The 56,142-nt window shown below is 71.1% G+C and carries 54 protein-coding genes, 1 tRNA gene and 1 riboswitch (2 of these 56 cut by a window edge); of the genes, 23 read left to right on the forward strand and 32 right to left on the reverse strand.

Going from position 1 to position 56,142, the window contains the following annotated elements; genetic code table 11:
* Positions 1-125, reverse strand: the 5' portion of a protein-coding gene (locus tag A6A29_RS00500; protein ID WP_073717901.1) for a Na+/H+ antiporter. It extends 1,477 nt beyond the left edge of the window; 125 of the gene's 1,602 nt are visible here — the first part of the coding sequence; it begins with the start codon at positions 123-125; its stop codon lies beyond the left edge, outside the window.
* A 35-nt stretch (positions 126-160) separates the two neighbouring features.
* Here A6A29_RS00500 and A6A29_RS00505 point away from each other — a divergent pair, with 35 nt between their 5' ends.
* The 3 genes from A6A29_RS00505 (at position 161) to A6A29_RS00515 (ending at position 2,017) form a co-directional block, all read left to right on the forward strand.
* On the forward strand, positions 161-421 hold the full coding sequence (locus A6A29_RS00505; protein WP_073717902.1) for a UBP-type zinc finger domain-containing protein: 261 nt from the start codon (positions 161-163) through the stop codon (positions 419-421).
* Between the two features lie 232 nt (positions 422-653).
* Entirely contained in the window at positions 654-1,067 is a 414-nt protein-coding gene (locus A6A29_RS00510) for an anti-sigma regulatory factor (protein WP_073718917.1), read from the forward strand.
* On the forward strand, positions 1,064-2,017 hold the full coding sequence (locus A6A29_RS00515; RefSeq protein ID WP_385727005.1) for an RNA polymerase sigma factor SigF: 954 nt from the start codon (positions 1,064-1,066) through the stop codon (positions 2,015-2,017). Before A6A29_RS00510 ends, A6A29_RS00515 begins: the two co-directional genes overlap by 4 nt.
* A gap of 71 nt (positions 2,018-2,088) precedes the next feature.
* Here the strand turns inward: A6A29_RS00515 and A6A29_RS00520 are convergent, their stop codons facing one another.
* A complete protein-coding gene (locus tag A6A29_RS00520) occupies positions 2,089-2,541 on the reverse strand; it encodes a hypothetical protein (RefSeq protein WP_073717904.1) in 453 nt (150 codons plus the stop codon).
* 158 nt (positions 2,542-2,699) lie between these two features.
* On the opposite strand from A6A29_RS00520, the gene A6A29_RS00525 reads away from it, so the two are divergent.
* Both A6A29_RS00525 and A6A29_RS00530 read left to right on the forward strand, forming a co-directional pair.
* Positions 2,700-3,668, forward strand: a complete 969-nt coding sequence (locus tag A6A29_RS00525; protein ID WP_073717905.1) for a diacylglycerol/lipid kinase family protein — start codon at positions 2,700-2,702, stop codon at positions 3,666-3,668.
* 319 nt (positions 3,669-3,987) lie between these two features.
* Complete coding sequence (locus tag A6A29_RS00530) at positions 3,988-4,245, forward strand: WhiB family transcriptional regulator (RefSeq protein WP_003953983.1); 258 nt, start codon at positions 3,988-3,990, stop codon at positions 4,243-4,245.
* A gap of 205 nt (positions 4,246-4,450) precedes the next feature.
* On the opposite strand, the gene A6A29_RS00535 is transcribed toward A6A29_RS00530, so the two are convergent.
* Positions 4,451-5,917 (reverse strand): sensor histidine kinase, encoded by a 1,467-nt coding sequence (locus A6A29_RS00535; protein ID WP_073717906.1) that lies wholly within the window; start codon positions 5,915-5,917, stop codon positions 4,451-4,453.
* Positions 5,918-6,302: 385 nt separating this feature from the next.
* A complete protein-coding gene (locus A6A29_RS00540) occupies positions 6,303-7,385 on the reverse strand; it encodes an SIS domain-containing protein (protein WP_073717907.1) in 1,083 nt (360 codons plus the stop codon).
* 189 nt (positions 7,386-7,574) lie between these two features.
* Between A6A29_RS00540 and nagB the strand changes: the two genes are divergently transcribed.
* Positions 7,575-8,360 carry a glucosamine-6-phosphate deaminase gene (gene nagB / locus A6A29_RS00545; RefSeq protein WP_073717908.1) on the forward strand — a complete coding sequence of 262 codons (786 nt, stop codon included), beginning with the start codon at positions 7,575-7,577 and terminating at the stop codon, positions 8,358-8,360.
* Positions 8,361-8,514: 154 nt separating this feature from the next.
* On the opposite strand, the gene A6A29_RS00550 is transcribed toward nagB, so the two are convergent.
* The 4 genes from A6A29_RS00550 to A6A29_RS00565 all read right to left on the reverse strand — a co-directional run bounded on the left by A6A29_RS00550 (position 8,515) and on the right by A6A29_RS00565 (position 13,326).
* Positions 8,515-10,035, reverse strand: a complete 1,521-nt coding sequence (locus A6A29_RS00550) for a glycoside hydrolase family 3 protein (RefSeq protein ID WP_073717909.1) — start codon at positions 10,033-10,035, stop codon at positions 8,515-8,517.
* Positions 10,036-10,045: 10 nt separating this feature from the next.
* Positions 10,046-10,906 carry a carbohydrate ABC transporter permease gene (locus A6A29_RS00555; protein WP_073717910.1) on the reverse strand — a complete coding sequence of 287 codons (861 nt, stop codon included), beginning with the start codon at positions 10,904-10,906 and terminating at the stop codon, positions 10,046-10,048.
* Positions 10,903-11,916 carry a carbohydrate ABC transporter permease gene (locus tag A6A29_RS00560; protein WP_073717911.1) on the reverse strand — a complete coding sequence of 338 codons (1,014 nt, stop codon included), beginning with the start codon at positions 11,914-11,916 and terminating at the stop codon, positions 10,903-10,905. The genes A6A29_RS00555 and A6A29_RS00560 overlap by 4 nt, the downstream gene beginning before the upstream one ends.
* Before the next feature lie 111 nt (positions 11,917-12,027).
* Entirely contained in the window at positions 12,028-13,326 is a 1,299-nt protein-coding gene (locus A6A29_RS00565) for a sugar ABC transporter substrate-binding protein (RefSeq protein WP_073717912.1), read from the reverse strand.
* A 279-nt stretch (positions 13,327-13,605) separates the two neighbouring features.
* Here A6A29_RS00565 and A6A29_RS00570 point away from each other — a divergent pair, with 279 nt between their 5' ends.
* Positions 13,606-14,370: a GntR family transcriptional regulator gene (locus tag A6A29_RS00570; protein ID WP_073717913.1), complete on the forward strand. Its 765-nt coding sequence runs from the start codon at positions 13,606-13,608 to the stop codon at positions 14,368-14,370.
* 243 nt (positions 14,371-14,613) lie between these two features.
* Here the strand turns inward: A6A29_RS00570 and A6A29_RS00575 are convergent, their stop codons facing one another.
* The 11 genes from A6A29_RS00575 to A6A29_RS00625 are packed head-to-tail and all read right to left on the reverse strand — an operon-like array spanning position 14,614 to position 26,231.
* The gene (locus tag A6A29_RS00575; protein WP_073717914.1) at positions 14,614-15,621 is read right to left on the reverse strand and encodes an aldo/keto reductase; all 1,008 of its coding nucleotides are present in this window, start codon (positions 15,619-15,621) and stop codon (positions 14,614-14,616) included.
* Positions 15,578-16,729 carry an endonuclease/exonuclease/phosphatase family protein gene (locus A6A29_RS00580; RefSeq protein WP_073717915.1) on the reverse strand — a complete coding sequence of 384 codons (1,152 nt, stop codon included), beginning with the start codon at positions 16,727-16,729 and terminating at the stop codon, positions 15,578-15,580. The genes A6A29_RS00575 and A6A29_RS00580 overlap by 44 nt, the downstream gene beginning before the upstream one ends.
* Positions 16,726-17,883, reverse strand: a complete 1,158-nt coding sequence (locus A6A29_RS00585) for a glycosyltransferase family 4 protein (protein ID WP_073717916.1) — start codon at positions 17,881-17,883, stop codon at positions 16,726-16,728. Before A6A29_RS00585 ends, A6A29_RS00580 begins: the two co-directional genes overlap by 4 nt.
* Positions 17,880-19,160, reverse strand: a complete 1,281-nt coding sequence (locus A6A29_RS00590; protein ID WP_241838277.1) for an endonuclease/exonuclease/phosphatase family protein — start codon at positions 19,158-19,160, stop codon at positions 17,880-17,882. Before A6A29_RS00590 ends, A6A29_RS00585 begins: the two co-directional genes overlap by 4 nt.
* Positions 19,157-20,188 carry a glycosyltransferase family 2 protein gene (locus A6A29_RS00595; RefSeq protein WP_073717917.1) on the reverse strand — a complete coding sequence of 344 codons (1,032 nt, stop codon included), beginning with the start codon at positions 20,186-20,188 and terminating at the stop codon, positions 19,157-19,159. Before A6A29_RS00595 ends, A6A29_RS00590 begins: the two co-directional genes overlap by 4 nt.
* Before the next feature lie 29 nt (positions 20,189-20,217).
* Positions 20,218-21,255, reverse strand: coding sequence for a UbiA prenyltransferase family protein (locus A6A29_RS00600; RefSeq protein WP_073717918.1), 1,038 nt, complete (start codon positions 21,253-21,255; stop codon positions 20,218-20,220).
* Between the two features lie 18 nt (positions 21,256-21,273).
* Positions 21,274-22,317, reverse strand: a complete 1,044-nt coding sequence (locus A6A29_RS00605; protein WP_073717919.1) for an NAD-dependent epimerase/dehydratase family protein — start codon at positions 22,315-22,317, stop codon at positions 21,274-21,276.
* Positions 22,308-23,753 (reverse strand): aspartate aminotransferase family protein, encoded by a 1,446-nt coding sequence (locus tag A6A29_RS00610; protein ID WP_073717920.1) that lies wholly within the window; start codon positions 23,751-23,753, stop codon positions 22,308-22,310. Before A6A29_RS00610 ends, A6A29_RS00605 begins: the two co-directional genes overlap by 10 nt.
* The gene (locus tag A6A29_RS00615; RefSeq protein WP_079182519.1) at positions 23,750-24,868 is read right to left on the reverse strand and encodes a lysylphosphatidylglycerol synthase domain-containing protein; all 1,119 of its coding nucleotides are present in this window, start codon (positions 24,866-24,868) and stop codon (positions 23,750-23,752) included. The genes A6A29_RS00610 and A6A29_RS00615 overlap by 4 nt, the downstream gene beginning before the upstream one ends.
* On the reverse strand, positions 24,865-25,896 hold the full coding sequence (locus A6A29_RS00620; protein WP_198952963.1) for a glycosyltransferase family 2 protein: 1,032 nt from the start codon (positions 25,894-25,896) through the stop codon (positions 24,865-24,867). Before A6A29_RS00620 ends, A6A29_RS00615 begins: the two co-directional genes overlap by 4 nt.
* Positions 25,866-26,231 (reverse strand): hypothetical protein, encoded by a 366-nt coding sequence (locus A6A29_RS00625; RefSeq protein WP_073717921.1) that lies wholly within the window; start codon positions 26,229-26,231, stop codon positions 25,866-25,868. Before A6A29_RS00625 ends, A6A29_RS00620 begins: the two co-directional genes overlap by 31 nt.
* A 544-nt stretch (positions 26,232-26,775) precedes the next feature.
* Here A6A29_RS00625 and A6A29_RS00630 point away from each other — a divergent pair.
* The 5 genes from A6A29_RS00630 (at position 26,776) to A6A29_RS00650 (ending at position 33,912) form a co-directional block, all read left to right on the forward strand.
* On the forward strand, positions 26,776-27,771 hold the full coding sequence (locus A6A29_RS00630; protein WP_073717922.1) for a helix-turn-helix transcriptional regulator: 996 nt from the start codon (positions 26,776-26,778) through the stop codon (positions 27,769-27,771).
* A 323-nt stretch (positions 27,772-28,094) separates the two neighbouring features.
* Positions 28,095-28,349, forward strand: a complete 255-nt coding sequence (locus tag A6A29_RS00635) for a DUF3311 domain-containing protein (RefSeq protein WP_073717923.1) — start codon at positions 28,095-28,097, stop codon at positions 28,347-28,349.
* Entirely contained in the window at positions 28,346-29,980 is a 1,635-nt protein-coding gene (gene mctP / locus A6A29_RS00640) for a monocarboxylate uptake permease MctP (protein ID WP_073717924.1), read from the forward strand. The genes A6A29_RS00635 and mctP overlap by 4 nt, the downstream gene beginning before the upstream one ends.
* Positions 29,981-30,225: 245 nt before the next feature.
* A riboswitch (cobalamin riboswitch) is annotated at positions 30,226-30,348 on the forward strand.
* Between the two features lie 139 nt (positions 30,349-30,487).
* Positions 30,488-32,896 (forward strand): ribonucleoside-diphosphate reductase subunit alpha, encoded by a 2,409-nt coding sequence (locus A6A29_RS00645; protein ID WP_073717925.1) that lies wholly within the window; start codon positions 30,488-30,490, stop codon positions 32,894-32,896.
* Complete coding sequence (locus A6A29_RS00650) at positions 32,896-33,912, forward strand: ribonucleotide-diphosphate reductase subunit beta (protein ID WP_073717926.1); 1,017 nt, start codon at positions 32,896-32,898, stop codon at positions 33,910-33,912. Before A6A29_RS00645 ends, A6A29_RS00650 begins: the two co-directional genes overlap by 1 nt.
* Positions 33,913-33,930: 18 nt before the next feature.
* On the opposite strand, the gene A6A29_RS00655 is transcribed toward A6A29_RS00650, so the two are convergent.
* The gene (locus A6A29_RS00655) at positions 33,931-34,143 is read right to left on the reverse strand and encodes a hypothetical protein (protein WP_073717927.1); all 213 of its coding nucleotides are present in this window, start codon (positions 34,141-34,143) and stop codon (positions 33,931-33,933) included.
* Positions 34,144-34,224: 81 nt separating this feature from the next.
* On the opposite strand from A6A29_RS00655, the gene A6A29_RS00660 reads away from it, so the two are divergent.
* Positions 34,225-35,199: a GlxA family transcriptional regulator gene (locus A6A29_RS00660; protein ID WP_073717928.1), complete on the forward strand. Its 975-nt coding sequence runs from the start codon at positions 34,225-34,227 to the stop codon at positions 35,197-35,199.
* A gap of 102 nt (positions 35,200-35,301) precedes the next feature.
* On the opposite strand, the gene A6A29_RS00665 is transcribed toward A6A29_RS00660, so the two are convergent.
* From A6A29_RS00665 to A6A29_RS00705, 9 genes are all read right to left on the reverse strand, one after another.
* Positions 35,302-36,039: a D-Ala-D-Ala carboxypeptidase family metallohydrolase gene (locus A6A29_RS00665; protein ID WP_073717929.1), complete on the reverse strand. Its 738-nt coding sequence runs from the start codon at positions 36,037-36,039 to the stop codon at positions 35,302-35,304.
* 307 nt (positions 36,040-36,346) lie between these two features.
* The gene (def, locus tag A6A29_RS00670) at positions 36,347-36,985 is read right to left on the reverse strand and encodes a peptide deformylase (RefSeq protein WP_073717930.1); all 639 of its coding nucleotides are present in this window, start codon (positions 36,983-36,985) and stop codon (positions 36,347-36,349) included.
* 118 nt (positions 36,986-37,103) lie between these two features.
* On the reverse strand, positions 37,104-38,096 hold the full coding sequence (locus A6A29_RS00675) for a tetratricopeptide repeat protein (protein WP_073717931.1): 993 nt from the start codon (positions 38,094-38,096) through the stop codon (positions 37,104-37,106).
* A gap of 92 nt (positions 38,097-38,188) precedes the next feature.
* Positions 38,189-39,451: an HD-GYP domain-containing protein gene (locus A6A29_RS00680; protein WP_073717932.1), complete on the reverse strand. Its 1,263-nt coding sequence runs from the start codon at positions 39,449-39,451 to the stop codon at positions 38,189-38,191.
* Complete coding sequence (locus A6A29_RS00685; RefSeq protein WP_073717933.1) at positions 39,448-40,872, reverse strand: HD-GYP domain-containing protein; 1,425 nt, start codon at positions 40,870-40,872, stop codon at positions 39,448-39,450. Before A6A29_RS00685 ends, A6A29_RS00680 begins: the two co-directional genes overlap by 4 nt.
* Positions 40,873-41,065: 193 nt before the next feature.
* Positions 41,066-41,386: a mycothiol system anti-sigma-R factor gene (gene rsrA, locus A6A29_RS00690; RefSeq protein ID WP_073717934.1), complete on the reverse strand. Its 321-nt coding sequence runs from the start codon at positions 41,384-41,386 to the stop codon at positions 41,066-41,068.
* Positions 41,383-42,045, reverse strand: coding sequence for a sigma-70 family RNA polymerase sigma factor (locus A6A29_RS00695; RefSeq protein ID WP_198952992.1), 663 nt, complete (start codon positions 42,043-42,045; stop codon positions 41,383-41,385). Before A6A29_RS00695 ends, rsrA begins: the two co-directional genes overlap by 4 nt.
* Before the next feature lie 289 nt (positions 42,046-42,334).
* A complete protein-coding gene (locus A6A29_RS00700; RefSeq protein WP_241838278.1) occupies positions 42,335-42,976 on the reverse strand; it encodes an alpha/beta hydrolase family protein in 642 nt (213 codons plus the stop codon).
* Positions 42,977-43,022: 46 nt separating this feature from the next.
* Positions 43,023-43,838: an SOS response-associated peptidase gene (locus tag A6A29_RS00705; protein WP_073717937.1), complete on the reverse strand. Its 816-nt coding sequence runs from the start codon at positions 43,836-43,838 to the stop codon at positions 43,023-43,025.
* Between the two features lie 53 nt (positions 43,839-43,891).
* On the opposite strand from A6A29_RS00705, the gene A6A29_RS00710 reads away from it, so the two are divergent.
* From A6A29_RS00710 to A6A29_RS00735, 6 genes are all read left to right on the forward strand, one after another.
* Entirely contained in the window at positions 43,892-44,605 is a 714-nt protein-coding gene (locus A6A29_RS00710) for a M50 family metallopeptidase (RefSeq protein WP_073717938.1), read from the forward strand.
* Positions 44,606-44,805: 200 nt separating this feature from the next.
* Complete coding sequence (gene aroA / locus A6A29_RS00715; protein ID WP_073717939.1) at positions 44,806-46,146, forward strand: 3-phosphoshikimate 1-carboxyvinyltransferase; 1,341 nt, start codon at positions 44,806-44,808, stop codon at positions 46,144-46,146.
* Positions 46,147-46,150: 4 nt separating this feature from the next.
* Positions 46,151-47,167, forward strand: a complete 1,017-nt coding sequence (gene rsgA, locus A6A29_RS00720) for a ribosome small subunit-dependent GTPase A (RefSeq protein WP_073717940.1) — start codon at positions 46,151-46,153, stop codon at positions 47,165-47,167.
* A gap of 139 nt (positions 47,168-47,306) precedes the next feature.
* On the forward strand, positions 47,307-47,630 hold the full coding sequence (locus A6A29_RS00725) for a DMT family transporter (protein ID WP_073717941.1): 324 nt from the start codon (positions 47,307-47,309) through the stop codon (positions 47,628-47,630).
* 86 nt (positions 47,631-47,716) lie between these two features.
* Positions 47,717-48,517, forward strand: coding sequence for a histidinol-phosphatase (hisN, locus tag A6A29_RS00730; RefSeq protein WP_073717942.1), 801 nt, complete (start codon positions 47,717-47,719; stop codon positions 48,515-48,517).
* A 189-nt stretch (positions 48,518-48,706) separates the two neighbouring features.
* Positions 48,707-49,108, forward strand: coding sequence for a CBS domain-containing protein (locus tag A6A29_RS00735; RefSeq protein WP_073717943.1), 402 nt, complete (start codon positions 48,707-48,709; stop codon positions 49,106-49,108).
* 75 nt (positions 49,109-49,183) lie between these two features.
* On the opposite strand, the gene A6A29_RS00740 is transcribed toward A6A29_RS00735, so the two are convergent.
* Complete coding sequence (locus A6A29_RS00740; protein WP_073718920.1) at positions 49,184-50,656, reverse strand: catalase; 1,473 nt, start codon at positions 50,654-50,656, stop codon at positions 49,184-49,186.
* A 150-nt stretch (positions 50,657-50,806) separates the two neighbouring features.
* Between A6A29_RS00740 and A6A29_RS00745 the strand changes: the two genes are divergently transcribed.
* From A6A29_RS00745 to A6A29_RS00760, 4 genes are all read left to right on the forward strand, one after another.
* Positions 50,807-51,226, forward strand: coding sequence for a Fur family transcriptional regulator (locus A6A29_RS00745; protein WP_073717944.1), 420 nt, complete (start codon positions 50,807-50,809; stop codon positions 51,224-51,226).
* Between the two features lie 308 nt (positions 51,227-51,534).
* Complete coding sequence (locus A6A29_RS00750; RefSeq protein WP_073718921.1) at positions 51,535-52,278, forward strand: ABC transporter ATP-binding protein; 744 nt, start codon at positions 51,535-51,537, stop codon at positions 52,276-52,278.
* The gene (locus A6A29_RS00755) at positions 52,275-53,147 is read left to right on the forward strand and encodes an ABC transporter permease (protein WP_073717945.1); all 873 of its coding nucleotides are present in this window, start codon (positions 52,275-52,277) and stop codon (positions 53,145-53,147) included. Before A6A29_RS00750 ends, A6A29_RS00755 begins: the two co-directional genes overlap by 4 nt.
* A 35-nt stretch (positions 53,148-53,182) precedes the next feature.
* A complete protein-coding gene (locus tag A6A29_RS00760) occupies positions 53,183-54,319 on the forward strand; it encodes an ABC transporter substrate-binding protein (protein WP_073717946.1) in 1,137 nt (378 codons plus the stop codon).
* A gap of 78 nt (positions 54,320-54,397) precedes the next feature.
* On the opposite strand, the gene A6A29_RS00765 is transcribed toward A6A29_RS00760, so the two are convergent.
* Both A6A29_RS00765 and A6A29_RS00770 read right to left on the reverse strand, forming a co-directional pair.
* Positions 54,398-54,471: transfer RNA gene (locus A6A29_RS00765), tRNA-Met, on the reverse strand.
* A 137-nt stretch (positions 54,472-54,608) separates the two neighbouring features.
* A protein-coding gene (locus A6A29_RS00770; RefSeq protein WP_073717947.1) for a tetratricopeptide repeat protein crosses the window boundary here: on the reverse strand, positions 54,609-56,142 show its 3' portion. 551 nt of this gene lie beyond the right edge of the window; 1,534 of the gene's 2,085 nt are visible here — the last part of the coding sequence; the start codon falls outside the window, past its right edge; it ends in the stop codon at positions 54,609-54,611.

Consider the following 56,142-nt stretch of genomic DNA (forward strand, 5'->3'; position numbering starts at 1 on the left):
GGCAGATACCCGGCCACCAGCCCTGCGGTGACCAGCAGCAGCGGGGCGGGCACGGGCGTCCGGCGCGCCGCCCCCGCGACCGCCGCACTGGCCGCGACCAGGGCAACCAGCGGCAATGCGTCCATCTCACGGTCCTCACATCCGTCGTAACCTGGCAATCATGAGTGAGTGCCCGCATGTTCTCGAACTGCCGCGCCCCGAGCCGGCCCCGCTCAGCGGCACCTGCCTCGAATGCCTGGCCGCGGGCAGCCACCCCGTACAGCTGCGCCTGTGCCTGGCCTGCGGGCATGTCGGCTGCTGCGACTCGTCGCCACTGAAGCACGCCTCCGCGCACTTCGAGGAGTCCGGTCACCCGGTGATGCGGAGCTTCGAGCAGGGCGAGAGCTGGCGCTGGTGCTTCCAGGACGGTTCGATCGTCTGACGTCTGGGTACGTCAATCCGGCGCCGGTTCTTCGCAATTGGCCGCTGCAGACCTCTAGCCACTGTGTGTACTCATGGGCTTACCATGAGTGACGAGTAGAGGATGGGGTCCTGGCGACACGGCATCATGGTTCGCGATAGCGTCGCCGAGCCAAGAACCGACGACGGACCGCATGGCTCCGGGCCACTTCTCCCGGAACCTCGAAAGAGTTTGTGCCACCTTGGAGGTGAGGGTGTCCCAGATCGCAGGCGAGCCCGGGAATCAGGACTTCGTAGAGGTCCGGCTGCCCGCTGCGGGTGCCTACCTGTCGGTGCTGCGAACGGCCACGGCCGGTCTCGCAGCGCGTTTGGACTTCACTCTCGACGAGATCGAGGATCTTCGCATCGCGGTCGACGAGGCCTGCGCGATCCTGCTTCAGCAGGCCGTGCCGGGTTCCGTCCTCAGCTGTGTGTTCCGTCTCGTCGACGACTCTCTTGAGGTGACGGTGTCGGCCCCCACGACGGACGGCCGCGCGCCCGAGCGTGACACCTTCGCCTGGACGGTGCTCTCCGCACTGGCCGGAAAGGTCGACTCCACGGTCGCCGAAGACCGTACGGTCAGCATCAGCCTCTACAAGCAACGCGGCGCGGGCCCCGGGCCGGCGTGAGCGACGGGAACGGGGACGGTCCTGTGCGGGACGAGACGATCCGACCCGGGGTGGTGCGCCCAGCAGGCATCCCGGAGCAACAGGCCCGGCCGCATCCGGTGGACGGAGCGGACGGGTCCGAGAGCCGTACGGTCGCGGTGGAGCAGTCGCAGGCAGAGCGGGCGGTCCAGATGAGCGAGCACGGGCACCACGATCCACACGACCGCAGCGGGGCGCGGGCCCTGTTCATCGAGCTGCGGGAGCTGCCCGACGGCTCGGCCGAGAAGGCGGAGCTGCGCAATCGGCTGGTCCGGATGCATCTGCCGCTCGTGGAGCATCTGGCCCGCCGCTTCCGCAACCGGGGCGAGCCGCTGGACGACCTGACCCAGGTCGCCACGATCGGGCTCATCAAGTCGGTGGACCGGTTCGACCCGGACCGTGGCGTGGAGTTCTCGACGTACGCGACTCCCACCGTCGTCGGCGAGATCAAGCGCCACTTCCGCGACAAGGGCTGGGCGGTGCGGGTGCCGCGCCGCCTCCAGGAGCTGCGGCTCTCGCTGACCACGGCGACCGCGGAGCTCTCCCAGCAGCACGGCCGCTCACCGACCGTGCACGAGCTGGCGGAGCGCCTGGGCATCTCCGAGGAAGAGGTGCTGGAGGGTCTGGAATCGGCCAACGCCTACAGCACCCTGTCGCTGGACGTCCCGGACACGGACGACGAGTCGCCCGCGGTCGCGGACACCCTGGGCTCCGAGGACGAGGCGCTGGAGGGCGTCGAGTACCGGGAGTCGCTGAAGCCGCTGCTGGAGGACCTGCCGCCGCGCGAGAAGCGCATTCTGCTGCTGCGCTTCTTCGGGAACATGACCCAGTCGCAGATCGCGCAGGAGGTCGGCATCTCGCAGATGCATGTCTCGCGGCTGCTGGCCCGCACGCTCGCCCAGTTGCGCGAGCGCCTGCTCGTGGAGGAGTAGGGCCGACAGCGAAGACCGCCCGGAACGGGCCGCCGGAGCGGTGGCGAACGCGGCCTGTCGGTCGTGGTGGGTCAGGCGTCGGGGGTCGTACGCGGCCCCCGGCGGATGCCCAGCTCCCGGCTGGTCGCCGGGTTCAGCACGAGCACGAGACCGGTCACGGCGACCGCGGCCAGGACGATCCCGGTGGGGATCAGCGCACCCTGGGCCCGCAGCAGCGTCCAGGCCACCGGCAGCGCCATGAGCTGTGTGACGAGCGCGGGCCCCCGGCTCCAGGCGCGCCGCAGCAGCAGCCCGCGGGCGGCGAACAGCGGAATCAGGCCGAGCGCGATGAGGGTGACCCCGCCGGTCTCCGCCTGCTGGGGGCTCTCGGGCCGGCCGAGCACCCCCATGACCAGCATGTAGATCCCGCCGATGACGAGTGCCGCCCCTTCGAGGGCGTTGAGTCCGGCGAGGACGGCGATCCTGCCCGGCTTCTCCCCGGTGGCCGGAGGGGGCGAAGAGGGCGTGTTCTGCTGAGTACTCACGCCTCTCAGGTTGGCATCCCCGGGCGGTGAAAGCGAAGCCGGGGTACGGGGCGGCGGGTCCGGGGGCCGAGACCCGGACCGTTCACAGAGCGTGACGAAGGCGAACGCAACGGATCCGGACTACAGGGCGGTACCACCCGGTAGGTACTCTGGCGGGCATGCGCGCACTCCTCGTGGTCAACCCAGCTGCCACCACCACCAGTGCGCGGACCCGTGACGTGCTCATTCACGCACTGGCGAGCGAGATGAAGCTGGAAGCGGTGACCACCGAGTACCGCGGGCACGCCCAGGACCTCGGGCGCCGGGCCGCGGACAGCGACGACATCGATCTGGTGGTCGCCCTGGGCGGCGACGGGACGGTCAACGAGGTCGTGAACGGGCTGCTGCACAAGGGCCCCGATGTGGACAGCCTGCCGAAGCTCGCGGTGGTTCCCGGCGGCTCCACCAATGTCTTCGCGCGCGCCCTGGGACTGCCCAATGACGCCGTGGAGGCGACCGGCGCGATTCTGGACGCACTGGAGCAGCGGAGCGAGCGCACGGTCGGCCTGGGGCTGGCGGCCGGCACCCCGGGCACGGCGGACGAAGCCGTTCCGGAACGCTGGTTCACTTTCTGTGCCGGGCTCGGTTTCGACGCGGGAGTCATCGGCCGGGTCGAACAGCAGCGCGAGCGGGGCAGACGGTCCACCCATGCCCTGTACGTACGCCAGGTGGTGCGGCAGTTCCTTGAGGAGCCGCACCGGCGGCACGGGATGATCACGCTGGACATTCCCGGCCAGGAGCCGGTCACCGACCTCGCGCTGTCCATAATCTGCAACACCGCCCCCTGGACCTACCTGGGCAATCGCCCGATATACGCGTCCCCGAAGGCGTCCTTCGACACCGCCCTGGACGTCCTCGGCCTGAAGCGCCTTTCCACTCCCGCGGTGACCCGCTACGCCACTCAGCTGCTCACTTCGAGCCCCGAGAAGGGCCCACACGGGAAGCACGCAATTTCACTTCATGACCTCACGGACTTCACCTTGCATTCAAAGGCTCCACTGCCCTTCCAGATGGACGGCGACCACCTGGGACTGCGTACGAGCGTGACGTTCACAGGCGTACGCCGTGCACTGCGTGTGATTGTGTGAGTGGAAGGGCCTAAAGTCCTTTAACTCGAACGTTTGGGCTGTCCCCCACCCCTTAGAAGTACGGCTGTGACCTAGCCGACACCGAGGAATCAAAAAAAACTTTCCAGAAGGGGTTGTATCCGTCGCCGAGGTTTGCGAATCTCTACATGGCGATCGGGACGGCCCGCAACACCGGCCTCCACTGAGAGCCAGAACCCCTCCTCACCTCACAGACCACATCCAGTTCTCCTGGGAGTCGGCCCGTCATCTGCGGGGGGATTCGTGAAAGCGTTCACATTCACAAGCAACAAGCATGTAATACCAAGGAGAGGTAGCAGCCATGGACTGGCGTCACAACGCCGTTTGTCGTGAGGAAGACCCGGAGCTGTTCTTCCCCATCGGCAACACCGGTCCTGCGCTGCTGCAGATCGAGGAAGCCAAGGCCGTCTGCCGTCGCTGCCCCGTCATGGAGCAGTGCCTGCAGTGGGCGCTCGAGTCCGGCCAGGACTCCGGCGTCTGGGGTGGCCTCAGCGAGGACGAGCGCCGCGCGATGAAGCGCCGTGCCGCTCGCAATCGGGCGCGTAACGCCAGCGCCTGACCGACCCCCCGCGACGAGCCTCAGCCCGGCGGCGCGTACAGAGCGTACGCACAGCCCCGCCTTCGAGTCGCAGCGCGCAGTACCCCCGAAGCGCATCGCAACGTAAGCAGTACACAGTGGGCCCGGACCGTCACCACGGTCCGGGCCCACTGTGCTGCGCGGTCGGCGCGCGGCGCCCGCCGCGGTGCCGGACCGTGCGCGTCGGCTACTTGTCGCCCCGCACCGGAAGGTCCAGCACCACCTGGGTGCCGCGCTCCGGTCCCGGAACCATGCCGAAGGTGCCGCCCAACTCACCCTCCACCAGCGTCCGCACGATCTGGAGCCCCAGATTTCCGGCCCGCTGCGGGTCGAACCCCTCGGGCAGACCGCGCCCGTCGTCGGAGACGGTGATCAGCAGCCGGCCCTCGGTGGGCGATCCGCCCCGTACCGCCGAGACTTCCACCGTGCCGTGTTCGGCCACGGTGAACGCGTGCTCCAGGGCGTTCTGCAGGACCTCCGTGAGGACCATCGAGAGCGGAGTGGCAACTTCCGCATCGAGTATGCCGAAGCGTCCCGTACGGCGGCAGGTGACCTTGCCCGGGGAGATCTCGGCGACCATCGCGATGACCCGGTCGGCGATCTCGTCGAACTCGACCCGCTCGTCCAGATTCTGGGACAGCGTCTCATGGACGATCGCGATCGAACCGACGCGCCGTACCGCCTCGTTGAGCGCCTCGCGGCCCTGCTCCGAGTCCATCCGGCGCGCCTGGAGCCGCAACAGGGCGGCCACCGTCTGGAGGTTGTTCTTCACCCGGTGGTGGATCTCCCGGATGGTGGCGTCCTTGGTGATCAACTCCCGCTCGCGGCGGCGCAGTTCGGTGACGTCCCGCAGCAGGACCAGCGAACCGATGCGCACCCCCTTGGGTTTGAGCGGAATGGCCCGGAGCTGGATGACACCGCCGGCGCACTCGACCTCGAACTCGCGGGGCGCGTAACCGCTGGCCACCTTGACCAGCGCCTCGTCCACCGGGCCCCGGGACGGGGCGAGCTCGGCGGTGGTCGTGCCGAGGTGGTGGCCGACGAGGTCGGAGGCGAGACCGAGGCGGTGGTACGCGGAGAGGCCGTTGGGGCTCGCGTACTGGACGACCCCGTCGGCATCGAGCCTGATCAGGCCGTCGCCGACGCGCGGGGATGCGTCCATGTCGACCTGCTGGCCGGGGAAGGGGAAGGACCCGGCGGCGATCATCTGGGCCAGGTCGGAGGCGGACTGGAGATAGGTGAGCTCCAGCCGGGAGGGCGTACGGACGGTGAGGAGGTTGGTGTTGCGGGCGATGACGCCGAGGACCCGGCCCTCACGGCGTACGGGGATGGACTCGACCCGTACCGGCACCTCCTCGCGCCACTCCGGATCGCCCTCGCGCACGATCCGGCCCTCGTCCAGGGCGGCGTCCAGCAGCGGACGGCGTCCGCGCGGCACCAGATGACCGACCATGTCGTCCTGGTAGGAGGTGGGGCCGGTGTTGGGCCGCATCTGCGCCACGGACACATAGCGGGTCCCGTCGCGGGTCGGAACCCACAGGACGAGGTCGGCGAAGGACAGGTCGGAGAGCAGTTGCCACTCCGAGACCAGCAGATGGAGCCACTCGAGGTCGGTGTCACTCAGGGCTGTGTGCTGGCGGACGAGGTCGTTCATGGAGGGCACGTGTGCGAGCGTACCCGTGGATACCGAGAGGTTCCGAACCGATCGGCCGCCGCCCCGTGCGGTGGTGGAGGGGAAGTACGGCCAAGAAGTGTGGCCGGGAAGTGCGACGGAAAATGTCTGTCCCATGGATAGACACGGGCAATTGGTCTAGTCCACAATGCTCAGGACAAGAACCTCCGCTCTCCCCGCACAGGAGAGCGGAACGAGGCACCCGGCGCTCTCTGCCCTGACTGCGCCGGTGCCTCCATCGGCCGGAGGCACCGCACACCGCCGGCCAGGTAGCTCCGGGCTGCGGTGCCGGACGGGCTGAGGGTCCCGTCGCGGCGCCGCGGCCCGCGGGTGTTTTCGGGGCCGGGCTCCCTGGCGGGCCCGGAGTTCAGTGGGTCTCGGTGACCTTGGCGAGGGCGCGCGGCGCGTCCGGGTCCTGACCGCGGGCGATCGTCACCTCGTACGCCAGCATCTGCAGCGGCAGGATCTCCAGGATCGGCTGGAGCTCCTCCGCCACCCCCGCCGTCGGCAGCACGAAGCCCGCCGAGGCCGCGTCCACCTGGGCCTTCGGGCCGACCACGAACAGGTCGGCGCCGCGTCCGCGCAGCCGGTCCAGGACCGGCTGCAGGGCGACTCCGCCCCGGCCGTCGGTGACCACCGCGATCACCGGGGAGATGTTGTCGACCATCGCGAGCGGACCGTGCAGCAGGTCGGCGCCGGAGTAGGAGAGCGCGGGGATGTAGCTGGTCTCCATCAGCTTCAGGGCCGCCTCCTTGGCCGTCGGGTAGCCGTAGCCGCGCGAGGTGATGACCATGCGTTCGGCGAAGCGGTAGCGCGAGGCCAGCGCCTTGACCTCGTCCCGGCGCCCCAGGACCGCCTCGGCCAGCTCGGGCAGGACGGCGGCGGCCGACGCGCCGTCGCGACCGCCCAGGCCCTCCACGAAGAGGTAGAGGGACAGCAGGGACGCGGTGTACGTCTTGGTCGCCGGCAGGGCCTTCTCCGGGCCGGCGAGGATGTCGATGTGGTACTCGGAGACCGCGGCCAGCGCGGAGTCCGGGTTGTTGGTGACGGCGAGGGTGACCGCTCCCGCCTCCCGGGCCGCCGTCGTGGAGGCCACCAGATCCGGCGAGCCGCCCGACTGGCTGACGGTGATGACCAGGACGTCCGTGAGGTCGGGCTTGGCCCCGTACGCCGTCGTGGTGGACATCGACGCCAGACCGCAGGGCAGACCGAGCCGGATCTCCAGCAGATACTTCGCGTAGAGCGCCGCGTTGTCCGACGTACCGCGGGCGGTGAGCAGGACGAAGCGGGGCTTCCTGGCGGCGATCTCGGCGGCCACCTCGCGGATCCCGGGGGCACCGCGGTCGAGGATGCGCCGCAGCATCGCGGGCTGCTCGGCCATCTCGCCGGACATGATCCGGCCGGGCCGTTCGCCCCCGCCGTCCCGCACGGCCGAAAAGGTGGCGGACATATGGGTGCCTCCCTGCGGTGTCGTCGCTGGGGACAAGTCGACCACGGTGGCACGGGCACCCGCCACCGGGCCGCACGGGAGGACCAGGGACTGAACGGTTCACCTCACGGATGCCGCGTTCTGCTAGATTGGTATTTTGATTGGTCTATACCACATGACTCCACCACTCTTCAGATCGGCAGGCACAGCGTGGAAGTTGTCATCGTCCCGGATGCCAAGGCAGGCGGCGAACTCATCGCGGAGGCCATCGGCGCCCTGCTGAGCCGCAAGCCCGACGCCCTGCTCGGCGTCGCCACCGGCTCCACCCCGCTGCCCATCTACCAGGCGCTCGCGGCCAAGGTCCGCTCCGGTGCGGTGGACGCCTCGCGCGCCCGCATCTGCCAGCTGGACGAATACGTCGGGCTGCCCTCGGGCCACCCCGAGTCGTACCGCTCCGTGGTGCTGCGCGAGGTCGTCGAGCCGCTCGGTCTGTCCGAGGCGTCCTTCATGGGCCCCGACGGCTCCGCCGAGGACGTCCAGGCCGCCTGCGAGGCGTACGACAAGGCGCTCGCCGCGGCCGGCGGGGTCGACCTCCAGCTCCTCGGCATCGGCACCGACGGGCACATCGGCTTCAACGAGCCGTGCTCCTCGCTGGCCTCCCGTACCCGGATCAAGACGCTGACCGAGCAGACCCGGGTCGACAACGCGCGCTTCTTCGACAACGACATCGCGCAGGTGCCGCACCACGTGATCACCCAGGGCATCGGCACCATCCTGGAATCCCGGCACCCCATCCTGCTGGCCACCGGTGAGGGCAAGGCCGAGGCCGTGGCCCAGACGGTGGAGGGACCGGTCGCCTCGATCGTGCCCGCCTCCGCGCTGCAGCTGCATCCGCACGCGACCGTGGTCGTCGACGAGGCGGCCGCGTCGAAGCTGAAGCTCGCGGACTACTTCCGCGCCACGTTCGCGGCGAAGCCCGCGTGGCAGGGCATCTAGCCGATCCCCGCAGCACGACGGAGGGCCGGGACACCCTGGGGTGTCCCGGCCCTCCGTCGTACGTACACCCGTCCGGCGAGAGGCGTTGCCCTCGATCGCCGGACGGGCCGGCGGTGCGGGCCCGTCCGCGCCTGCACCCGGGCCCGACGTCCGGTCAGGCCGTGACGGCCTCCGCCGCCGCCTGGCCGCAGACCCGGGACGCACCGTGGGTGGCCACGTACAGCGATCCCCGCGGCTCCGACTGCGGGAGGCCCATCTCGACCACGATCGTGTCGGGACGAGCCGCCACCAGCGCGTCGAGCGCCGCGGCCATCCAGTCGTGCCGGTGGGCGTCGCGGACGACGGCCACGATGCGCCGCTCCCCCGCGGCGCTCAGCACATCGGCCGCCGCCGTCACGCTGTCGCTGCCGTAGGTGCCGCTCTCGGTACCGGGCAGCAGCCTGCGCAGGTCGGTGGCGAGGCCCCACGGGGTCTCGTTGCCGACCGCGATGTTGGGCGCCGGGTTGAACTCGGCCACATAGGCCGGCCCGGTCAGCCGCTCGCCCGTGCCGGTCACCTGGACGGCGCGGCGGGCCGCCACCAGACCGATGTCGGAGCTGACTCCGGTGCCGGGCGCGATCCCCTCCTGCGTTGCCGCGCCCTGCTCCGTGACAGCCCCCCGCGCACGCTGCGTCCAGGACGCGAGGGCACGTACCCGTGCGGCCGCGTCGGCGAGCCGCTCCTCGGCCAGTTCGCCGCTGCGTACCGCGTCGACCAGCGCGTCGCGCAGCAGCAGGACCGTGGGCTCGTCCTCCAGCCCGCCGCCGACGCACAGGGCGTCGGCGCCCGCGGCGATCGCGAGGACGGAGCCTCGGGCGATGCCGTACGTCGAGGCGATGGCCTGCATCTCCACGGCGTCGGTGACGATCAGGCCGTCGTATCCCAGCTCCTCGCGCAGCAGACCGGTGAGGATCTGCGGGCTCACCGTCGCGGGACGCTCGGCGTCGAGTGCGGCGAGCAGGATGTGCGCGGTCATCACGGACTTGGACCCCGCCGCGATGGCCGCCCGGAAGGGCACCAGCTCACGGGCGTGCAGGGTCTCCAGGTCCACGTCGATGCGGGGCATCGCGTGGTGCGAGTCGACCGCGGTGTCGCCGTGCCCCGGGAAGTGCTTGGTGCAGGCGGCGACACCGGCGGCCTGGAGGCCCTCGATGTACGCGGCCGTGTGCCGGGCGACGAGGCGGGGGTCGGCCCCGAAGGAACGGACGCCGATGACCGGGTTGCCCGGGTCGGAGTTGGCGTCGGCGGACGGCGCCCAGTTGAGGTTGACGCCGCACTCGGCGAGCCGGCGGCCCAGCTCCTGGGCGACGGCGCGGGTCAGGTGCACATCGTCGACCGCGCCGAGGGCGAGGTTGCCGGGGAACGAGGAACCCTGCCGGACCTCCAGCCGGGTGACGTCACCGCCCTCCTCGTCGATCGCGACGAGGACGTCCTCGCGCTCGGCCCGCAGCTGGGCGGTGAGCGCGGCGACCTGCTCGGGCGTCTGGATGTTGCGGCCGAACAGGGCGACGGCGGCGAGCCCTTCGCCGACCCGGCGCAGGACCCAGTCCGGGGCGGTGGTGCCGGTGAACCCGGGCTGCAGGACGGCGAGCGCGTCCCGCGTCAGGGTGTCCGTAGTGGAAACGAGGGTGGTCATGAGGCCCGCACTATCCCTTCACGGCGCCGGAAGTGAGGCCAGCGGCCATCTTCCGCTGGATGAACATGAAGAACACGACGACCGGCAGGGCGATCATGGTCGAGGCCGCCATCAGCGCGCCGTAGTCCGTCCCGCGCTCGGTCGTGAACGTCATCAGCCAGACGTTCAGCGTGTACTTGGAGTTGTCGTTGATCAGGATGTACGCGAAGAGGTACTCGTTCCACGCGTTGACCAGGGCGAAGATCGACGCGGCGGCGAGGCCGGGCGCGAGCAGCGGGAAGATCACGCGGCGGAAGGCACCGAAGCGGGTGCAGCCGTCCACCATCGCGGACTCCTCCAGCTCCACCGGGATGTTCACGACGAAGCCGCGGATCATGATGGTCGCGAAGGGCAGCGTGGAGACCAGGTAGACGACGATCAGGCCCCAGTACTCGTCGATGCCGCCCATGGCGTTGAGCTGGGCGTAGATCGGGATGAGCATCGCGGTCGGCGGCAGCATCTGGACCAGGATCATGATCAGGACCAGGGCCTTGCGGCCGAAGAAGCGGAAGCGGCCGATGGCCAGCGCCGCCAGGGTCGCGATGATCATGCCGCCGACCACGGCGGTGATCGAGACGATGAGGCTCGACTGGATCGCGGTGCCGAAGTTCGGCTGCTCGGTGGCCCGTACGAAGTTGTCGAAGGTGATCGACGAGGGCCACAGCGTCTGGTCGTAGGAGCGGATCTCGCGGTTGGGCCGCAGGGCGCTGACGACCAGCCAGTAGACCGGGAAGACCATGACCAGGGAAATGCCGAGGCCGAGGACGTCGAAGCCGAGCCGGCTCTTCTTGCGGTCCGGGCGAAGTGTCTGTGTGTCGGTCGTGGAGCTCATTCGACCTCTCCCGTCTTCATGAGCTGGCGCAGGTAGTACACGGCCACGCCGGACAGCAGCAGCACCGTGATCAGGGCGATCGCGGTGCCCTGACTGAAGGAAGTGGACTCGAACGCCTTGGAGTAGGAGTAGAGGCCGAGGGTCTCGTACTCCGGCTCGGGCTTGTTTCCGCGCAGCAGCCAGATCTGGCCGAAGACGTTGAAGTCCCAGATCACGGAGAGCGTGGCCACCATGGTGAAGACCGGCTTGATGACCGGCCAGGTGACGTACTTGTAGACGCCGTAGCCGCTGGCGCCGTCGAGCGAGGCGGCCTCTTCCAGTTCCTGGGGGACCTGGGTGAGGGCGGCGTACAGGGTGACGACGACGAACGGAATGGCGCCCCACACGACCAGGATGGCGATGATCGTGAAGCCCTGAAGCGGGTTCAGGTACCAGTTGTGGCCGAGGAAGTCCTCGCCGACGACCTTGGCGATCATGGTGTTGATCAGGCCGTAGTCGGAGTCGGCCATGAAGCGGAAGATCGAGGCCGCGACCATCAGCGGCATGGACCAGGCCGCGATCAGGCAGAAGGTCAGCACGAGCCTGACCCAGGTCGACAGCCGGCGCATCAGGAGGGACACCAGGAGGCCGATGGCCATCGTCAGCGTCACACAGACGGCCATGAAGACCACGGTGCGGAAGGTGACCCACCAGAACTCGGAGTCGCCGAGGATGTTGGTGAACTGTTCCAGGCCGACCCACGGAGCGGGTTCGCCGGACCACAGTTCCCGACGGCCCATGTCCTGGAAGGACATGATGACGGTCTTGCCGAGCGGGTAGAGGTAGACGGCGGCGATCGCCACGATCGCCGGGAGGATCAGGAAGTAGGGGAGGAGTGCACCCTTCTTCCGCTTCCTCTTCTGTTCACGGGGCCCGGTGCCGTCCTCGTCGGACAGCCGGGGCCCGGTCACTTGGGGATCACGTGTTGGGGAGACCGGTGGCCCGGCGGCCTTGGTGTCGGCGGCAGTCACGTGGCGACCTTCCATCGCGGTCCGAGGCAACCCCCGGAAATCACGGCGTTCTTGAGCTGAAGGAGCGGGGGCCCGGCGCAGTGCCGGGCCCCCGTCCGGCGATCAGAAGGCTCAGGCCTTCTTGTTGATCAGAGCGTTGATCTCGCCGTCGGCCTTCTTGGTGGCGTCGGCGACGGACTTGCCCTTGAGGATCTCCAGGAGCAGGTTCTCCAGGATCTCCTCCTTCTCGACCGAGGCCCAGCCCGGGGCGATCGGCGTGAACCAGGCGTCCGGCACCGCGTTGGCGATGGCGGCCGTCTCCGGCTTGGCCTTCAGCGGCTCAAGCTGCTTCTCGTTGTTGGGGAGGATGTTCTTCGACGCGAGGACGTCCATGGACTTCGCGTTGGTGAAGAGGGAGATCCACTCCTCGCCGAGGTCCTGGACCTTGGACTTGGAGATGACCGCCAGGTCCGAGCCGCCGATGAAGGACGGGAGCGCCTTGCCGTCCGGGCCGGGCATACCGGCCGTGGCGATCTTGCCTTCGAGCTTCGGGTTGCCGTTCTCGCCCGTGGTGACGCTGCCGGCCTCCCATGCCTGGCCATAGATGACCGCGGCCTTCTCGTTGGCCATGACGTTGGCGTGGTCCTGCTCGTCCTTCGTCTGGTCGGCCTTGTTGTACTTCTTGATCAGGTCGATGTAGTGGGTGATGCCGCGCTGCGCCTCGGGCGTGGAGAGAGTGGCCTTCCACTCCTTGGCGCCCTCGTCGTACTTGGCTATCTGCCCACCGGTGGCCGCGACGTAGGACATGGCGGCGTACCAGTAACGGCCCGGGTAGTAGAGGGACGAGGCGCGCTTGTCCTTCTTGGCCAGCTCGGCCGAGACCTTGTCCATGGCCTTGAGGAACTCGTCCTCCGTCTGCGGGAGGACGTCGCTGCCGGTGCCGGCCTTCAGCATGTCCTTGTTGTAGACGGCCAGACGGGCACTGGCGTAGTAGGGGACGCAGTAGCTCTTGCCCTCGAAGGCACACGTGTCCTTCAGACCCTTGATCCAGGTGTCCGAGTTCTCGTACTTCTTGGGGTCGATCTCCGCGAGCGCACCGTTGAGGATGTACTGCATGGTCTCGGTGTTGCCGAGCTCGACAACGTCCGGGAACTTGTCGCCACCGAGGGAGGTGTCAAGCTTCTTGACCTTGTCGGCCCACTGCTGATACTGAATCTTGACGGTGACGCCGGGGTACTTCTTCTTGAACTGGGCGTTGACGTCCTTGACGAGTTCCGGCCAGGTCGACTGGGCGTCGCCCATCAGCCAGACCGTCAGGTTCTCCTTGCGGTCCTTCGGGTCCTGCGACGATGCTTTGTCGTCGGATCCGCATGCCGCAATCGAAACCAACATGCCCGCGACGCCGATCGCCGCGATGAGCTTGCGCTTCACGCCAAACCCTCCTCAGGGATGCTGCAACCCCGCCCACCGCGAAGACATTCGACGAGTACTGCTGGGGCTGGACCTGGTCTTTAATGGTTTAGACCAGTACCGGGAGCTTGGCCTAGACCTTTAGGGGTGTCAAGGGTGTATAAGAAGTGCACTCGCGTCCGTTATAGGACCGACACCTAAGGGAGGGCGAGGACCCGTGACGGGACCGTGCCACCATGTGAGCCGCGACAGACGGAGGAGCCGGTGACGGCAGCAACGCAGCAGTCGGGAAGGCGGGCCATGGGCGCCGACGGGGGCAGTTCGGGGAACGAGACCGGTGCAGGAACACGCACAGCGCGCGTACCGAAGTACTACCGGCTCAAGCGGCATCTCCTCGACATGACCGACACCCTGCCACCGGGTACACCAGTGCCGCCCGAACGCACCCTGGCCGCCGAATTCGACACCTCGCGCACCACCGTGCGCCAGGCTCTCCAGGAGCTGGTGGTCGAGGGCCGGCTGGAGCGCATTCAGGGCAAAGGCACCTTCGTCGCCAAGCCGAAGGTCTCCCAGGCGCTCCAACTGACCTCGTACACCGAGGACATGCGTGCCCAGGGACTGGAGCCGACGTCTCAGTTGCTGGACATCGGCTATGTCACGGCCGACGACACGCTCGCCGGTCTGCTGGACATCACGGCGGGCGGACGGGTGCTGCGGATCGAGCGTCTGCGGCTGGCCAGCGGCGAGCCGATGGCGATCGAGACCACACACCTTTCGGCCAAACGCTTCCCGGCGCTGCGCCGTTCGCTGGTGAAGTACACCTCGCTCTACACCGCGCTCGCCGAGGTGTACGACGTCCGGCTGGCCGAGGCCGAGGAGACCATCGAGACCTCGCTGGCCACACCGCGCGAGGCGGGTCTGCTCGGTACGGACGTGGGTCTTCCGATGCTGATGCTGTCCCGTCACTCGATCGACGGGCAGGGCGAACCGGTGGAGTGGGTGCGCTCGGTGTACCGCGGCGACCGGTACAAGTTCGTCGCCAGGCTGAAGCGGCCCACGGACTGAGGCAGTCCGCCCCCGGTGGGGGTCGGACGACGGACAGGTGCGGCGGTCGGGGCACTCCCCCGACCGCCGCATTTTCCTGTGTTCGGGCCCGCGTGCGTACTTCTGCGCGTACGGGACGATATGCGTACTTCTACGCGTACGGGACCGTGTGTGCGCGGGTACGCGTACGGGCCCGTGCGGGTACGCCTACGGGACCGCGTGCATGCGGGACCGTGTGCGTACGGGTAGGCGTACGGGACCGCGTCAGCGCCGTTCCGGGTCCGTCTCGATCACGCTGTACGGATACGGCAGCGCCTGCTCACTCGCCTCGGTCAGCCGCGCCGCGTCGGCCGCCTCCAGGTCGAGACCGGCGGCCCCCAGGTTGCTCTCCAACTGCTCCAGCGTGCGCGCCCCGACGATCGGCGCCGTCACCCCCGGCCTGCCGAGCAGCCAGGCGATGGCCACCTGAGCCGCCGCCAGACCGGTGCGTCCCGCCACCTCGTGCAGCGCGTCCAGCACCCGCCAGGTGCGTTCGTCCTTGTAGGCGCTCCATGACTCGCCCCAGCCCAGCCGCTCGGCGGTCTCCACCCGGGTGCCGCTCGGCGGCGCCGTCGCACCGCGCCGGATGGCGCCGCTCAGCCAGCCGCCGCGCAGCGGGCTCCAGGGAATGACCCCGAGCCCCTCGTTGCGGCTGACCTCGATCAGCTCCCATTCGGCGGACCGGTCCAGCAGGTTGTAGAGCGGCTGGAGGCTGGTGAAGGGTTCCCAGCCGTGCAGCCGGGAGAGGTCGATGGCCTTCTGGAGCTGCCAGCCGGAGAAGTTGCTCGCCCCGATGTAGCGCACCTTGCCGGAGGTGACCAGGGAGTCCAGCGTGGCGAGGGTCTCCTCCAGCGGGGTTCCGGGGTCCCAGGCGTGCACCTGGTACAGGTCGATGTGGTCGGTCCCCAGCCGCCGCAGGCTGGCCTCCACCCCGGCGATGAGGTGATTGCGTCCCAGCCCCCGGTCGTTGGGGCCCTCCCCGGTGCCGTAGCGCACCTTGGTGGCGACCACGATGTCCTCGCGGCGCCGGTGCTTGAGCCAGCGCCCGAGGATCTCCTCCGAGGCACCGGCCGAGTAGATGTCGGCGGTGTCCACGAAGGTACCGCCCGCCTCGGTGAAGCGGTCCAGCATCGCGTGCGAGGTGGTCTCGTCGGCCTCTCTGCCGAACGTCATGGCGCCCAGGCACAGTTCACTGACCCGCAGGCCGGTGCTTCCCAGATAGCGGTAGCGCATCGTCGGTTCCTTCGTGGTGGTGTCGGATGTCGTCCGGTGTCCGGTGACGGAGGTCGTCGAGGGAGACGGACACCTCTTGAACGCTGTGGTCGGACAGACCGCGCGGGTCGCGGAAGCGGTAGTGGTGCACCCGGGCGCCGGGCGTGGTGAGCACCCAGTCCAGCCGCCACCAGCGCATGCCGGGGCGGACCTGCCACGAGGTGGGGCAGAACCTTCCGGCCAGCTGTACGGCGTCGGCTCCCAGGCGTGCGATACGCCGGGCGTCCCCGACCGCCGGGGTGGTGTTGAAGTCCCCCGCGATCAGCGCCGGATGGGGGCAGCCCGCGACATCGCGGGCGAGCCCCCCGAATTCCCGTGCCCGGTCCGCGGCCCGCTCGCGGACCGCGCGGTAGAACTCCGCGCGCAGCGGACTGATGAGCCGCAGCTGGACGGGGATGTGCACGTTGAAGGTGGAGAGCAGCCGGTCCCGCGCACCGCCGCCGGGCATCGTGAGGTCGACCCGGAGGGTCCGGCGGGCGGCGGTCTCCACCGTCGCGGCGACCGGCAGCCGCGACATGGTGACCAGGCCCCTGGCGATGACGATCCCGTGCTCCGGGAAGTCCGCCCGCAGCCGTGCCTCGTCGTCGATCAGCCGGTAGCTGCCGTCGAACACGTCGTGGTGGTACTCCTGGAGCAGATAGACATCGGCCTCCAGGCCGCGCAGGAAGGCGTAGAACGGTTCCGGGTCGGTGGACTGGCACCAGTGCTGGGTGTTCCAGGACACGACCCGTACGGTGCCGTTCGCCGGTGGCACCGGCGGTACCGCCCGCCGGGCGGGTGGCACCGCCCGGGGCAGCAGCGCCCGGGGCAGCAGCCCGGACTGACCGGCGCCGAGGAGCAGGGCGCCCGCCGCGAGCACCGCCGCCGCCGTGACCGCCGGGCCCGCTGTTCCCTCCGTACCCGCCACTCCCGCCGTGAGGAGCAGCAGCACGGCGGGCACGGCCACGAACACGGGCGGCGGGATCAGCGAGGGCAGCAGCCACAGCCACCACCGGCCGTTGAACACCAGGTGCGCGCCGAGGAACACGGCCCACGCCCCGGCGGCCCACAGCACCGTGTCCGCGGTCATACGGTGGCCCTCCGCTCCGCGCCGACCTCCTGGAACAGCGCGTCGTACGCGTCGAGGCAGCTGTCCGTGCCGTACCGGGCGCGGGTGGCGCGCCCGCCCTCCGCCCGGCGCTCGGGCGAGTACGCCGCCACGTCGAGGAGTGCCTCCGCCAGGGCGTGCGGGTCCTTCGGCGGGAAGAGGCGTCCGAAGCCCGTCTCGGAGACCGGGACCCGCATTCCGGGGGCGTCGCAGGCGACCGAGGGGACACCGAGCATCATCGCCTCGGCCTGGGAGATGCCGAACGACTCCTCGGCCACGGAGGGCAGTGCGAAGGCGTCGAGGGAGGCGTAGAACTCCGAGACCCGCGAGTCGGCGAGGAAGCCGGTGAACCGGATACGGGTGTCGTCCCCGGCCCGTGCGCGCAGTGCGCCGACGACGCTGCCGCCCGCCACCTTGGAGTAGTCGCCGGCGATCAGGAGCCGTGCCTCGGGGTCGGTGATGGTGCGGAACGCGTCCACCAGGTGGTGCAGGCCCTTCTCCGGGGCGATCCTTCCGAGGAAGCCGAAGTGCGGTCCGGTGCTCTCGCGGAAGGTGGCGGGCGCCGCCGCGCGCTCCCGGCAGGGCGGGGCGATGGCCAGGAGCCGGCGGCCACGCATCAGCGGCCAGTGGCGCGAGTGTTCCGCGTGGTCCACGTTGTTGACGACGACGGCGGCGGAGCGGCGCAGCGCGGCCCCCACCGAGGCGTCCACCACGGGGACCTGGAGCGCGGCGAGACGGCCCGGCGGCAGCCATACGTCGTCGTGGTGGGTGCTCACCACCGGGGTGCCGCCCGCGAGCCGGGCCACCAACCCCGCTTCCAGCATGGGCAGATGGATGTTGACCACCCGGGAGGCGCGGGCGATCCGCCCGGCGAGCGGGGCGAAACCGGGGCTGAGCACACCCCGGCCGATCCGGGCGGCCACCGGGGCGCGGAACACCTCGACGCCCCGGACCGTCTCGCGCGTCGGGTGCTCCGTGTCGTGCCGGGCCGCCACGACGGCGACCCGGCGGCCCCGGGCGGCCAGTCCCTCGGCGACGGTGCGGGCCACTTCGGTGAGCCCGCTGGTGTAGGGCAGGTAGTAGGTGAGGACGATCGTCAGGTCGAAGCGGGGCGACCGTACGGCGCGCCTGGTCATGACCGGTCCTTGTCGGAGTCGGGGGCGGAGTCGGGGGCGGTGTCGGGCAGGGAGAGGCGGAGGTCGATCAGCCGGTGGGTGGAGAGGTCCGCGGGAGGGTCGTCCAGGACATGGCGGTGTACGTCGATCCCCGGCGAGACGAAGGCCCAGTCGAGCCGCCACAGCGCCGGACCGCGTACCGGGAACGTCGCCGGGTACAGCGAGTCCCCGTCGTCCGCCGCGTCCCGCAGCCCCCGGAACCAGCGCAGGTCCCCGGTACCGGGCAGCACGTTGATGTCACCCGCGAGCACCACCGGGTTCTCGTTGGCGTCCAGGTCCGCGCGCAGTTCGCCGAAGTGCCGCTCCCGCCGCTCGGACAGCTGCCGTACGGACCGGTGGTACGAGGGGGTCAACGGGTTGCGGTCCACGTTCAGCAGATCGGGCAGATGCGTGTTGTAGAGGGAGACGGTCCGGCCGCCGACCGTGAGGTCCGTGCGCAGCGCCCTGATGTTCCAGTAGTCGGCCCACGCCGTGTCGGGCGCCGCGAGGCCGTCGGGCCGCAGCGCGGTCACGGCGGTCAGCGGGTAGCGCGAGAGGGTCAGGAACTCCCCCGCGGTGGCCACGTGATAGCCGGGGAACTCGGCCTCGACCCTGGCGAGCCGGTCGATGGGGACGGGTTCCCCGTCGCGGGCGTTCTGGTACTCCTGGAGGAGATACACGTCGGCGGGGCGGGACTTGAGATAGGAGTAGAAGTCGTCCGGGTCGCTGTCCTGGTCCCAGAAGAAGGTGTTCCAGCTGACCACCCGCAGGGCGTCGGCGGGCACCTCGTCCCTGCCGTGCAGCAGCGCCCCCGGGTGGAGGCCGGACTGCCACGACCCGAGGAGCAGGGAGACCAGGACGAGGCCGAGGGTGACGCGTCGGCGGCGGGCGACCAGCGCGGCCGGGATCAGCAGGACGAGCGGGATCAGCAGGTGGGCCAGGGGCGGGGCGAGTCCGAGCCCGTTCCACAGCCACCACCGGCCGCTGAACGCCGTACGGGCGGCGATGAACAGTGTCCAGGCGACGACGACGGCGAGCAGGAGCACGGCCCGGCGCCGGCCCCGCCGTGCGGGGGCGATGCCGGTGGCCGGGTCCGTGGCCGTGCGCGGGGCGGTGTCCGTGGCCGTGCCCGGGGCGGAGGCAGCGTCGGTGGCCGGGGCGGTGTCGGTGGCGGTGGCCCGGGGGCCTGCCGTCCCCTCCCGTTCCGCTCGCTTCTCCCCCTCCTCGCTCGGGGAGTCGACCGCGGGTGACCGGGTCATGCCGCCGCCCGCAGCGCGCCCGGGCTCTCGTCGGGCTCGTAGAGCCGGCGGAAGCGCCGGGAGGCGAGCCATTGGAGGACTCCCACGCCCGCGCCCGCCGCGATGACCGCGTTGACCAGGAAGTGCGCCAGCGCGAAGTAGGCGGTGAACAGGGGCCCGCGCCGCCGCAGTACGAAGCGGTAGAGCGCGCTGTCCGCCAGCAGGCAGAACACGAGCAGGGCGGCGGACGCCAGGAGCCAGAGCGGGGAGAGCGGGCCCAGGGGCAGGGTGAGCAGGGCCAGCAGCGCGGCGACGCTGGCTCCGGCGCGCGGCCCGGTGGCGATGCCGCCGGGGAGGTCGCCCCGGCGCACGTACAGCGGGATGTGCAGCCGGGTGCGGTGGAAGACCTTGCGCATCACGACGCGCCAGGTGTCGTCGTGGTCGTGCCGGCCGCGGACCGCGGTGGAGCTGTGGACCTCGTAGCTCCGGCAGATCCGGGCGGCGTAGTCGCCGTCCTCGGTGTGCCGCAGACGGGGGTTGAACGGGCCGATCTCGGCGAAGACCTTGGCCGGCATGGCGCAGATCGCGGTGTGCAGGGTGCCGATGCGCCCTTCCGTCTCGGCCAGCCAGTAGAACTGGTGGAGGCAGCGGTACTCCTCGATCAGGCTGTCCCTGATCAGCGGTTCGGCGTCGTACGTACCGCAGACCGCGCCGATGCGGGCGTCGGAGCCGAGCAGGGCGACGGCCTGGGCAACGGCGTCCGGTTCCATGGCCACGTCGGAGTCGACGAAGACGATGATCTCGCCGCGGGCGTGTGCCGCGCCCGTGTTGCGGGTGGTGGCCACCCCGCTGTTGACGCCGGTGCTGATCACCCGCACTCCGCACGCCTCGGCGACCGCGACGGAGTCGTCGGTGCTGCAGTCGTCGATCAGCAGCACCTCCATGGGCTCGTAGGTCTGGGCGAGCGCGGCGCGCAGGCACAGTTCCAGGGCCCGGCCGTAGTTGTAGTTGGGAATGACGACGGAGACGAACGGTGGCTTCTGGGTCATGGGGCCGCACCTTCGGGCGGTCGGAGGGGTCAGGCGGAACGGTGGGAGAGGAACAGCGCGACGGCGACGAGCAGCGCCCACAGGCCGGAGTTGACGAGCATGGTCCGGTCGCGGAACAGCGCGTGGACCGGATTGCCGCCGCCGTCCTCGACCAGGAGCACCTGGAGATAGCGGGCGAGTCCGAAGACCGCGAAGGGCGCCGAGAGCAGAGTGACCAGTTGGGCCCCGGTGGCGAAGACCGCGTCGTCGCGCACATAGAGCACGTACGAGACGGCGGTCAGTACGGCGACGAGCACGACGAGGTGGTCGAGGAAGGCGAGCGTGTAGCCGCGCAGGGCGGGGCGGTGGGCGCGGCCCGCCGCTGTCATCTCGTGCCGTCGTTTGCCGAGCGCCAGCATCAGACAGAGCGAGAACACGCACAGCGCGAGCCACTCGGAGACCGGCTGCCCCACGGCCAGGGAGCCCTGGGCGAGCCGCAGGACGAAGCCCGTCGCCACGATGAACGCGTCCACCAGCGGCACGTGCTTGAGGCCCTGGCTGTAGGCGAGGCTGACCAGCAGGTAGAGGGCGGTGGGCCACCACTGCCACGGGGCGCCCGCCGCCGCCCAGCCGAGGAGCGACAGGACGAGGAGGCAGATCAGGGTGACGGCGGCGCCGGTGCCGACCCGTCCGGAGGCGAGCGGGCGGTGCCGCTTGACCGGGTGCAGCCGGTCGCGTGCCCGGTCGGCGAGGTCGTTGACGACATAGACGAGGCCGGAGGCGAGCGTGAACCCGAGCACGGCCCACGCGATGTGCGCGAATCCGGCGGGGTTCAGGGGGCGGGTGTCCAGCAGCGCCAGCGGCACCACGACGAGGTTCTTCACCCACTGGCCGGGGCGCAGCAGGGTGAGCAGATCGCGGGCGGGCCGACGGCGCGGGGCGGGTGAAGTTGTCGGGGCTGCGGAGGTGGTCGGGGCGAGGGGAATCGTGGGGACGGGTGAGGTGGTCGGGGTAGTGGAGAGGTCCGGTGGTCCGGGTGGGGCTGCCGTCACCCGCGCGGGCGCGGGTGAGGACTGGGTGATGTCCACGGCAAGGCTCCAGGGGTTTCAGAAGAAGACCTTGGCGAGACCGAGCGCGCCCTGGCGCCACGGGTCGCGGCTGGTCCGGCCGGCACCGGGGGCCGGTCCGCTGCCCCGCCGCTGGGTGCGCCACCACTCGTACGTCCGCAGGATGGCGTCCTGGTTCGACTGCGCGGGGCTGAAGCCGAGGCGTTCCCGCGCACGGCTGATGTCGACGTACGAGTCGTCGAGGAGCTTGAACAGCAGGCGTCCGTACACCGGGGAGAGCCGTGCGCGTTCCAGCGTCCGCAGGGCCGCGAGCGCGGGGGCGGCCGGCAGCGGGACGACCCGTTTGCCGTGTCCCGCGGCGTCGAGCACCGCCTGGAAGTCCTCCCGCAGGGTGCCGAAGCGTGCCGCGCCCAGGTTGTAGACGTCGTTGGCGGTCTCCGGGTCGGCGTGGAGCGCGAGCATCACCGCGTCGACGAGGTCGTCCATGCCGAACATCTGGATGCGTACGTCGCCGCGGCCCAGGACGGGGAAGTTGCGGCGTTCCTCGGCCCATTCGAAGAGCATGGAGAACAGGCCCATCCGGCCGGGTCCGAGGAACGTCTTGGGCCGCAGCACCGACACGCACATGCCCCGGCCCCGGAACTCCTCGCAGATCTCCTCCGCTTCGGCCTTCGCCCTGCTGTACGGGTCGACGGGCTCGCGCGGGTGTTCCTCGGGGGTGGGCACCTGTTTGGGCAGCCCGTAGACGGCGGTGGAGGAGATGTGCACGACGCGCTCCACACCGGCCCGGTGGGCGGCGCCGAGGACGGTACGGGTGCCCTCGACCGTCACCGAGCGGATCTGGTCGGCGGGGTAGCTGGGCAGCGCCGCCGCGCAGTGCACGAGGGCGTCCGCGCCGTCCAGGGCGCGCCCGATCGCCGCGCCGTCGCGGATGTCGGCCACCACGTGGCGGGAGCCGGGCGGCGGGGCCGGGTCGTCCCGGACGTCGAGGCCGGTGGCCCGGTGCCCGTCGGCGGCCAGCCGGGCGACGAGGTGGGAGCCGAGCATGCCGGCCGCGCCGGTCACCAGGACGTTCAGGCCCATCGGGACACCGCCTTGTCCTTGAAGAAGGCGGCGAGCAGCCGGTTCATGCCCTTGGCGAGGGTCCTGTCGAAGGCGTCGAGGAAGAGCTCCACCTCGTCGGGGCCCGCGACCAGGCAGGGGGCGACCACCAGCGGGCTCCTGCCGTTGAGCGTGTAGTACAGGTACACGTCGTGGTCGTGGTACATCGCGTTGATCACGGCGCAGGTGATGACCTTGGTGCGGAGCAGCGGGTCGCGGGCGAGGCCGCCCGGGGCCAGTTTGGCCGCCAGGTCGAGGACCTTCGGGCCGCCGTCGAGGAAGACTCCGTACAGCGCGCCGGCTCCGCGCACGTCCGCGATGATGTCCGGGTACTGCTTGTGCAGCCGTTCGAGACCGGGGGCGAGGACCCGCTCGATGGCGCGGGCGCGGGCGGGGTAATCGTCCTCGACGGCGATGTTGACCGCCTCGACGGCGGTGGCGGTCTCCTCGCCGAAGCCGTAGTAGGTGGTGCTGGTCGACTGGAGCATGGCGTCGCCGAGATGGTCGTACGCCTTTCTGAAGACGGGTTCCCTGGCCACGAAGGCGGAGATGGAGGACTTGCCGCCGCCGAAGGACTTCGAGGTCGTCACGACGTCCGGGAGCAGTCCGGGATAGCGCATGAAGTGGAAGAGGCTGCCGGTCTTGCCCCAGCCGGTGTAGATCTCGTCGAAGATCAGGACGATGTTCTCGGCGGTGCACAACTCCCGCAGCCCGCGCAGGAATTCCTCCGAGCACCAGGTCATGGTGGAGGCGGAGAAGGGCTCGATCAGGATCGCGTACACATCGCAGCGGCCCTTGGCGTCACGGGCGGCGGCGACCGCCTCGCGCACGGAGTCCAGGTCGCCGTAGCCGAAGGTGGAGACGCCGGGTATGCCGGGAAAGGTGAAGGTGCTCTGTGCGCTGCCGGTGAGGCTTCCCGACCCGAGCAGCTTGCCGTGGAAGCTGATGTCCGCGTGCAGGATCTGCGCTCTGCGCCCGCCGTGGTACTTGTACGCGAGTTTCACCGCGCCCTCGACGGCCTCGGCGCCGGAGTTGGGGAAGAACGACATGTTCAGGTCGCCGGGGAGGAGTTGGGCGAGGTTGTGGCCGAGCGCGGCGACGTACGGCGAGAAGTAGGTCTTGTGGACCTCCATCCGGCGCTGTTCCTGGAAGCGTTGGCGTACGGCCAGGATGCGCGGGTGGTTGTGCCCGTGGTTGAGCACTCCGACGCCGCCGGTGAAGTCGAGGATGCGGCGGCCGTCACGGGTGTGGATCCAGGAGCCCTCGGCGTGGCTGACGAGTTCCCGGCCGAAGCCGAAGGAGGTCATCAGGGACACCTGGCTCTTGTTGACATGGGAGCGGTACAGGTCGTGCACCTGGCGCAGCGGCATGTCGTCGCAGTCGTCGACGGTGAGCAGGGGCTGTGCGTCGGAGGTCACGGTGCTCCTTTCTGGAGCGCGGGTCGGGGCGAGGCGGTGGGGGCGGGAGCGGGAGCGGTGAAAGCCGCGGGCGTCGGAGCCGGGGCGGTCGGGGCCGGTGCGGCCGGGGCCACGGTGGTGGAGGCCGGGCCGGTGGAAGCCGCGGCCGTCGAAGCCGGGCCGGTGGAAGTCACGGGCGTCGGGGCCGGTGCGGCCGGGGCCGGGCCCGCGAGGCGGGCCAGGAGCAGGGCCGCGCCGGTGGCGGCCACCTCGCTGAGCACGCAGACGAGCCGGCTGGCGATGACCGTGGCCGTGGCGGCGGCCGGTGGCATGACCGCGGCCAGTGGTGCGAGCAGGACGAGTTCGCGGGCTCCCCAGCCGTCCGGCAGGACGAAGGCGAGGCTTCCGGCGACCGTGGCGAGGGCGAAGCCGCCGACGCAGACCGCCAGGGAGCTCAGGACGGGGGCGCCGAAGAGCACGGCGAGCGCCCACAGGTGCAGGCCGGAGACCGCCCAGGAGGCGAAGGCCCAGCCGATGGAGCGGCGGATCGCCCGGGGCGAGCCCTCGGCGGCACCGGCCGGGCGCCGGGCGATCCGCATGACCAGGGCCACCGACCGGTTGACCCAGCCCGGCCGGGCGACGGCCGCCGCCGCCAGCAGGACGAGGGGGGCGAAGATCCATGCCCGGACGCCGAGCGCGGCCGGGGCCACGAGCAGTCCGGCCGTGGCGCCGGTGGTCATCCCGACCACGAGGCCGAGCCCGAAGGCGGCGATCATCCGGTCGGGCGCGATACCGATGCCCTTGCCGAGCTGGATGTGGGCGAGGACGCCCCAGATCCGTCCCGGTACGAATTTGCTGATGACGCCGATGAAGAAGATCCGGGCGGCGTCCGTCGTCCGCACGGCCGGGCCGCCGTCCACGACGAGCACCTTCCACGACAGCATCGACAGCACCAGGCCCGCCGCGTTGGCCAGCAGGGCGGCGAGGAGCAGGAACACACCGCCGGGCCTGCCGGACGCCTCCGCCACCTCCGCACCCGCCCCGCGCAGCGAGCCGCCGACGGCGAAGGAGGCGGCGGCGATGAGGGCGACGGCACCGGTGAGGCGCAGGAGGCGGGTGCGCCGGGAGGCCGTCACGGGGCGACCGCCGCCTCGGAGCGCTCACGCCGCCGTCGCCGTACGGAGGGCCCGAAGCGGGGGTCCACCAGCCAGCGGACGCCGCCGTGCACGGCACCGAGCACCAGCGCCAGATGCACGGTGAAGTGGACGGCGGTGAACCAGAGGAGGAACGCCGGTCCCTTGCGCCGGGCCACGAAGCGGGAGAGCCCCGGGTCGGCGACGGCGAAGCCGACGGCACAGACGAGGGGCGCCAGCAGCAGCCAGGGAGTGAACAGGGCCAGCGGGAGCGTGGCCGGTACGAGCGCGGCGGCCAGCACTCCCGCGGTGCGGTTGGCCCGCAGCCCGCCGCCGCGCCGGCGCTCCACCGCGGCCACCGGGATGAGCAGTTGGGAGCGGCGGTACTGCTCGGCGAGCAGGGGCAGCAGCCGGTCCACGTCGTCGTGGCGGCCGACGACGGTCTCCGTGAGCCGGATGCGGTGGGTGGCGGCGAGCCGGTCGCTGTACTCCACGTCCTCGGAGTCGCGCAGATTCTCGTCGAAGGGGCCGGTCAGTTCGAAGACCCGGCGCTCGATCGCGGCCAGCGCGAAGAACGCGGTGCCCACGACGCCGACGCTGCGCCGGCGCCAGAAGTGCGCGTGCAGGACGTGGTAGGTCTCCACCGGGCCGTCGTCGAAGAGCGGTTCGGCGTCCAGGATGCCGTGCACACAGCCGGTCCCGGGGTCGCCGGTCAGCAGCGTGACGGCGTTCTCGATCGCGTCGGGGGCGAGCGCGATGTCGGAGTCGAGGAAGAAGAGGATCTCCCCGCGGCTCGCGGCGACACCCAGGTTCCGGGCCGCGGAGACCCCGCCGTTGTGCGGGCTGGCCACCAGGACGCAGGGGAACTCCCGGGCGATGTCCCGTGAGTTGTCGGTGCTGGCGTCGTCCACGACCACCACGTCGAGCGGGCTCAGGGTCTGGGCGTAGACCGATTCCAGGCAGGCGCGCAGGGTCTTCTCGTAGTTGTAGTTGGGGATGATCACGGACACGGTGGGGTGGTCCCGTGACATGTCGGTCCTTGTCCTTTCCGGTCGGGGAATCGGCGCGGGTCCGGGCGGCCGAGGGCGACCAGGTGCCAGCCCCCCGTCCCCGGCCCGGCGGTCAGGACGCCCAGGAGGAAGTCCAGCGCCGCCAGTTCGGCGTGGAGCGCGTCGGGGCACTCCATGAAGAGCGTGGCGGCCACTGCCCGGAGGGACCGCGCGGTGGCGTAGAGGTGGGCCGGGCCGCCGTCCCGCGGCGATGCCCCGGAGCGGTACGACCGCAGCCGGTCGGCCAGCTCGACGGCCGCCCGGCGATCAGGTCCCTCGGGCCCGGCGCGGACCAGCAGGGCGGTCACGAGGTACATGGAGGAGGCGGGTTCCGGGCGTCACCCCCAGGAGAAGCCGTTCAGTCGCCCGGAGGTGAGCACGATCGCGGACACGGTCACCGCGGCGCAGGCGACGGACAGGCGAAGCGTCATGGCGCGGAACGCACGCATGAGGGGGCTCCTTCTCGATAACAGCACGTGAATGTCGGGGACGGCGCCGAGCATGTCGCCCCGGCCGCCGCGAGGGCCATGTTTTCGGCCTGGCAGGGAGTTGCGGGGCAGCCCGCTGCCAGCGGGCGTACGCCGGGGCACCGACACACACCTGCGGCGATGCCGCGCTGGCAGGGAGCGGCCAGGCACCTTCAGGCCAGCGGCGGAACGACGCCCGCCGCGCCCGGGACGGCCCGCGCGGGGCGCCGCCGACGCGCGGATCCGCCGCCGCGCCCACATCCAACCTCTGGACTTGGTCTATACCTGCACAGGCTGTGGATCTAAGCTCACGCCCGGTATCCGCGGGACGTCCGGCGTCGGCGCCGACGTCCGCGGGGGGTCGCGAGAGCCACGCCTGTGGGGGGAGTACGTGATGTTTCAGGTACTGGGGATGGACGCGCGGACGGAATTCGTCTACCGCCTCGTCCTGGAGAGACCGGAACTGACGCTCGATGAGATCGTCCTGCGCCTGGGCTGGCCGGAGACCGAAGTGCGCGACGCCCTCGACCGTCTCGCCGAGCTCTGCCTGCTGGACCGGGACGGCGTGCAGGGCCCGGACGAGGAACCGCCCGTCTTCCGCGCCCTCGACCCGGCGGCCAGCCTGCCGTTCCTGCTCTCCCGCCGGGAGGCCGAACTCGCCCGCCAGCAGCGGAGCCTGGAGCTGGTGCGCGATGCCGTGTCCGCCCTCGCCACGCACCAGGACCGGCCCGCCGCCCGCGGCTATGACGTCATCAAGCGGCTGGAGGGGCTGGACGAGGTGCGTGAACGCCTCACGGAGCTGGCCGAGTTGGCGAGGATCGAATGCCTGTCGCTGCTGCCCGGCGGCGCCCAGTCCCCGGACACCCTGGCGGCCAGCAAACCGCTCGACCGGCAGGCGCTGGAGCGCGGGGTCCGGGTGCGCAGCATCTACCAGGACAGCTTCCGCAACGACCCGGGCACGCTGCGCTATGTGAACTGGCTCGGTGAACTCGGCGCCGAGAGCCGTACCCTTCCGGCGCTGCCTCTCATCATGGTCGTGGTCGACCGCGAGGTGGCCCTCGTCCCCCTGGATCCGGACGACCCCCGCGCGGGCGCCCTCGAACTGCGCAGCCGTGGTGCCGTCGCCGTGGCCCATCTGCTGTTCGAGGAGTACTGGGCCGCCGCCACCCCGCTCGGCCGGACCCCTCCGCGCGGCCCCCACGGCCTCACCCCGCAGGAGGACGAACTGCTGTCCCTGCTGGCGAAGGGGCACACCGACGCCACCGCGGCCCGGCGCCTGGGCGTCTCCCTGCGCACCGTACGCCGGATGAACGCGGAACTGACGGCCCGGCTGGAGGCGCGCAGCCGCTTCCAGGCCGGCGCGGAGGCCGTACGCCGAGGCTGGGTCTGAGCCGGACCCACCACGGACGAGCCGGACCCTCCGCAGATGGACCGGACCCCACCACGGATGAGCCGGCCCACGGATGGACCGGACCCCACCACGCGTGAACCGGACCCTCCACGCAGAGCCGGGCCGACGCGCAGGAACCGGATCACCCTCCCGGATGAATCGGACCGCGCGCCGGATGAACCGGACCGCGCCCGCGTACGTGACTCCCTCCGATACATCACCGTTGCCGGACGGCAATGCGGACAGGGGGACGCCGGCCGGCCGGCTCGCCCGGATTCCCTGCCCATGGCCACCGGCGGTCAGCGAGGGGACGGAGTCACCACATGCCAGAAGTCACCGAGGCGAAACCACCCACGGTCACCCCCATGAGAGTGGTGATCGCGCTCTGCCTCGTCGCGCCGTTCGTGGCGATGCTCTGGGTGGGTTCGTACGCGAAGGTCGAGCCGACGTTCATCGGCATCCCGTTCTTCTACTGGTACCAAATGCTCTGGGTGCTCATCTCGACCGCGCTGACGATGGTCGCGTACAAGCTGTGGCAGCGTGACCAGCGCGCCCGCAAGGGGGGTGTTTCCGCATGAAGGACGGCGTGAACGGCGTCGCGCTCGGCGTCTTCATCTTCTTCTTCCTGGCCGTCACGGTCATCGGTTTCCTGGCCGCCCGCTGGCGCAGGGCCGAGAACGAGGCGAGCCTGGACGAATGGGGTCTGGGCGGCCGGTCCTTCGGCACCTGGGTCACCTGGTTCCTGCTGGGCGGCGACCTCTACACGGCCTACACCTTCGTCGCCGTCCCTGCGGCGATCTACGCGGCGGGCGCGGCGGGCTTCTTCGCGGTTCCGTACACGATCCTCGTCTACCCGCTGATCTTCACCTTCCTGCCGCGTCTGTGGTCGGTGTCGCACAAGCACGGCTACGTCACCACCTCGGACTTCGTCCGCGGCCGTTTCGGCTCGAAGGGGCTCTCGCTGGCGGTCGCCGTCACCGGCATCCTCGCCACGATGCCGTACATCGCGCTCCAACTCGTCGGCATCCAGGCGGTATTGGACGTCATGGGCGTGGGCGGCGGGGAGACCACGCACTGGTTCATCAAGGACCTGCCGCTGCTCATCGCGTTCGCGGTGCTCGCCGCGTACACCTACTCGTCCGGGCTGCGCGCGCCCGCGCTGATCGCGTTCGTCAAGGACGGCCTGATCTACCTGGTCATCGTGGTGGCGATCATCTACATCCCGATCAAGCTGGGCGGGTTCGACGACATCTTCGCCAAGGCGGGCGAGGCGTTCGCGCAGAAGAACCCGGCGACCGGCCGGCCGCGCGGCGCCCTGGTCCCCGGCGAGATGGGCCAGTGGGGATACGCCACCCTGGCCCTGGGCTCGGCGCTGGCGCTCTTCATGTACCCGCACTCGATCACGGCGACGCTCTCCAGCCGCAGCCGTGAGGTGATCCGGCGCAACACCACGATCCTGCCGCTGTACTCGCTGATGCTGGGCCTGCTGGCGCTGCTCGGATTCATGGCGATCGCCGCCGGGGTCAAGGTGGACAACGGTCAGCTCGCCATCCCGCAGCTGTTCGAGAACATGTTCCCGGACTGGTTCGCTGGCGTGGCCTTCGCCGCCATCGGCATCGGCGCGCTGGTGCCCGCGGCGATCATGTCCATCGCCGCGGCCAACCTCTTCACCCGCAACATCTACAAGGACTTCCTGAGGCCGGACGCGACACCCGCGCAGGAGACGAAGGTCTCCAAGCTGGTCTCGCTGCTGGTCAAGGTCGGGGCGCTGGTCTTCGTGCTGACCATGGACAAGACGGTCGCGATCAATTTCCAGCTGCTGGGCGGCATCTGGATCCTCCAGACGATGCCGGCCCTGGTCGGCGGTCTGTTCACCCGGTGGTTCCACCGCTGGGCGCTGATCGCGGGCTGGGCGGTCGGCATGGTGTACGGGACGGTCGCCGCGTACGGCGTGGCCAGCCCCACGCAGAAGCACTTCGGCGGGTCCTCGAAGGAGATCCCGGGCATCGGTGAGATCGGCTACATCGGGCTGACGGCGTTCGTGCTGAACGTCGTCGTCGTGATCGTCCTGACCCTCGTCCTGAACGCGCTGAAGGCCCCGGCGGGGGTCGACGAGACCTCCCCCGCCGACTACACGGCGGACGTCGGCGACGCGGGCGTCCAGGCGAAGCTGCCGCCCGCGACGGTGGGTGCGCCGGGCGGTCACTGACCCCCGCAGCCGGGAAACGTGCGGGCCGTCACGTCTCCCCTGGAGGCGCGGCGGCCCGCACGCTTTCCGGTCCCCCGGACAACGACGCGGGAGCGGCCGGAACGGCCCCGTACGGCCCTCCCAGCGCGACGGGAAGCCCCTTCCCGGCCTGCCCCTGCCGGCCCTCCGGCCGACGCTCCGTCAGGGCTCAACACGCCTCGCGACACAACATGTGGGGGCTGCCTCATCGGGCGGCCCCCACATGTATGCTCGTGCTCGCTGTCGTCGCAGGGGAATCCGGTGCGAATCCGGAACTGTCCCGCAACGGTGTATTCAGTGTGCTTTTGCACACCCGAAGTCCGACGACCTGTCGACAGCGCGTCCGGCTCGACCGAACCGGACGCCAAGACGTCCGGGCCTCGCGGATGGGCCGGTGGACGCCGTACGCAGTGCTGTCCCGCTCCGGGCTTCGCGCTGCCCGGCTGCCCCCGCTCTCCGCCGGCCCCCAGCCGAGCGAGGGAAAGCCCAGTGACCATCGCGCCAGCCGATCCGGTTTCAGCCTCCGCCGTAGCCATCGAGGCGACGGAAGCCACGACCGACGCGCCGGGGACCGCACTCCTGCGGACCCTGACCGACCTCACCGTCGATCTGCCCGACACCGATCCCGGACGGGTCGCCGCCGCCGCGCTGCGCGGCCGCAACGCCCGGTCGGACGAGGCCGAGCTGCGTTCGCTGGCCACCGAGGCGGCCGCGGGCCTGATCTCCGAGGACCCCGCGTACTCCCGGCTCGCCGCCCGGCTGCTGACCCGTTCCATCGCCGACGAGGCCGCCGGACAGGGCGCGTTGTCGTTCTCCGCCTCGGTCGCCGTGGGACACCGCGAGGGCCTGATCGCCGACCGTACGGCCGCGTTCGTGGCGCTGCACTCCGCCGCGCTCGACGCGCTGGTCGAGCGGTCGCTGGCCGACGGCGCGGACGACCGCTTCGGCTACTTCGGGCTGCGGACGCTGCACAGCCGCTATCTGCTGCGCCACCCGCACACCCGCCAGGTCATCGAGACGCCGCAGCACTTCATGCTGCGGGTCGCGGCCGGTCTGGCCGAGGACGAGAGCGTGCGCGCGCTGGACGAGGTCGCGGCGCTGTACGGCCTGATGAGCCGGCTGGACTACCTGCCCTCCTCCCCCACGCTCTTCAACTCCGGCACCCGGCACCCGCAGATGTCCTCCTGCTATCTGCTGGACTCGCCCAAGGACGAGCTGGACTCGATCTACGACCGCTACCACCAGGTGGCGCGGCTCTCCAAGCACGCGGGCGGCATCGGCCTCTCGTACTCCCGTATCCGCGCCCGCGGTTCGCTGATCCGGGGCACCAACGGGCACTCCAACGGCATCGTGCCGTTCCTGAAGACGCTCGACGCCTCGGTCGCCGCGGTCAACCAGGGGGGCCGCCGCAAGGGCGCCGCCGCCGTCTATCTGGAGACCTGGCACGCGGACATCGAGGAGTTCCTGGAGCTGCGCGACAACACGGGCGAGGACCAGCGGCGTACGCACAACCTCAACCTGGCGCACTGGATCCCGGACGAGTTCATGCGCCGGGTCGACACGGACGGGCAGTGGTCGCTGTTCTCGCCCGCCGATGTGCCCGAGCTGGTGGACCTGTGGGGCGACGAGTTCGACGCGGCCTACCGTGCGGCGGAGGCGTCGGGGCTGGCCCGCAAGACGATGCCCGCGCGTGACCTGTACGGCCGGATGATGCGTACGCTCGCGCAGACCGGCCAGGGCTGGATGACGTTCAAGGACGCCTCCAACCGGACGGCCAACCAGACCGCCGAGCCGGGCCGCGTGGTCCACTCGTCGAACCTGTGCACCGAGATCCTCGAAGTCACCGACGACGGCGAGACGGCCGTCTGCAACCTCGGCTCGGTCAACCTGGGGTCGTTCGTCGTGGACGGGTCCATCGACTGGGAGCGGCTGGACGCCACCGTGCGCACCGCCGTGACCTTCCTGGACCGGGTCGTCGACATCAACTTCTACCCGACCGAGCAGGCCGGGCGCTCCAACGCCCGCTGGCGCCCGGTGGGCCTGGGCGCGATGGGCCTCCAGGACGTCTTCTTCCAGCTCCGGCTGCCCTTCGACTCCCCCGAGGCACGGGCCCTGTCGACGCGGATCTCCGAGCGCATCATGCTCGCCGCGTACGAGGCGTCCTGCGACCTCGCCGAGCGCTCCGGCCCGCTCCCGGCCTGGGCCGAGACCCGCACCGCGCGCGGGGTGCTGCACCCCGACCACTACGACACCGCGCTGAACTGGCCGGAGCGCTGGGAGGCCCTGCGCGCCCGTGTCGCGAAGAGCGGGATGCGCAACTCGCTGCTCCTGGCCATCGCGCCGACCGCCACGATCGCCTCGATCGCCGGGGTGTACGAGTGCATCGAGCCGCAGGTCTCCAACCTGTTCAAGCGCGAGACGCTCAGCGGTGAGTTCCTCCAGGTCAACGCCTATCTGGTGGACGAGCTGAAGCAGCTCGGCGTCTGGGACGCCCGGACCCGTGAGGCGCTGCGCGAGGCGAGCGGTTCGGTGCAGGGCTTCGCCTGGATCCCCGAGGAGGTGCGGGCGCTGTACCGCACCGCGTGGGAGATCCCGCAGCGCGGACTGATCGACATGGCGGCGGCGCGTACGCCGTTCCTCGACCAGAGCCAGTCGCTGAACCTGTTCCTGGAGACGCCGACGATCGGCAAGCTCTCCTCGATGTACGCGTACGCCTGGAAGCAGGGGCTGAAGACGACGTACTACCTGCGCTCGCGCCCGGCGACCCGGATCGCCCGTGCCGCGTCCGGTTCCGCGTCCGCCGCCGCCCCCATTCCCGTACAGCAGGCCCAGGCTCCCGACGCGGACGCCATCGCCTGCTCCCTGGAAAACCCCGAGTCCTGCGAGGCCTGCCAGTAATGAGCTCCAACGACACCAAGAACCTGCTCGACCCGGGCTTCGAACTGACCCTGCGGCCGATGCGCTACCCGGACTTCTACGAGCGCTACCGGGACGCGATCAAGAACACCTGGACGGTGGAGGAGGTCGACCTCCACTCCGACGTCGCCGACCTCGCCAAGCTCTCCCCCGGCGAGCAGCACATGATCGGCCGGCTGGTGGCGTTCTTCGCGACCGGTGACTCGATCGTCTCCAACAACCTCGTGCTGACGCTGTACAAGCACATCAACTCCCCCGAGGCGCGGCTGTATCTGTCGCGGCAGCTCTTCGAGGAGGCCGTGCACGTCCAGTTCTATCTGACGCTGCTCGACACGTATCTGCCCGACCCGGACGACCGGGCGGCGGCGTTCGACGCGGTCGAGGAGATCCCCTCCATCCGCGAGAAGGCGCAGTTCTGCTTCAGGTGGATGGATTCGGTCGAGAAGATCGACCGGCTGGAGACGAAGGCGGACCGCCGCCGCTTCCTGCTGAACCTGATCTGCTTCGCGGCGTGCATCGAGGGGCTGTTCTTCTACGGCGCCTTCGCGTACGTCTACTGGTTCCGCTCGCGCGGCCTGCTGCACGGCCTCGCCACGGGCACCAACTGGGTGTTCCGTGACGAGACCATGCACATGAACTTCGCGTTCGAGGTCGTGGACACCGTCCGCAAGGAGGAGCCGGAACTCTTCGACGACGCGCTCCAGCAGCAGGTCACCGACATGCTGAAGGAGGCCGTCGAGGCGGAGCTGCAGTTCGGCCGCGACCTGTGCGGCGAGGGCCTGCCCGGCATGAACACGGAGTCGATGCGCCAGTACCTGGAGTGCGTGGCCGACCAGCGGCTCACCCGCCTCGGCTTCCCCCCGCTGTACGGCTCGGAGAACCCGTTCTCGTTCATGGAGCTCCAGGGCGTCCAGGAGCTGACGAACTTCTTCGAGCGCCGCCCGTCCGCCTACCAGGTGGCGGTGGAGGGCTCGGTCGGCTTCGACGACGACTTCTGAGCGGTCCGCCGGGCCGGGTCAGATCCTGGCCCAGCTTCTGAGGTGGGGGCGCCGCGTGGCCGTGACCGGCTGCGCGGCGCCTGCCGTTCGCGGGGGTTCGGTCTCGCGTGCCCGTTCCGCCTCTCTCAGCTCACGGTCGATGCGGCGTTCACGGGCGAGCCCGACGAACGTCGGCAGCAGGAAGAGGGCGAAAACGACCGTAATGCCCAGGTAGTTCAGGAATGTGTTCATGCCCCTACTCTCGTCCGTGCGGACGGATCGCGGCAGTGGCAGGACTGTCATACAGCATCGAATTACTGCCACACTGCCGTCATGCTGAAAAATGTCGCCGTCCTGCTGCTCGACGAGGTCCACCCCTTCGAACTCGGCGTGCTGTGCGAGATCTTCGGACTCGACCGCAGCGACGAGGGCCTGCCGGTGCACGATTTCGCGGTGGTCTCGGCGGAGGGCCCCGAGCTGCGGACGCACGCCGGGTTCACCATCAGCACGCCCCACGGCCTGGACCGCCTGGAGGAGGCCGACCTCATCGCCGTACCGGCGGGCAGTCATTTCATGGAGCGGGAGTATCCGCAGGAGGTCCTGGACGCGCTGCGCCGGGCCGTGGAACGCGGCGCACGGGTGCTGAGCGTCTGCTCCGGCGCGTATGTCCTCGGCGCGGCCGGACTGCTGGACGGCCGCCGCTGCACCACCCACTGGCGGCACGCCGACGAGCTGGCCCGACGCTTCCCCGAGGCCGTCGTGGAGCCGGACGTGCTGTACGTGGACGAGGGGCCGATCATCACCTCGGCGGGCACCGCCGCCGGGATCGACGCCTGTCTGCATCTGGTCCGCCAGGCGCACGGCCCCGATGTCGCCAACGCCATCGCCCGCCGCATGGTGGTGCCACCGCACCGCGACGGCGGCCAGGCGCAGTACATCCAGCGCCCGCTGCCCCGCACCAGGTGCGACACGGTCGGCGACACCCTCGCCTGGATGGAGCGCCACCTCGACCGGGAGATGACCGTCGAGCAACTGGCCGGCCTGTCCCACATGTCCCCGCGCACGTTCGCGCGCCGCTTCCAGCAGGAGACGGGGACCACCCCGTACCGCTGGCTGCTGCGGCAGCGGGTGCTGCTGGCCCAGCACTTGCTGGAGACCTCGGACGAGACCATGGACACGATCGCCGGACGGACCGGCTTCGGCAACGCGGCGGCGCTGCGCCATCAGTTCGTACGGGCCCTCGGGACGACCCCGAACGCCTACCGCCGCACCTTCCGCGGTCCGGCCGCGCTCTCCGAGGCCGTCTGATCCATCGCGGCAGCCGCATACGGGGCCGCGCACCGGCCCGCACACGGCTGCCGCGCGCACGAAGGGGCCCCGCTCGCACGGGGCCCCTCGCTCACCGCCCTGTCAGATGCCGCAGCCGGACGCCGACCAGAAGTGGCTCGGACCCTGGTTGACGTGCACGTGGTCGCCGTGGCCGGGGTACCCGGGGCCGAGGATCCCGTTGAAGCCGTGATTGCGGGCCTGCTTGGCGAGGGTGCACAGGGAGTGCGGCCCGGCGCCGAGGTCGGCCGCGTCACCGTACATATGACGGCTGTTGGCGGCTCCGCCGACGGCCGCGTTGCAGGGGGCGGAGCGGAATCCGCTGGTGACGCGGATGGACTGGTCACCGAGGGCGTGCCGCAGGGCCTCCAGCTTCCACATGGTGCTCAGGGCGTTGGCCTTGGCCGTACCCGCGGCGACCGCCCCACCGGCCCAGGTGCTGTTGCAGGTGTTGTGCTCGCCGTACGTGAAGTGGACCGGCGTGCAGTCGTTGTCCTGGAGCTCGTAGAGCTTGGCCTGGGTGGCCGGGCCCGCGACACCGTCGGCGGCCAGACCGTAGGCGGCCTGGAAGCGCTTCACCGCGGCGGTGGTGGCCGGGCCGTACGAACCGTCGAGGGCGAGCACGGAGTTGTACCCGGGGTAGCCGGCGACCCGGATCTGGAGCTGGACGACGTCGTTGCCGGTGGCGCCGGGCGAGAGCGTGCGGGACCAGGTGTAACAGCCGTCGGCCTGCGCGGTACCGGCGGTCAGGAACACCCCGCCCAGGGTGAATGCAATGGTCATGACAAGGCCGAGCAGGACGCGCGCGGTGCGTCTGAGCATGGGGGGACTCCCTATCACCGGATGATGTTCAGGCGAGCCTGGCCCAGGAGTCGACGCGCGTCAACTCCCTCTGGAAAAGCGACAGTTACCTGCCACGAAGTCATCCCGGATGCCGGGCCGCGCGACTGCGCGCCCCCCGGCCCGGCAGTCTCCGCACCGCTCCCGCCGCTCCCGCCGCCCTGCGGTCTTGCGGTCTTGCGGTCCCGCCGCCCCGCCGCCCTGCGGTCCTGCGGTCCTGCGGTCAGGAAAGCGACGGGGGTCCGCCGCCGTCGCCGGCCACGGACCCCCGCCCCACTGCCTCACGACGTCAGCCGTTCGCGACGACCTCGTAGCGCGGGGTGCCCTCTTCCATCTGCCGCAGCGCGTCCTTGCGGTCACGCTTGGAGAGCCGGTCGATGTACAGATAGCCGTACAGGTGGTCCGTCTCGTGCTGGAGGCAGCGCGCGAAGTACCCGTCGCCCCGCACCTTGACCGGGTTGCCCTTGGCGTCCTGGCCGCGCACCACCGCGTAGTCCGGGCGGGCCAGCGACGCGTACGCCGTCGGAACCGAGAGGCAGCCCTCGTTGGAGTCGTCCAGCACCCGCGCCTCGGGCGGCAGCTCGTCCAGCACCGGGTTGCAGATGGCGCCCACGTGCCGCACACCGTCGTCGTCCGGGCAGTCGTAGACGAAGACCTTGAGGTCGACGCCGATCTGGTTGGCGGCCAGGCCCACGCCCTCCGCCGTCCGCTGGCTGGCGAACATGTCGTCGATCAGCTGCGCCAGCTCGTCGCCGAACTCGGTGACGTCCCGGCACTCCTTGTGGAGCACCGGGTTGCCCACGACCGTGATCGGACGAGAGGTGCCCCGCTCGCGGTACGCCGCCTCGCGCGCCTCGCAGTCCTCGGTGTCCACGACGAACCCTTCGTCGTCCACGCTGATCTGCTCGTCCGTCTCCTGCTGCGACATGTCCGCCGTACGCCTTCCTGCAAAACCTGATACTCGGGAAACCCGGAACCCCGGGAAACTCGGGAGACTCGGGAGAATCAGCACCGCGATCGGTGCCCGTACAGCCTACGGGCACCGCTCAGCAGACTTCTTCGAGATCCCGCCATTCCCGGCTGTCCGGACTGTCCGCGACCCAGCCGTCCAGCAGCCCGCGCACCAGCCCGGCGGGTGCCGCGAGACCGCACTCGCGCTCCGGGACCCACAGGTCACCGGCGGTGCGATGGCCCAGCGGCCCGGGGTGGCCCGGCTCACTGTGGTCGTGCGGGTCCAGATGCTCGCCGTCGCCCTCGTCACTCTCCATCCGGCTCTCCGAGCAGGCCCGGCACAGCAGCCGTACGGAGGACGACCAGTCCTCGGCGGCGAACCCGGCGTCCGAGGCCAGCTGCTCCAGCGCGTCCCGGTCCTCCTCGGTGGCCGCCTCCAGCAGCACCACCCAGGTGGGCACGGGCGACGGCGCCCACAGCTCGATCTCGTCGAAGACCGGGTACGAGGGCCCGGCGGCGGTGACCCGCTCACCGTGCGGCACCCCGTCGTGCAGGACGACCTCGCCCCAGCGCCGCCCGGAGGACGGCAGCGGGATCGACAGCACTTCCATCCGGGCCGGATCGAGTCTGCGGCCCCAGACGACCTCGGCCTCGCCCTCCGGCGACAGCCGTACCGCCGCGCTGCCCAGCTCCATGCCGGTCGGCTCGGTGTTCGACGCCGCGTTGTGCTGACCGCTGCCCGGCACCTTGAGGCCGTACGCCTGCCAGGCCCGGCGCGCCAGTGGCCAGTCCTGGAGCGCGGTGGCCGCGATCCCGACATTCCACCAGTCAGGGGCTCCGGACTCCCGGTCGAGCAGGGCGACGGCCCGCAGGCCGGCCGCTCTCGCCTGCTCCCAGTCGTGCCGGAACTTGTGCAGCAGCGCGAGATTGAACCAGGACTCGGAGAGCCAGGGCTCCAGGTCCGCCGCGCGCGTCAGCAGCGCCCCCGCGTCCTCGTACCGGCCGTCGCCGATCAGCGTGAACGCGCGGTCCGTGGCCTGCCGCCAAGACGCGGATGGCCGATGCCGTACCTTCCCGAAGATCCTCACGATTCCCGCCTGTCCCGACTGGACACCCTCTTTTTCTGCTCTGCTTTCGCATCCAACCATGCCCGGCCGGACGCCCGCTCATTACCCATGGGTTACCCACCCCGGACCGGCGTCAGACCATCGCGGGCCAGGACTCTCGCCAGCGCTTCCACCACCTGCGGCTGGTGGTCGTGGCCGGTGCCGAGCCGCAGCCGCTCCAGCGCGCCGAGCGGCCCGCTGACGCCTTCCCCGCACAGGTCGTCGTATGCGTTGGCCGTTCTGACGATCCGGGCGCTCAACGGCTGCTCACGGTACGGATCCGCCTGCCGCTCCACCACCGCGGCGACCTTCGGGTCCACCCCGGTCTGCCGGACCACGGCCCCGCCGAGCAGCGCGATCCGGCGTTGCTCGACGGTGGGAAGGGTGGCGGTCGCCCCGTCGGCCACCGGGTCGACGAGGGAGAGCTGCCCGATGTCGTGCATCAGCGCCGCGTACTCCAGCACGGTCAGCTGCGCCCCCGACAGACCCAGCTCCCGCCCGACGGCGGTGGCCAGCCCGGCGACCCTGCGGGCATGCCCGTGCGGGGTGTATCCGGCGACCTCGGTGGAGCGGGCGAGCGAGGCGATGGTCTGCCCGTAGGTCGTGCGGACGGCCGCGTACCGCCGGAAGGAGACCTGCGTCAGCAGCAGCGGTACGCAGACGACGGGCAGCGCCCACAGCCCGGCGGCGGCGACCCCGAGCGCCAGCACCGCACCGGTCGCGCAGACCGCCGAGCCTATGCCGGGCAGGCCGCGCAGCTCGTCGCGGAGCAGCGGACCGTATGGATGGCGCGTGCGGGAGCGGGCCAGGAGGGCGGCGAGCACGGCGTCGCACAGGGCGGTCAGCACGAGCAGCAGGAGCAGGAAGAGGGCGAAGTACGGGCCCTCGCCGAACCGGCGCACCACCTCGCCCGAGTTGTGGAGCGGCTGGAAACAGACCGCGGCGAAGAGGACGGACAGGACCCGCCGGGCCGGCCGGTCGAGATCGAGCCCGCGGCCACGGGCCGGGCGGGGCACCGCGGCGACGAGCTGTGCCACGACCACGACGACGATCACCTGGAGGATCCCGTGCGTGGTGGGTTCCCCGCCGCTGCGTCCGAGGAGGGCGTACCCGAGCGCCCCGGCGGCCCCCAGGGGCGCGGGCTCCCGTTCGCCCGGGAGCGAGCCCCAGCGGGCCGGCTCGCCGACGGTGATGAGGAGGCAGAAGGCGAGGGCGTGGCCCGGTTCGGCCACGCCCGCCCCCAGGGTGTGGCCGAACCCGGCGAGGGCGAGCGCGAGGGCGGCACCGCGGACGGCGAGGACGGCCGGGGGCTGCCGCGACCCGGGGAAGCGGCTCATCCGGACCGGTCCGGCGACGCGTCGAGCCCGGCTGCCGTCCTGCCGGGCCCGGCCCGCGGACCGTCGCGCCCCGCCCTCGCCCCCTGGCGCGGCACCGGAGCCGGCACCGTCTGCTCGTCGGCGGTGACGGTCGTCGCCGCGCCGGACCAGCCGTGCCGGTCCAGGGCCCGCGCCAGCGCCCCCACCATCCGCGGGTCGAACTGGCTGCCCGCGCACCGCCGCAGCTCCGCCACCGCGGCCGGGACGGGCCGCCCGCGCCGGTAGGAGCGGGTCGAGGTCATCGCGTCGAAGGCGTCGGCGACCGCGACGACCCGGGCGGACTCGGGGATACGAGCGCCGCTGAGCCCGTAGGGGTAGCCGCTGCCGTCGAGCCGTTCGTGGTGGTGCAGGATCGCGGCGCGCGCCTCGTCCAGGAAGCCGATGCCCCGGACGATCTCGTGTCCGTACTCGGGATGGAGCTCGATGACCCGGCGCTCCTCGGGGGTGAGCGGCCCGTCCTTGCGCAGTACCCGGGTCGGGACGCCCAGCTTGCCGACGTCGTGCAGGATCCCGGCGAACCGGAGCGCTTCGATCCGGCTCGCCTCCATACCGAGCTCGCGGGCGATCATGACGGAGGCCAGGCCGACCCGTTCGCTGTGTCCGCGGGTGTACTTGTCCTTGATGTCGACGGCCTGCACGAGCGCCCGGATGGTGGCGCGGTGCGCGGCGTGTTCTCGGTGGTACTGGGCGAAGACCCAGCAGGAGAGGTACATCGGCAGCAGCACGACGAGCGCGGCCGGCGGCCCGTACGAGCTGCGCCACAGGACCGCCATCATCAGCCCGGCCAGCGCGTGCACCAGGTGCGGTCCCAGCGAACGGCACAGCAGCCCGCGCCAAGCGCGGCGGAGCGGCAGCCGCTCCGCGGCCACCAGGATGGCGCCGTCCAGGGTGGTCAGGACGAGGCTGAAGACGAGAGCGGCGGCGCAGGCGGGCAGCAGCGCGTACGGGAATCCGGGCACCGCCTCCGGACCCTCGCCGCCCCCGAGCGTGGCCGGGCCGCCGAGAGCGGCGTGGACGGACGAGGTGGCCCAGACGGTGACGGCGAGCTGGGCGGCCCGCCAGATCCGCCGGACGGCCATCGGCGGCTTCTCCACCCGTCCGGCCAGCGAGCCGGGCACCGCGACCAGGGCGGCGACGGCCGGCGGCAGCAGGAACGCGGCGGCGAGCAGCAACGGAAAGAACGATCCGGCACCGACCGGCGCGGAGCTGCCGAAGAAGGGGCAGCGGCCGGGAAGTTCACAGACGAGACAGAGCGCGGTGAGGAGAGCCGACGTCTGCCAGGGAACGGCAGTCCCGGGCGCCGTCGCCGGCAGGGCGCAGAGGGCGGCGCAGAGCACCGTGGCCAGAATCAGCGCGCGCGCCGCGCCCGGTGTGCCCCTCACGTCCGCACCCGCCCCCCAGCCTGGTCAATGAAGGCGCCAGGCTAGCGAGTTGGGAGGCCCGTCGAGCCCCAACGGGTCCGATTAGCGCATTCGGGTGACACGACGTTCGGGTGACGCGAAGGAGGGCGCGCCGCGAATGTCGCGGCACGCCCTCACCCGTACAGCGGCCGGCTGCCGCCGCTGTCGCTCGCTGTCACTCCGTGGCGGCCGTCGAGCGGTCGGATCCGCCGATCGTCACATCCTGGTCGGGCACGGCCTGTCCGGCACGGATCAGATCGATCCGGCCCATGACCTTGGACCGCAGGTCGGTCGGGACGTCGTCCTGACCGCAGCAGCGCTTGACCAGCTTCTTCACGGCCTGCTCCAGGCCGTACTTCTCCAGGCACGGGGAGCACTCCTCGAAGTGCACCTCGAACTTGGTGCAGTCGCCCTCGGGCATCTCACGGTCGAGGAACTCGTAGAGATGGTCGAGAACCTCTGAGCAATCCGTCTCGTGCGGCTCTCCGCAGCTCATGAGGCCGAGCCTTTCCGATCGTCCGACTCACCGGCAGCGGCACCGGCCGGGACGAGCCCGCGCTCGCGGGCGTAGTCCTCCAGCATGCCGCGCAGTTGACGGCGGCCGCGGTGCAGTCGGGACATCACCGTACCGATAGGAGTCCCCATGATGTCCGCGATCTCCTTGTACGCAAAGCCCTCTACGTCGGCGAGATACACGGCGATGCGGAACTCTTCGGGGATCGCCTGGAGCGCGGACTTCACATCGGAGTCCGGCAGGTGGTCCAGGGCCTGGGACTCCGCCGAACGCAGACCGGTCGACATGTGCGACTCGGCACGCGCCAGCTGCCAGTCCTCGATCTCCTCGGCGGCACTGCGCTGGGGCTCGCGCTGCTTCTTGCGGTACGAGTTGATGAAGGTGTTGGTGAGAATGCGGTACATCCACGCCTTGAGGTTCGTACCCTCACGGAACTGGTGGAAGGACCCGTACGCCTTGGCATACGTCTCCTGGACCAGGTCCTCGGCGTCGGCGGGGTTGCGCGTCATGCGCAGTGCCGCCGAGTACATCTGGTCGAGAAAACCGAGGGCGTCCCGCTCGAAACGCGCGTTGCGCTCGGCGGTCGTCTCCTCCGCGCGGCCGTCGTCGGTCCCTGTGTCGGTCCCAGTGACCGGACCCACCTCCTCCAACGATGTGGCGGAGCCGAAACCGGACCCGCTCGCCTCGGAGAATAGTCGACCTTGCCTGGAGACGGGCTGTCGATCCGATCCGCTCAGCGCCCGCTCGGGAGTGGTCCTGGCCGCGTGCAGCACCGTCCACTCCAGATCAGCGGCGTTCGAGCGGCGCGGGCAGATGGTCGAACCCATGCGACAGACTCCCTCTCCACGTACGACGTACTTGTACCGACGTCCCGAACAACAGTGGTCCCGCACCACGCATTCCCGCGACGTACGTCACACGGGGCGTGCGTCACACGAGTGAGGACAGCCACCCGGTCACGGCCTTCGTCAGGATGCCCATCGCCTGATCCTCGGTCAGGCCGGACCGCTTCGGTACGGCGAAGCCATGGTCCCCGTACGGCACCTCGGCCAGCTCGTAGGGGCCCTGAGGGAACTCGGCGGGCCGCCCGAACGGATCGTTGCCGCCCTGCACCACCAGGGTGGGTACGCCCGCCCCCAGCAGCTCGTCCGCCCGGGACTTCTCCGGCCTGCCCGGCGGGTGCAGCGGGAAGCTGAGCGCGAGGACGGCGTGGGCGCCGAGCTCCGTCGCCGTCCGGCACGCCACCCGGGCCCCGGCGCTGCGCCCTCCGGCCACGACCGGCAGTCCGGGCCCGGTGAGCGCGGGCCACACTCCGCGCCACCCGGTGTCCAGGGTCTTCGGCGCGGGGGCCAGCTTCTTGCCGGCCACCCGCCAGGGCTGCTCCACCAGGGCGACGGTCACCCCGTGGGACGGCAGCGCGGCGGCCAGCGCCTTGAGGTCACGGGCCTCGATGCCACCGCCCGCGCCATGACTGACGGCCAGCACCAGACGGGCGTCTTTCGCGGGATGCCAGGTGATCCTGGCGTCGCCCGCCCCGGTGACGACTTTCTGCACGCTCTCTGTACGGCTCACGCGGCCCATCCTGCCCCGCCGTCCGGCCGCGACCGGAACGCCGCTGTCAGAACAGCGTGGCGACCTCCGGCGCCGCCAGCTCCTCCAGCAGCTCGGGGCCGTTGTTGCGCACGTTGCTCACCGCGGTGGCCACCGGGTAGGCCCGCATCAGCCCGCCGGGCGGCGGGGAGAGCAGCCCCCGCAGCTCCTCGACATCGGTGCGCGACGGGTCCAGCCAGGCGTCCCAGCGGTCCGGGGTCAGCATCAGCGGCATCCGGGGGTGGATCTCGGCGAGGGTGGCCGGGCCCTCGGCGGGGGCGACGGCCAGCGGCGTGGTCTCCGCCTCGGTGGTGATCACGGAGCAGGTCACCCACCAGGCCAGCGGATGGTCGTCGGGCAGGGTCCGGTCGCGCCAGAACTCGTACAGGCCCGCCATCGCGAAGACCGAACCGTCGGCGGGCCTCACGAAGTACGGCTGCTTGCGCGGCCGCTTCTTCTTGCCGGTCTCCTCCAGCTGCCGCTCCTCGGAGCCCGTGACCCACTCGTAGTAGCCGTCGGCGGGCAGGATGCAGCGCCGCTGGACGAAGGGGCGGCGGAAGGACGGCTTCTCGTGCACGGTCTCCGCACGGGCGTTGATCATGCGGGCGCCGCCCTCGGGGGACTTCGCCCAGGAGGGCACGAGTCCCCACTTCAGGGCACGCAGCTGGCGAACCGGACGTTGATCGTCTGCGTCCTTCACAGGACGTTCCAGTACCGCGTAGACCTCTTTGGTCGGTGCCACGTTCCAGTCGGGCTCAAGGGTCTCGGTGGGTTCCCACTTCTCGACCTCGAAGAGCCCGGTCAGATCCTCGGGCCGCCGACTCGCTGCAAACCGTCCACACATAAGTGCCAGACTGCCACGACCTCCCGCCCCGACCGCAAGGAGCCGCCCGGCCAATGAACGCCACCGAACTGGGCGATCTGTGGGATCGCGTCTTCGGCACCCAGCCCGCGCCCGAGCAGTGGCTGGTGGTCGTGACGGCCACCGCCGCCCTCGTCGCGGTCGTGCCGAACCTCATATGGCGGCTCTCGCGCAACGCGATCACCATCGCGCACGAGGGCGGCCACGGACTGATGGCCCTGCTCACCGGCCGCCGGCTCTCCGGTATCCGGCTGCACTCGGACACCAGCGGGCTGACCGTGAGCCGCGGCCGGCCGACCGGGATCGGCATGATCCTCACCGCGGCGGCCGGCTACACCGCGCCGTCGCTGCTGGGCCTGGGCGGCGCGTGGCTGCTGGCCGACGGCAGGATCACGCTGCTCCTGTGGGTGGCCACCGCGCTGCTCGCCGCGATGCTGGTGATGATCCGCAATGTGTACGGGGCCCTGACCGTGATCCTCACGGGCACGGTCTTCCTGCTGGTGTCCTGGCTGACCTCGGCCGCCGTGCAGTCGGCGTTCGCGTACGCGGTGGTGTGGTTCCTGCTGCTCGGCGGCGTGCGCCCACCGTTCGAGCTGCAGTCCAAGCGGCGGCACGGCGGTGCGCCGGACTCCGACGCGGACCAACTGGCGCGGCTCACCGACGTCCCGGCGGCGCTGTGGCTCTTCTTCTTCCACGCGGTGTCGCTCTGCTCACTGATCGGCGGGGGGCGCTGGCTGCTGGGTCTGTGACGGCCACCGGCTCGGTCGCCCGGGGCCGGTGGCCGCCGGGTGGCCGCCGGGGCCGCCGGGTGGCCGCACAGCTTTTCCGCGGCCACCGGGTCCGTCGGGGCGGAGGACGCCCCGCGGTAGGTACCACGTCGGTATTACGCCCCGGTTTTCGCCTGTTTGTTCAGGATCCGGGTTTGCGCTGAGCCACTAAAGTGAGGGCCATGACCGAAAGTTCCGTGCACCCCGCCCTCTGGCCCGCCCCCCACGCGAGCGGAGCCGTCGACGCGACCGTCACCGTGCCCGGATCGAAATCGGTCACCAACCGGGCACTCGTCCTCGCCTCCCTCTCCGCCGAACCGGGCTGGCTGCGCCGCCCGCTGCGCTCCCGCGACACCCTGCTGATGGCCCAGGCGCTGCGCGCGATGGGCGTCGGCATCGAGGAGACGGTGTCCTCCAGCTCCATCGGCACGAGCGGCCCGGACAGCTCCGGCGAGGCATGGCGGATCATCCCGGCGGGACTGCACGGCCCGGCCACGATCGATGTCGGCAACGCCGGGACGGTCATGCGCTTCCTGCCGCCGGTCGCCACCCTCGCGGACGGGCCGGTCCGCTTCGACGGAGACCCCCGCTCGTACGAGCGCCCGCTGAACGGCGTGATCGACGCCCTGCGGGTGCTGGGCGCCCGGATCGACGACGACGGGCGCGGCGCGCTGCCGCTGACCGTGCACGGCGGGGGTGCGCTGGACGGCGGCCCGGTGTCGATCGACGCCTCCTCGTCCTCCCAGTTCGTCTCGGCGCTGCTGCTGTCCGGGCCCCGGTTCAACCAGGGCGTGGAGGTGCGGCACACGGGTTCCGCCCTCCCCTCGATGCCGCACATCCGGATGACGGTCGACATGCTGCGGGCCGTCGGCGCCCAGGTGGACGAGCCGGAGACGGGCGGCGAGCCGAACGTCTGGCGGGTCTCCCCGTCCGCGCTGCTGGGCCGCGACCTGACGATCGAGCCGGACCTGTCCAACGCGCAGCCGTTCCTGGCCGCCGCGCTGGTCACCGGGGGCCGGGTCACCGTCCCCGACTGGCCGGAGCGCACCACGCAGCCCGGTGACGCGCTGCGCGAGATCTTCACCGCGATGGGCGGCAGCTGCGAGCTCACCGAGCGCGGGCTCACCTTCACCGGCTCCGGCCGCATCCACGGCATCGACGTGGACCTGAGCGAGGTGGGCGAGCTGACCCCGGGCATCGCGGCCGTCGCGGCGCTGGCCGACTCCCCCTCCACGCTCAGCGGCGTCGCGCATCTGCGGCTGCACGAGACGGACCGGCTGGCCGCGCTGACCAAGGAGATCAACGAGCTCGGCGGCGATGTCACGGAGACCGCCGACGGTCTCCACATCCGGCCGCGACCGCTGCACGGAGGCGTCTTCCACACGTATGACGACCACCGGATGGCCACGGCCGGATCGATCATCGGCCTCGCCGTCCCAGGAGTGGAGATCGAGAACGTGGGCACGACCGCCAAGACCCTGCCGGACTTCCCGGACATGTGGACCGGAATGCTCGGGGCCTGAGGACATGCGCCGCTACGGCAAGAACCCCGACGAGGACGACATCCGCGTCCGCCCCAACCGCAAGGGCAACCGGCCCCGTACGCACACCCGCCCCAAGCACGAGGACGCCCAGGACGGCATGGTCCTCACCGTCGACCGGGGCAGACTCACCTGCCTCGTCGACGGCCGTACGGTGATGGCGATGAAGGCCCGCGAGCTGGGCCGCAAGGCCGCCGTGGTGGGCGACACCGTCTCCATCGTCGGCGACCTGTCCGGCGACAAGGACACCCTCGCCCGCATCGTCCGCATCGGTGAGCGCCGCTCGGTGCTGCGGCGGACCGCGGACGACGACGACCCGTACGAGCGGGTGGTCGTCGCCAACGCCGACCAGTTGGCGATCGTCACGGCGCTCGCCGATCCGGAACCCCGCCCGCGCATGATCGACCGCTGTCTGGTAGCGGCGTACGACGGCGGGCTCACCCCGCTCCTGGTGCTCACCAAGTCCGACCTGGCCTCGCCGGACAAGCTGCTGGAGACCTACACACCGCTCGGTGTCCCGTACATCGTCACCAGCCGCGAGGAACTGGAGAGCGGCGACGCGGCCGACCTGGTGCGCGAGCAGCTGAACGACCGGATCACCGCGTTCGTCGGGCACTCCGGCGTGGGGAAGACCACCCTGGTCAACGCCCTCGTCCCGAAGGACCGGCGGCGGACGACCGGTGTCGTCAACGCGGTCACCGGGCGCGGCCGGCACACCACCACATCAGCGCTCGCGCTGCCACTCCCCGGCGGCCGGGGCTGGGTGGTGGACACCCCCGGCGTGCGCTCCTTCGGGCTGCACCACGTCGACCCGTCACGCGTCATCAACGCGTTCCCCGACCTGGAGCCCGGCACCGAGAACTGCCCGCGCGGCTGCACCCACGACGAGAACCAACCGGAATGCGCGCTGGACGCCTGGGTCGCCGAGGGGCACGCCGATCCGGCGCGGCTGTACTCGCTGCGGCGGCTGCTCGCCACACGGGAGCGGCGCGAGGGCGACTGAGGCCCTTGCCCGGAGCGGGCCGGAACGGGCCGGTTCCGCGCCGCGCGGCTCGCGCACGTTTGCGAGTCACCAAGGACTGGTAAAGGCATACTCGCACCGAGCGGGACGAGGGCGTCACCTACGTGGGAGGCAACTGACGATGGCGTGGCTGCTGGTCGTGGTCGCAGGACTGCTGGAGACCGGCTTCGCCGTGTGTCTGAAGCTCAGCCATGGATTCACCCGGCTCTGGCCGACGATCGCGTTCTGTGCGTTCGCGCTCGGCAGCTTCGGGCTGCTGACGCTGGCGCTGAAGAAACTCGATGTCGGTCCGGCGTACGCGGTGTGGACCGGAATCGGCGCGGCCGGTACGGCGATCTACGGAATGATCTTCCTCGACGACGTGGTCTCGACGCTGAAACTGGTCTCGATCTCGCTGGTGATCGTCGGCGTGATCGGACTCCAGCTGTCCGGCTCCTCACACTGACCCCGCCCCCCTCACGCGGCCCCCGCCGGGGCCACCCGCCAGGGGTGCTGTAGCCCCGCCGGGCCGCCGGTCGATACTGTGACGACATGCCCGATTACCACGATGATCTGCGCCTCGCCCATGTACTGGCGGACGCCGCCGACGCGGCGACGATGGACCGGTTCAAGGCTCTCGACCTGAAGGTGGAGACCAAGCCGGACATGACGCCGGTGAGCGAGGCGGACAAGGCCGCCGAGGAGCTGATCCGCGGCCACCTCCACCGGGCCCGCCCACGCGACGCGATCCTGGGCGAGGAGTACGGGCTGGAGGGCACCGGACCCCGGCGCTGGGTGATCGACCCGATCGACGGCACCAAGAACTACGTACGCGGTGTACCCGTCTGGGCGACGCTGATCTCGTTGATGGAGGCGGGCGAGGACGGCTTCCAGCCGGTGGTCGGGGTGGTCTCGGCGCCCGCGCTGAGCCGTCGCTGGTGGGCGGCGAAGGGCGCGGGGGCGTTCTCCGGCCGCAGCCTCACCTCCGCGACCCGTCTGAAGGTGTCGCAGGTGGAGCGGATCGCGGACGCCTCGTTCGCGTACGCCTCGCTGAGCGGCTGGGAGGAGCAGGGCCGGCTGGACGGGTTCATGGACCTGACCCGGGCCTGCTGGCGGACCCGTGGGTACGGGGACTTCTGGCCGTACATGATGGTCGCCGAGGGTTCCGTGGACATCGCCGCCGAGCCCGAGCTCTCCCTGTGGGACATGGCGGCGAACGCGATCATCGTGCAGGAGGCGGGCGGGCTCTTCACGAGCCTGGACGGGGTCTCCGGTCCGGGCGGCGGGAACGCGGCCGCCTCCAACGGGCTGCTCCACCACGAACTGCTGGGCTACCTCAACCAGCGCTACTAGGGACTCACCCCCCGCCGCCGGTCACCGCCGGGGCGAGGGGGGCGCGTGGGGCGGGTTTTTACCCGCCCCACAGTCGTTCTTCATCCAGCCCTTGTTGACTCACCCCAAGGGTGCAACTCTGAGAGTCCCCCCACTTGTGAACTTGTGAATCGGCTCACAGGCCGGCTCACGAAGGAGGTGGCTCCCGTCATGCTCGTCCGCGACGCCATGAGCACGATGGTCCTGACCATCGGCCCCACCCATACGCTCCGCCAGGTCGCCCGGCTGATGTCGGCCCGCCGCGTCGGGGCAGCCGTCGTCCACGACCCGGACACCTGTGGGCTCGGCATCATCACCGAGCGCGACATCCTCAACGCGGTCGCCTCGGGGCAGAGCCCCGATCTGGAGACCGCGTCCGCCCACACCACCGACAACGTGGTGTTCGCCGCCCCCACCTGGACGCTGGAGGAGGCCGCGGAAGCCATGACGCACGGCGGTTTCCGCCATCTGATCGTGCTGGACGACGCCGGCCCGGTGGGCATCGTCTCGGTGCGCGACATCATCCGCTGCTGGGCACCGGCCAGGCGCCGCACGGTCGGCCTGGTGGGCTGAGGCCGGTCCGCGACGGGAACGGCCGGTGGGCCGGACCCCCGAAGGGAATCCGGCCCACCGTCCACGACAAGCGTCCTACTGGCCGCGCAGGGCCTGGACCGCGGTTTCCAGCCGCTTGCCGAAGTCTCCGTCCGCCTGACGGAAGTTGTTGACCGCACGCTCGGCTATGTCGTCGCGCGAGACCTTGGCGATGAACCCGGCGAGGTTGTCGATCAGCCGGGCCTTCTCGTCCTCGGAGTAGAGCCGGTAGAGGTTTCCGGCCTGCACGAAGTCGTTGTCCTCGGCGTGGCTCACCGCCTCGTGGTTGCCGGTGGGACCGGTGACCGGGACGGGCTGCCACAGCGGCCGGTCGGTCTGGTTCGGCCCGCCGAAGCTGTTCGGCTCGTAGTTCTTCGCGCCCTTGTGACGGCCGTCGTACAGGTGACCGTCACGGCTGTTGGTACGCGCCTCGGTGGCGTGCGGGCGGTTCACCGGCAGGTGGTCGGCGTTGATGCCGACGCGGTAGCGGTGGGCGTCGCCGTACGCGAAGAGACGGCCCTGGAGCATCTTGTCCGGGGACGGCCCGATGCCCGGCACGAAGTGCGCGGGGCTGAAGATCGACTGCTCGGTCTCCGCGAAGACGTTCTCCGGGTTGCGGTTGAGCTCCAGCTTCCCGATCTCGATCGGCGGGTAGTCCTCGTGCGGCCACACCTTGGTCAGGTCGAACGGGTTGAAGCGGTACGTGGCCGCCTCGGAGGCGGGCATGACCTGGATCTGCACGGTCCAGGACGGGAACTCGCCGCGCTCGATCGACTCTCGGAGATCGCGCTGGTGGCTGTCCGGGTCCTCACCGGCGAGCTTGTTGGCCTCGTCCTGGGTGAGGTTCTTGATGCCCTGGTCGGTCTTGAAGTGGTACTTGACCCAGAAGACCTCACCGGCCTCGTTGTTCCACTGGTACGTGTGCGAGCCGTACCCGTTCATGTGACGCAGCGTGGCCGGGATGCCGCGGTCGCCGAAGAGCCAGGTCACCTGGTGCGTCGACTCGGGCGACAGACCCCAGAAGTCCCAGACGTTGTCGGCCTCCTGCGAGCCGGTGTACGGGTCGCGCTTCTGGGTGTGGATGAAGTCGGGGAACTTGATGGCGTCCTTGATGAAGAACACCGGGGTGTTGTTGCCGACGAGGTCGTAGTTGCCCTCTTCGGTGTAGAACTTCAGTGCGAACCCGCGCGGGTCGCGCACGGCGTCGGCCGATCCGAGGTTGCCCGCGACGGTCGAGAAGCGCAGGAACGTCTCGGTCTGCTTGCCGACCTCGGAGAGGAACTTCGCCCGCGTCCACTGCGAGACGTCCCGGGTCAGCGTGAACGTGCCGTAGGCACCGGCACCGCGGGCGTGCACGATGCGCTCCGGGATGCGCTCCCGGTTGAAGTGGGCGAGCTTCTCCAGCAGCGCCTGGTCCTGGACGAGAACCGGTCCGCCGACGCCAGCGGTCTCGCTGTTCTGATTGTCGGCGACCGGCGCGCCGGCCTCCGTGGTGAGCGGTCCCTGCGTCACGTGCGCCTCCTGCGTCATGTCCTGCACATTCGTCATCTGTCGATGCCGCACAGCCTGTCCCTTGGCGTATGCCGATCTCGATCCTACGATGGACTTTGTCTAAGTCAAGCGAACATCCAAAGTCACATCTATTCGGAACACGGTCCCCTCACTGTTAGGCTGAATCCCATGAGTGACCTGCTGGAACGACTCCGAGGACGCGGCTGGCGCATGACGGCGCAGCGGCGTGTCGTGGCCGAGGTCCTCGACGGGGACCATGTCCACCTGACGGCGGACGAGGTGCACGCGAGGGCCGTCGACCGGCTTCCCGAGATCTCCCGGGCCACCGTGTACAACACCCTGGGCGAGATGGTGTCCCTGGGCGAGGTCCTGGAGGTCTCCACCGACCGCCGGGCCAAGCGCTACGACCCGAACGCCCACCACCCCCACCACCACCTGGTCTGCGCGCGGTGCGGCACCATCCGCGACGTCCACCCGTCGGGCAACCCGCTCGCGGACCTGTCGCCCGACGAGCGGTTCGGCTTCACGGTCTCGGGCGTCGAGGTGACGTACCGCGGTATCTGCCCGAACTGCGCCAGTACGGCCTGACCCCCCGGCCGCACGGACCCACCGACGAAGCCCCGGCGCGACGCGTGCCGGGGCTTTCGCGTACCCCCTTCCCGAATCTGACGGGTCGTCATATCGTCGGCGGTGATCGCCGCCGCCCATGACACCTGTGACGCCCCACGGCACCCGTGACTCCCCTGCCGCTCACGTCATCTGCGTCACACGCGGTGGATCCGCACCTCGACGGACACGAGGAGAGACCCGTGGGAGCTGCGCACCCGACCCCACCTCCGCCCGGAACACCCGCCCCCGCCCCCGCCCTTGTACCGCCCAAGCTCCGTGCCCGTGGACTGGCCCGCTCCTTCGGGCGCGGCGCCCACGCGCTGCCCGCCCTCGGCCCGGTGGACATCGAGATCGCGCCGGGCGAGTTCACCTGCCTCGTCGGCCCGTCCGGCTGCGGCAAATCCACACTGCTGCGGATAGCCGCCGGACTGCTGCGGCCCAGCGCGGGCGAGCTGGAGATCCGCACGGCATCGCCCCGGCCGGCCGCGATGATCTTTCAGGACTACGGGATCTACGACTGGAAGAACGTCCTCGCCAACGTCCGCTTCGGCCTCGACATCCAGCGCGTCCCCCGCAAGGAGGCCGACGCCAGGGCCCGGGACTGGCTGGCCAGAATGGGCCTGTCCGAGTTCGCCGACGCCTACCCGGCGGCGCTCTCGGGCGGGATGCGGCAGCGGGTGGCGATCGCGCGGGCACTCGCCGTGGAACCCGAGATGCTGCTGATGGACGAGCCCTTCGCCGCGCTCGACGCCCAGTTGCGCACGATCCTCCAGGACGAGCTGCTGGACCTCACCCAGACCACCCGTACCACCGTGCTCTTCATCACCCACAGCCTCGAAGAGGCCATCCTGCTCGGCGACCGGGTGCTGGTGATGTCCGCCCGGCCCGGCCGGATCATCGCCGAGCACCGCCCGCCCTTCGACCGTCCACGCACCGCGGACATCCGGGCGACCACCGCGTTCACCGCGCTGAAGGCCGAGTTGTGGGACGTACTGCGCGGCGAGGTACGAAGGGAGGCGGTCCCGGCATGAGCGCCTCCGTGAAGACCCCGCCGCGCACCCGCGACGACGTCCTCGTCCGCCGGCCCGGACCGCGCGAGCTGCGCCCCGGCCGCACCCACCGCAGGCGCCGCACCCTGGAGGTGGCGCTCGCCGTCGCCGTACCGCTGGCGCTCGTCCTGCTGTGGCAGCTGGCCGCCGAGCGCTCCTGGATCGACGCGCGGGTGTATCCGGCGCCCTCCACCATCGCCGCCGACGGCTGGGACCGGGCTGCCGACGGGGAGCTGTGGCCCGACGTGTGGGCCACCCTCAAGCGGGTCCTCGGCGGCTACGCGATCGGCACGGCCGCCGGATACGCGCTCGGGCTGCTGATGGGCTCGCTCGCTCTCGTACGGGCGGCGCTGGAACCCTTGCTGGACGCGCTCTACGTCGTACCGAAGCTGGCGCTCCTGCCGGTCTTCCTCAATATGTTCGGCCTCGGTGAAGGTCCGCAGATCGCGCTGGTCGCCGCCACCGTCTTCTTCTTCGTCTGGATCTCCACCATGGCGGCCGTCCTCGCCGTCCCGGCCGGGCACCGTGACGCCGGGCGGGTCTTCGGCGCCTCGCCCTGGCAGATGTTCCGGCATGTGCTGCTGCCCGCCTCACTGCCCGCCGTCCTGGTCGGCGCACGGATCGCGGCGGGCGTCGCGGTGCTGGTCATCGTCGCGTCCGAGCAGATCGCGGCGGCCGACGGGCTCGGCCATCTGATCTTCGACTCCCGGGCGCTCTTCCAGAACGACGTGATGTTCGTCGGGATCGTCTGCGTGGCCGTGCTCGGGGTCGTGTTCTCCGAGCTGGTACGGATCGCCGGGCGGCTGCTCACCCCCTGGGCGCCACGCGACCGCGGCCGCGGCCAGTCGTGAACCGCGGCCCTCTCCCCCTCTCGTACGGAGGCACTGTGCGTATCCCGTCCACCTGCACCGCCGTCCTCCTGGCGGCGTCCCTGCTCACGGCGACCGCCTGCGCCCAGAGCGGCACCGCGAGCGACGACGCCCCCAGGGCGCCCCGCACCGTCAAGCCCGTCGCGGGCTGCGGCCCGGCCGCCCGGAGCGACCCGGCCGACCGCGCGCCCGACCGTGAACCGGCGCGCTGCGACAAGGGCGCGCCCGCCCCGCAGCCGCTGAAGAAGAAGCGGACGATCACCGTGGCGACCGGGACACTGAGCGCGGAGTACGTCGCGCCGCTCCAGGTCGCGGTCGCCGAGGGCGAGTTCGCCAAGGAGGGCCTGGACGTCCGGCTGAAGGTGCTGCCGACCCCGGACGCCCTGCCGTTGCTGGCCCGCGGCGATGTGGACGCCCAATGGGCGGCTCCCGAGGCAGCCGTGATGAACGGCATCAACGGCGGCTTCGCCATCAAGTGGGTGGCCGGGAACTTCTCCCCCGCCGCCACCTCCCGCAGCGGTCTGTGGGTACGGCTCAAGGACGGCGAGAGCGCCGACCGGGTCGACATGGCGGGGCGGCGGCTCGGCACCATGATCGGCAAGGGGTCGGTGATCATGTACCCGATGGCCACCTCCCTGAAGAAGCACGGCGGCGGTCTGGACAGGATCGCCTTCCAGCAGCTCGGATCCGCCGATGTGCTGACCGCCCTGCGCAACGGCGGAGTGGATTCCGCCTGGCTGCTCGACCCGGTCTGGCGCAAGGTCGACGGCGACAAAAAGTACGCGTTCCTGGGCGGACAGCCGCTCGGTGAACCACTGGGCGGCCTGCTCTTCGGGCCGGCGCTGCTGAACAAGGACCCGGACGCGGGCGTCGCGTTCCTGCGCGCCTACATCAGGACCGTGAACACCTACTTCGCCGGGGACTACAAGGCCGACCCCGCCTTCGTCTCCACCCTCGCGAAGCTGATGCGGACCGGCGAGCCGGTGCTGCGGTCGACGCCCTCGATGCGGATGGACTGGGAGATCCGCGAGGGCACGACGGACCGGCTGCAGCAGGCGTACCGGGACGCGGGGGTGCTGGACGGCGATCCGGTGCCGGAGGAGAAGGCCGTGGACCGTGCGCTGTACGGGGAGGCCGTCGGCCACCGGGACTGAGCGGGCCCGGTGCCGTTACCCGCTCCCGCACATGACAGAGGCCCGGATCCTTGAAAGGATCCGGGCCTCTGTCTTCAGTAGCGGGGACAGGATTTGAACCTGCGACCTCTGGGTTATGAGCCCAGCGAGCTACCGAGCTGCTCCACCCCGCGTCGATGAATGCAACACTACGTCACCCCGCCGACCAGCGCAAATTCACTCGACCGCCCCAAGGGCCGCCCCGAAATCCCCGGCGGGCGCGCGACGACGGCCCTTGGCCGGGGACATGGCGGGAACGGGCAGGGCGGTGCTACGCGGTGAGCTCCTGGTGCAGCGCCTCGCGCAGCCGGGCCGCCCGCTCGGCGACCTCCGCCGGACCCAGCTCGACGGCACGGGCGCACCAGCGCTGCCCCTCGGCGAGCTCGCCCCGGCGGGCGGCGAGCAGGGCCAGGCGCAGTGCGGCCCTGCCATGACCGGCGTTCGCGGCGCGGCTCCACCACAGGGCGGCCTCGCGCTCGCTGCCCTCACGGGCGAGCAGCAGCCCGAGGTTGAACGCGCCGTTGCGGCTGCCCGCCTCGGCGGCCTCCCGGTACCAGTGCGCGGCGCTGTCCACATCACCGCGCGCTGCGGCGAGCATCCCGACCCGGACCTGGGCGCGGCGGTGACCCTGCTGGGCGGCCCGCTCGTACCACTCCTCGCACTCGGTCTTCTCCGGCATCGGCTCGCCGAGCGCCGGGGGGCCGGGCGGCGGCTGCCGCGAGTCCAGGACCCCGGCCAGCCGGAAGGCGGCCTCGGCACTGCCACCGCCCGCCGCGCAGCGCAGGTGGCGCTCGGCCTCCTGCTCCTCGCCCTCGCGCAGCAGAGCCATGCCGACCTGGAGCGCGGCGTCGATGTGCCCGGCGGCGGCGGCCCGCTGGTACCAGCCCAGCGCCGTGCGGTCCTCGTCCCGTCCGGCGTGCAGGATGCCGAGGTTGAAGGCGGCGTCCACGCTGCCCGACTCGGCCGCCTTGGAGAACCAGGGCTCGGCCCCGGTGTGGTCCCCGGCCTGGAGCAGCAGCACGGCCAGGGCGTTGGCGGCCTCACGGTGTCCGGCGTAGGCGGCACGGCGGTACCACTGCTCGGCCTGCGGTGTGCGGTCCTGGGCCGCGCAGAGCAGCCCGAGGTTGTACGCGCCGTTGACGTCACCCGCGTCCATCGCGGCCCGGTACCACCGCTCGGCGGTCTGCTGCTCACCACGGGCGGCATGCAGGGCCCCCAGGGCGTTGGCGGCGTTGCCGTCGCCGTCCTGGGCGGCGCGGAGCCACCACACGGCCGCGCTCTCCTCGTCGCCCGCGTCGCGCAGCAGGAAGCCGAGGGCGCAGGCGGCGCGCGGCTCGCCGTCCTTGGCGGAGGTGAGGTACCAGCGACCGGCCTCCTTGAGCTCGCCGCGCTGTTCCAGGATCGCGCCGAGGTGCAGGGCCGCGCGCCGGTGACCGCGTGCGGCGGCCTGCCGGTACCACTGCTCGGCCTCGCCCACGCGTCCGGCGGCCGGACCCGCCACGGGGCCGTCGCCCACCCGGCCCGGAGCACGGGACGACGTGGGAACGCGGCCCGCGAGCGTGTCGGAGCCGGAGGCCGCGAGAGCACGTCGCGCCGCGCCGGGTCCCGCTGCCCGGCCGAGGCCGAAGGCGTCGTGCGGGTCCTCGACGGCGTTCCGCTCCAGGGTGCGGGCGAGCCGGTACGCGGCCTCCCGGTGCCCCTGCTCGGCGGCGGCGCGCAGCCAGCGCTCCGCGCCGACGTCGCTGCGGTGCTCCAGGAGGTCGGCCAGGGCATAGGCGCCCAGCGCGTGGCCCTGTTCGGCGGAC

The organism is Streptomyces sp. TSRI0281, from assembly GCF_001905125.1.
Taxonomy (GTDB): Bacteria; Actinomycetota; Actinomycetes; order Streptomycetales; family Streptomycetaceae; genus Streptomyces.

Bases quoted from the DNA above. Each gene is read 5' to 3' on its own strand.
- A6A29_RS00505 (WP_073717902.1), top strand. From the start codon at position 161: ATGAGTGAGTGCCCGCATGTTCTCGAACTGCCGCGCCCCGAGCCGGCC.
- A6A29_RS00525 (WP_073717905.1), top strand. From the start codon at position 2,700: ATGCGCGCACTCCTCGTGGTCAACCCAGCTGCCACCACCACCAGTGCG.
- A6A29_RS00530 (WP_003953983.1), top strand. From the start codon at position 3,988: ATGGACTGGCGTCACAACGCCGTTTGTCGTGAGGAAGACCCGGAGCTG.
- A6A29_RS00535 (WP_073717906.1), bottom strand. From the start codon at position 5,917: ATGAACGACCTCGTCCGCCAGCACACAGCCCTGAGTGACACCGACCTC.
- A6A29_RS00540 (WP_073717907.1), bottom strand. From the start codon at position 7,385: ATGTCCGCCACCTTTTCGGCCGTGCGGGACGGCGGGGGCGAACGGCCC.
- A6A29_RS00550 (WP_073717909.1), bottom strand. From the start codon at position 10,035: ATGACCACCCTCGTTTCCACTACGGACACCCTGACGCGGGACGCGCTC.
- A6A29_RS00555 (WP_073717910.1), bottom strand. From the start codon at position 10,906: ATGAGCTCCACGACCGACACACAGACACTTCGCCCGGACCGCAAGAAG.
- A6A29_RS00570 (WP_073717913.1), top strand. From the start codon at position 13,606: ATGGGCGCCGACGGGGGCAGTTCGGGGAACGAGACCGGTGCAGGAACA.
- A6A29_RS00575 (WP_073717914.1), bottom strand. From the start codon at position 15,621: ATGCGCTACCGCTATCTGGGAAGCACCGGCCTGCGGGTCAGTGAACTG.
- A6A29_RS00580 (WP_073717915.1), bottom strand. From the start codon at position 16,729: ATGACCGCGGACACGGTGCTGTGGGCCGCCGGGGCGTGGGCCGTGTTC.
- A6A29_RS00585 (WP_073717916.1), bottom strand. From the start codon at position 17,883: ATGACCAGGCGCGCCGTACGGTCGCCCCGCTTCGACCTGACGATCGTC.
- A6A29_RS00590 (WP_241838277.1), bottom strand. From the start codon at position 19,160: ATGACCCGGTCACCCGCGGTCGACTCCCCGAGCGAGGAGGGGGAGAAG.
- A6A29_RS00595 (WP_073717917.1), bottom strand. From the start codon at position 20,188: ATGACCCAGAAGCCACCGTTCGTCTCCGTCGTCATTCCCAACTACAAC.
- A6A29_RS00605 (WP_073717919.1), bottom strand. From the start codon at position 22,317: ATGGGCCTGAACGTCCTGGTGACCGGCGCGGCCGGCATGCTCGGCTCC.
- A6A29_RS00620 (WP_198952963.1), bottom strand. From the start codon at position 25,896: ATGTCACGGGACCACCCCACCGTGTCCGTGATCATCCCCAACTACAAC.
- A6A29_RS00625 (WP_073717921.1), bottom strand. From the start codon at position 26,231: ATGTACCTCGTGACCGCCCTGCTGGTCCGCGCCGGGCCCGAGGGACCT.
- A6A29_RS00630 (WP_073717922.1), top strand. From the start codon at position 26,776: ATGTTTCAGGTACTGGGGATGGACGCGCGGACGGAATTCGTCTACCGC.
- A6A29_RS00635 (WP_073717923.1), top strand. From the start codon at position 28,095: ATGCCAGAAGTCACCGAGGCGAAACCACCCACGGTCACCCCCATGAGA.
- mctP (WP_073717924.1), top strand. From the start codon at position 28,346: ATGAAGGACGGCGTGAACGGCGTCGCGCTCGGCGTCTTCATCTTCTTC.
- A6A29_RS00650 (WP_073717926.1), top strand. From the start codon at position 32,896: ATGAGCTCCAACGACACCAAGAACCTGCTCGACCCGGGCTTCGAACTG.
- A6A29_RS00655 (WP_073717927.1), bottom strand. From the start codon at position 34,143: ATGAACACATTCCTGAACTACCTGGGCATTACGGTCGTTTTCGCCCTC.
- A6A29_RS00660 (WP_073717928.1), top strand. From the start codon at position 34,225: ATGCTGAAAAATGTCGCCGTCCTGCTGCTCGACGAGGTCCACCCCTTC.
- A6A29_RS00665 (WP_073717929.1), bottom strand. From the start codon at position 36,039: ATGCTCAGACGCACCGCGCGCGTCCTGCTCGGCCTTGTCATGACCATT.
- def (WP_073717930.1), bottom strand. From the start codon at position 36,985: ATGTCGCAGCAGGAGACGGACGAGCAGATCAGCGTGGACGACGAAGGG.
- A6A29_RS00680 (WP_073717932.1), bottom strand. From the start codon at position 39,451: ATGAGCCGCTTCCCCGGGTCGCGGCAGCCCCCGGCCGTCCTCGCCGTC.
- rsrA (WP_073717934.1), bottom strand. From the start codon at position 41,386: ATGAGCTGCGGAGAGCCGCACGAGACGGATTGCTCAGAGGTTCTCGAC.
- A6A29_RS00705 (WP_073717937.1), bottom strand. From the start codon at position 43,838: ATGTGTGGACGGTTTGCAGCGAGTCGGCGGCCCGAGGATCTGACCGGG.
- A6A29_RS00710 (WP_073717938.1), top strand. From the start codon at position 43,892: ATGAACGCCACCGAACTGGGCGATCTGTGGGATCGCGTCTTCGGCACC.
- aroA (WP_073717939.1), top strand. From the start codon at position 44,806: ATGACCGAAAGTTCCGTGCACCCCGCCCTCTGGCCCGCCCCCCACGCG.
- rsgA (WP_073717940.1), top strand. From the start codon at position 46,151: ATGCGCCGCTACGGCAAGAACCCCGACGAGGACGACATCCGCGTCCGC.
- A6A29_RS00725 (WP_073717941.1), top strand. From the start codon at position 47,307: ATGGCGTGGCTGCTGGTCGTGGTCGCAGGACTGCTGGAGACCGGCTTC.
- hisN (WP_073717942.1), top strand. From the start codon at position 47,717: ATGCCCGATTACCACGATGATCTGCGCCTCGCCCATGTACTGGCGGAC.
- A6A29_RS00735 (WP_073717943.1), top strand. From the start codon at position 48,707: ATGCTCGTCCGCGACGCCATGAGCACGATGGTCCTGACCATCGGCCCC.
- A6A29_RS00740 (WP_073718920.1), bottom strand. From the start codon at position 50,656: ATGACGCAGGAGGCGCACGTGACGCAGGGACCGCTCACCACGGAGGCC.
- A6A29_RS00745 (WP_073717944.1), top strand. From the start codon at position 50,807: ATGAGTGACCTGCTGGAACGACTCCGAGGACGCGGCTGGCGCATGACG.
- A6A29_RS00755 (WP_073717945.1), top strand. From the start codon at position 52,275: ATGAGCGCCTCCGTGAAGACCCCGCCGCGCACCCGCGACGACGTCCTC.